Source organism: Prosthecobacter sp. (genome assembly GCF_044222345.1).
GTDB lineage: Bacteria > Verrucomicrobiota > Verrucomicrobiia > Verrucomicrobiales > Verrucomicrobiaceae > Prosthecobacter.
On the sequence record NZ_JBGANL010000032.1, the window covers coordinates 1 to 55,841 of the forward strand.

Below are 55,841 nucleotides of genomic sequence, written 5' to 3' on the forward strand. Positions count from 1 at the left end.
GGGCGCGTTGTTTCGAGTTCTCTCCACCGATTCTTTCATGGATTGGAGGGCATATTTGAAATCGCTATCAGCTTTCTGATAACGTTGGTCCAAGGCTTCTTGTGCTTTGAGGAGAGACGTGTTTTTGTCAGCCTCAGCCTTGATCTTGCTAACAACTCGCTCCTTTTCGCTCCAAGCCTTCTTTCTAAGAGGCAGCATTTCCTTCATGCTTGCCAGCTGGGACTCACTCTGTTTCAGCATTAATTTGGCCTCGCTTACGGTGTCTTCGTAGTGAATAAAATAACTGAACGAAATAATGATGCCGATAAGAAAAAGGGCGACCCAGACTTTTGTTTCTTCAAACATGATGATCAAAGACTAAATTTAGTACAGGTATTTGGCTTTGTAGTTGTCCAAACGAGGACGAATGACACTTAGGGCAGCCTCGGCTTCGGCGCATTTTTTGCCGAGATCAGCCAGCATTGACTCAAATTCCGCATTTTTTTTCACCGCCTGTTCAAGGTGGTTCTCCAGGGGCATTCCGTTCGCAACCGGGATAGTCCGAAGTGATTCGAATTTGTCATCAATGGCGCGCATTTCTTGAGTGATGCTTTGAATCTCCGCCTCGACCTTAGCGCGTTCACTGTTCAACGTGCCAACTTTATCGCAGGAGCTTGCGAAAACAATGGCTGCAAGACCGGTTAGAATTAGGGGGCGGTACATTAGGTAATGTTGGGGGGCTGCTGGGGTCGAGCGAATTCTCTGATCAAAAATACATTTAGAGACAATGTTTGCATGCGGAAAGTGGCGCATAGAAACATTCTCGTGGAATGGCAAGGATGCTCTACAAGCCCTGGTTCTTGCCTGAGGGGGCTGATTTGGAGGGCATCGGCGGACTCAGTTCATTCATCAGATGCTGCAGCCCACCATGAATGGACTTCGGTCCGAGGTCATACTTTTGCACGAGTTCCGTCGGCAGGTCATCGGTTTTCGCCTGCAGATTGGCCACCCCGTCTTCGTGCAGAAAAGAAACCGAATCGTCGTTGATCTTGAAAATCTTGGCATTGTGCAGGGCTGAACGTCCTGAAAGCCTGAGTTCGGGGATCACGGTGCCGATGGCGGATTTGCGGGTGTTCTCCACGGCTGCCGCCATGGAATCGGCCATGTATTTGATCTCGCCGGTCAGTTTGCGTTCTTTGGTGTCTAAAAGGTCGCGCTGCCGGAGGACTTCGGTCATGCGTGCCTCCAGCTGATCCAGCTTGTCTTTGGCGGTTTTGATTTCAGTCCATTCCTGCCGGCGCAGATCCACCGTCTCCCGGGCTGTGTCGGCCTGGGATTTCAATTCAGCAAGCTCCGCCTTAAGTTTGTCGAATTTGGCAAGATAGTCGCAGCCGCCGATGATGCAGGCGAGGAAAAGCAGGGCCTTGAGAAAGGAACTGAAACGAAATTCGAACACGGTGTTGCGGGGTATTATTTGGGTTGCGCGGCTTTGAAGGCCTCAGCGGCTGGCTTGAGCTTGGCGAACCCGGCTTCAATGGCCGACAGCTTGCGCTGTCGGGGAGCGTTGACGAATTCCAGCGAACGCAGTTGATCCTCTTTGATCTGGATTTGTTCGAGGAGGCGTGTCAGGCCCTCCCGGCCCCCGAGTTCTGCGATGTCTTTTTCGTACTGGCGGGTGGCGGCCTCATCCTGTTTGAATTTGGCGTCGAGTGCGGTGAATTCACGCTGGAGCTCGGCACGGCGTTCACAAGACAGGCTCGTCAAGCACAGCGCCAGACAACAAGACAAAAAAGGCAGTTTCATGTGAGTGTGCGGTGGGGCTGATCCCCGCCGGCGGAGACCTGCTGGATTTAATCTTGAATGGTCTGCTGCGCAACTTCCTTGCCATTCGGCAAACCCATCCTAGCATCGACGTGTGATAGCGATTGCAACAGCGAGCCAGAAGGGCGGCGTGGGTAAAACCACGTTGTGCATCAATCTCGCCTACTCACTGGCGCGGCGTGGCTGGCGTGTGCTGCTGATTGACACGGATCCGCAGGGCGGCGTGGGGCTGTCGCTGGCGAAAAGTACGAAGGCGCGTGAGGGATTTCATGAGTTTCTCGTTCGTGGCGGGGATTTGAGCAGACTGGTGGTGCCAACGCGGCTCCCAGAACTGGAGATTGTACCTGCCGGGCAGTATGACACTTGCGCGCGACAGGGCTGGTCTGAGCATGAGGTGCCGGCACGGCTGGCTGATCTGCTGCGGGGCGCCGAGCTGCGGGGCGTCGACGTCGTTCTTATGGACACGGCGGCGGGGATGAGCAGCACGACGGAGTCGGTGGTGAAGGCCTGTGATTTTGTGGTGCTGCCCCAGCAGGCGGAGCCGCTGGCGATCCGCAGCGTGCCTCATCTGCTGGAGACACTGGCGCGCTTCCGTGCGGAAGGTGCCGGGGTACGTGTGGCGGGCATTTTGCTGACGATGGTGATGCGCGAAAATGAAATGAGCCTGAAGGTGGCGCGTGAGCTGCGCGACATGCTGCCGGCCAACCTGATGTTTCAGCAGAGCATTCCGCGCCTGCCTTCATTTCTCGAAGCGAGCGCCCTGGGGGTGCCGGTGGCGCTGACCAAGCGCAACCCGCCGCCCGAAGCGCTGATTTTTGACCAGATCGCCGCCGAACTGGAGCAGCGGACAGGATTGACCCACGAACGTGAAAGGGAGCATGGCCATGCAAGTCTCATGGATTGATGCCGAGCGGATCAAGGCGCTGGTGGAGCAGATCGCACCTCAGGAGGCATGCGTGGAGGAAACACCCGGCTTCATTGAGATGGACACCACTCCTGCAACCTCGTCGGGCATTGCAGACGCGGCCTGGGGATTTGCCGCGGACTGGTTGGCGCCCCCCGTGAAACCTGCGCCCGCTGTGATTGTGGCTGAAACATTTGCGGCCGAACCAGAGCCTGTGGCAGAGGCGGAAGATGAGACGGCTGATGACGGGCATGTTCAATCAATTCCGAATCCTGCTGCCACGCTGCCGCTGAGCCGAATCCGTGACAAGCTGCGTGCGATTCGCCAGCGTGCGACTGACGCGGGCATTCTCACGCGGATGAGCGAAATTTCCCCGGTGGAGGCGCCATCCCATGAAAGCATAACGGTCTTTGCCCCTCTTCATCAAGCAAGTGATGATGCGGCGGAGGCGGAAGTCTGCCAAGAAGAGGCCTCAGTTGAAATGCCGGAAAAATCCACCGCTGTTTCTTCACTGACAGCCGCTTTTGACATTCCTCAGGGCTCGCGCGAGGTGCGTCTGGCTGCCTTTGCCAACTGGGCGCGGCAGACGCTGTACACCGGGGGAGAGCAGCTTCTGGTGATGAGTGATGATGGCGAGGTGCTGTGGGGAGGTGAGGCCAAAGCCGGGCTGGCCCTTTCCACCATGATGGCTTGCGGAGCGGCGATCCGTGCGAACGCGATGTCCGCCTGTGAAACGCCTCCGGTGATTCACCAGCCGCTGGCATCTGGGAATGTGCTCACGGTGATCCCGTGTGAAACGGCCGTCGGCATGGTCCATGCTGCGCTGGCTGCACCTGCTGGACTGAGTCATGAACAAGCGCACTTCATCCGTGGTGCCCTGTGTGCCGTGATGAACTGAGAGGGCCGCCCTTCAGGGGGGGGCTACTTCTTGAACAGAACCAGTTCGTTAATGCCCCAGTAACTGCTGGCAGCCCCGAGTTGAGTGATGCGTACAAAACGTGCTTTCTGCGGTGTTTTGAAAACGATCTCGGTCACAACGTTTCCGTCTCCCTGGGCATCGGTGGGATTCCACTGTGTGCCATTGGAGGACACTTCGATTTTGTACTTGCGCGGGTAGTCCTGATTGCTGGCCTGGCTGTCGAGGGCCAGTCCGGCAATGTTTTCCTCGGTGGGAAGTTCCACGGTGAACCATTCGCCACCTTTCATGGGGGCTCCGGTGGCCCAGCGGGAGGCCGTGTTGTTGTCCACGGCCTTGGCGCAGTCTTCCTTCTTGAGGCTGGCGCTCAGCTTCCAGGCACTGCGGGGTTCGATCATTGGAAGCTTCGTCCGCAGCCGGGTGTTGAGCGGCGGCGGCGGAGTGAGGAAGTACCAATCACGCACACGGCCGTCGATGAGCTGGCTCTGGTCGGGCTTCAAGATGATGGAATAAACGAAGAGTTCTGCCAGATATCCGCTGAATTGATCCTGGGGGCTGACGCTTCCACCGCTGCTGTCCTGACCACGTCCGATCAGCAGCCAGTTGAGGGGTTTGGAGGGCGCGGTGGACTTGCCGCCAGAAGAGGTGAAGGCCTTGCCATCGGCATCTCGTGCACGGAGTTCCACGAGGCCGGTGCTGGCATTCCAGCTCACAAAAGCGAGGCAGGCCAGCGTGCCGTTCACATCCTTCGAGGTCAGCACAGGGCTGCCACCTGCATTTTTAACTTCTGTCACGAGGTTCTTTTTCTCATCCACCAGCAGGGACACCGTAGTGCCATCATCATTGCCGAGGGTGAAAACCCGCGTGGGGAGCTTGGTCGCATCGGCCTGAAACGCGATGACGACTGTGAGCCCCTTATCGTTGGGGACGCCAGCATCCTTGCTGCCGAAGGGCATGTTCTGCGTTTCAGAGCCTGTATCATCAAGCTCCAGGATGCAGGGCTTGCCATTGTGAGAATGGAAATCGAGTACGACCCGTCCCGGCTTGGGCGTGCCGCCCTTGGCGGCTTCCGGCCAGTTGACGCGCTTGGGCGCATAGTCCGGGCTCTTCTGATAGCTACGCAAAATGTTGTCGCCACCCCTCTCAGAAAGGTCATGCCACTCGATGACAGGCTCGTTTGGGTTGGCCAAGGCGGGTTGGCCGTCGGCGCCTTTACGGTTGGTCAGGCTGGCGGTGTTGCCCACATAAAAGAGTGCGATGCCTCGGTCCACAGGAGGAAATGGGCGGTCCTGCGGGAGCTGATAGCTGACCTTGGGCGGATTGGACGAGATGCCAATAGCTGACAGCGCTGAGTTGCTGGAGGATGAAGCGCCGGGCTTTTTACCGAAGAAAAAGCAGCCGCCGATGCCCAGCACGATGATGCCTCCACCGATGATGGCGATTTGCTTGATCAGTTTCGCGTTTGTCTGAATGAACGAAGCTGAGGGGGCGGAAGAACGGGCTGCAGATGGCGGACGCTGCATCGCTGTCGTGTGCCCGGTTCCGGGCCTGCGCGGCGCAGGGGCCAGTGGTGTCGTGAGTGCGGCGAGCTCAACGACAGGCTGCGCCTCAGGAATAACTTCCACGGCTACAGGCTCGGCATAGACGGGCTGAGCTTCGGGGGGGGGATAATAACCCGTCAGCGGCACCGTGCCTGTTCCCGGAGGCATGCCGGGCGGCATATACACGGGCGGCGGCGCATACATGCCCATCCAGGGACCATAGGTCACCATTGTGGGCATTTTTTCCCAGGCGCGAAACTCCTCGATGGCCTGCTGGGCGTTGGCTGGGCGATCATCAGGCTTCTGCGCCATGAGGCGTGCGCACCAGGCCCCCAGCCACTGCGGTACATGCGGGGCAATTTCATGCAGCGGCACCAGCACATGGTCGATGTGCTTGTCGATGACCTCGGCCATGGAAGCGCCGTCGAATGCCTTTCTACCGGAGAGCGCCTCATAGAAAACACAGCCCAGGGAATAGAGATCGGTGCGTTCATCCACGGGCTCACGCGTGAGCTGCTCGGGGGCCATGTAGTAGATGGACCCCATCACCGTGCCTTCCTGGTCCTCCGTCTGCTTGCGTGCGCGCAAGCCGGCTCTTGCCAGACCGAAGTCGATGATCTTCGCCTGCATGCGGCCGCCGGGAAGACGCTCCACCTTGATGTTCTCAGGCTTGATGTCCCGATGCAGGATGTGGTGCTGGTGCGCTGCGAGCAGGCCCTCGAGTGTTTGCGAGGCCAGCTCTTTAAAATCATCGTAAGGAAGCGGACCGCGTGCGACGACATCCGCCAGATCCTCGCCCTGGAGCAGCTCCATCACGATGAACAACCCTTCGTCATCGCTCGCCACATCGAAGATCGTGACGATGTTCGGATTGCGCAGGGAGGCGAGTGCATCGGCCTCACGTCGCAGTTCGGAAGCAACGTTTTTGTCCACGTCTGCTTCATTGGCGGTCAGCAGTCGTTTGACGGCAACCCAGCGCTTCAACTGGCTGTCATAAGCACGGAAGACGGCACCAACGCCGCCCATGCCGAGCTTTTCATATATTTTATATCGTTCCGCCATCCGGGGTTAAGCGCTTGGAAATAAGACGAACAGGAGCAAAGCCCATATGCCTCCCCTTTGGCAAGCGGGATATTCCACGAAAATGCTTATGGGCACATTCTGCTCCGCCTTTGACAAAAGAGGGGGGGCGCGGCACACTGACATCCCCCGTCAGTTCTGGCGGGATAGAATCAACCCCGCTCAGCATCTTGAAAAAAGTTCTTTTTGTCTGCACTGGCAACACTTGCCGCAGCCCCATGGCGGAGGCGCTTTTCCGTGATATGGTCAGGGAGCGTGCCGACTACGAGGTCTCCAGCGCTGGTGTCGCGGCGGCTCCCGGCATGCCTGCCAGCAAACATTCGGCTGCTTTGCTCAAAGCGCGCGGTATCGATCTGGACAATTTTAAGAGCCGCATGCTCGACCGGCAGATCTTGGAGCAGGCCACGCACGTGTTTGCCATGTCCTCGCACCACATGGCGGCGATCGCGGATGAATTTCCCGCGCACTCCGACAAGGTCTATCTTGTTTCCGAATTTGTCGCGGAAGACGCCCTTCGTGGCAGAGATCTTTCGGATCCCTTTGGACAGGGCCGTTCAGCGTATGAACAGACGCTGCGCGACCTGGAAATAATTCTGCCCAGCCTGCTCGCCTACATTGATCAGACCTGGAAGGAAAATGATGGATGACAGCAGCCATCGCCCACCCATCTTCGACTCTCACCCCCCCAACGCAAAAAATGACCAGTACCTCCAACGGCACCCTCCCTCATAAACTCGCCATCGCCGCCGATCATGGCGGAGTGGAATTGAAAAATGCCGTCGTCGCTCATCTGAAATCCGCTGGTTATGGCGTGGAGGATTTGGGTGTGAATTCGCATGATTCAGTCGATTACCCGGACTACGCGGAGGTGGTTGCTGGCAAGGTGCTCTCCGGCGAGGCGGATGCGGGCATTTTGGTGTGCACCACGGGCATCGGCATGTGCATCGCCGCGAACCGTCATGCGGGCATTCAGGCTTCACTGGTCGCCGATGCGCAGACCGCTGCCATCACTCGTGAACACAACAACTCCAACGTGCTCTGCCTCTCCGGCAAAAACACCTCTGAGACCACCGCAAATGAGATCGTGGATGCGTGGCTGAAGACCCCCTTTGCCGGTGGCCGCCATGGCCGCCGTGTGGACAAGATGAACGCGCAGCCGCACCCGCTCGATATTTTGGAGGCGAATGATCCCGCCGTTGCCGACATCATCCGTGGCGAGCAGCATCGCCAGCAGGACCATATCGAGCTCATCGCCAGTGAGAACTTCACCAGCAAGGCGGTTATGGCTGCTCAGGGCAGCTGCCTCACGAACAAGTATGCCGAAGGCTATCCCGGCAAGCGCTGGTACGGCGGCTGTGAGGAAGTCGACAAGGTCGAGCAGCTTGCGATTGACCGCGCGTGCGAGTTGTTTGGCGCCAAATTTGCCAATGTGCAGCCGCACTCCGGCTCGCAGGCCAATGCTGCGGTTTATTTCAGCGTCCTGCAGCCCGGTGACAAGGTGCTCGGCATGAATCTCGCCCACGGTGGTCACCTCACCCACGGTAATCCGGCCAATTTCTCCGGCCGTTTCTACAATTTCTGCCAGTACGGGGTGAACCAGGAGAACGAACTCATTGACTACGACGAGCTCGCCGAAGTGGCGAAGCGTGAGCAGCCGAAGATGATCACCGCAGGTGCCAGCGCTTACCCGCGTATCATCGACTTCAAGAAGATGAGCGAGATCGCTAAGAGCGTGGGCGCTTACCTCTTTGTGGACATGGCCCACATCGCCGGTCTCGTGGCCGGCGGGTCGCATCCCTCCCCGATGGAGTATGCCGACTTCGTCACCACCACCACGCACAAGAGCCTGCGCGGTCCGCGTGGCGGCATGATCCTCACCAATCGTGAGGATCTCTTCAAGAAGATCCAGAGCCAGGTCTTCCCGGGTGTGCAGGGCGGCCCCCTCATGCACGTCATCGCAGCCAAGGCCGTCTGCTTCGGCGAATGCCTCAAGCCCGGCTTCAAGGATTACACGGCACAGATCGTCAAAAACGCCCAGGCCCTTGCTGCTGCTCTCGCTGCGCTCGGCTATCGCATCGTCAGCGGTGGCACGGACAATCATCTCATGCTCGTGGATCTCCGCCCGAAAGGCCTCAATGGCAAGGTGGCCAGCGAGACCCTCGACAAGGCTGCAATCACCGTGAACAAAAACGGTATTCCCTTCGACACCGAGAAGATCACCCTTGGCGGTGGCATTCGTGTCGGCACCCCTGCCGTCACCACGCGCGGCATGAAGGAGGCCGAGATGAAGCAGATCGCCGCCTGGATCGACCGTGCGCTGACAAACCGTGAGGACGAAGCCGCCCTGGCTCAAATCCGCAAGGAAGTCAGCGAGATGAACCAGCGTTTCCCTCTGCCTTGATCATTGGGCCCCCGGGCCAGAAGGCTTCCAGTCACCGTCTTTCGCTTCACGAACGTCCAGGGTTGCAATGCCCGGATTCGTGAAGCGGATGCGGCGCTGTTTGTAGAGGGAGCCGAGTGCCTGCTTGAACGCCTTCTTGCTGGCTTCGAAGTGGCTGCGAATGGCTTCGGGATGGCTGTCGTCGTCAAAGTCGAGTTTTCCGCCGTTGTTCTTGAGCGCTTCAAGAATGCGGTCCGTCAGTGATGCGACGCGCTGGTAGCCGGAGGCATCCAGGCTGAGGTCAATCTTGCCGCTGGGGTGAACGGCGCTGACGAAGCCGTTGATCTTTTGTCCGACTTGAAGCGGGGCGCCGATGTTGGTGTGGTAGAGCAGTCCGATGTGCGTCCCCGCGACAATCGCATTGTAGCCCAGCGGCGTGCGGGCGGTGATCAGCAGTGGCACGGGCTGTCCTGGTTTGAACGGCGGGCGTTCGCGGCTCAGATGCCGGTTCAGGCGTGTGGTGGCGATGATGCGGTCCGTTTTCTCATCCAGCATGATGTAGGCCACGACTTTGTCGCCGACGTAAACCTGATCCGCCTGCTCACGAAACGGCAGGAGCAGATCCTTGAGCAGGCCCCAGTTCAAAAACGCACCGATGTTGCGGTTCACGCTCACGACTTCCAGCGTGGCAAATTCGCCCACCATGGCAAACGGCACCTCCGTGGTGGCCACGAGGCGGTCCTCAGAATCACGGTAGATGAAAACGTCCAGAGTTTCGCCAAGGCTGGTGCCCTTGGGGATGTAACGGTTGGGGAGGAGAATTTCGCCGTGATCGCCGCCATCGAGATAAATGCCGTGCGGTGTGCTGTGAAGAACGGTGAGGGAATTGCGTTTGCCAATCTGAGCCATGATGCGCAGACTAGACGCGGCTGTGGACCAATCCAACGCCTACTTCACCTTCACCTGCGCCTTTGATGAAATACCTCGCCTTCCTTCTGCCCCTTGTCCTGCATTGCACGCTCCGCGCGGAGGAGCCGCTCGTGATTCACTTGTGGGAAAAAGGCGCGCCTGGATTTGAGAAACTGCGGGATGAGCCGGAGGTGATCAAGGGCACGTCCGTCACGCATGTGAACAACCCCTCCATCACCGTCTTTCCTGCGCCGAAGGACAAGGCAAACGGCGCGGCGGTGCTCATCGTGCCCGGCGGCGGGCATCGGCAGCTCGGTTTTGGCGGCGAAGGGGTGGAGCCCGCGAAACTGCTGAACAACCTGGGCGTGACCTGCTTTGTACTGAAGCACCGCCTGCCGCGCGAAGAGGGCTCTCCCTACTCGCTGGACATCCACCCGCGTCAAGACGGCCAGCGCGCCATGCGAGTCATCCGCAGTCGTGCCGCCGAGTGGAGCCTCGACCCCAAGCGCATCGGCATCCTCGGCTTTTCCGCCGGTGGCGAAGTCGTGGCCATGGTGGTGTACAGCCCCACGGCGGGCGACCCCGCCGCCGCCGACCCCATCGACCACGCCAGCAGCCGCGCTGATTTCCAGATCTCCATTTATCCCGGCCCCCTCGGCGTGCCTGCTGGCCCGATTCCTGCCGACTCTCCGCCTGCCTTTTTCCTCGTGGCGAATGATGATACCAGCCACGTGAAGCCCATCCTGGACCAACTGGCGAAATACGAAGACGCCAAGCTCCCCGTGGAAGTGCACCTCTACGCCAAAGGTGCACACGGCTTTGGCATGGGCACCCGCTCCAAGCTGGCCTCCATTAAAACCTGGACCCAGCGCATGAGCGACTGGCTGGCAGACAGCGGGTTTTTGGGGAAGGCGGGAGGCGTAAAGTAGGGGGCTACTTCACCTTCACCACCACCAGCTTCTCAGCATCCCGCGCAAAGAGCAGTCCATTGGAGAACGCATCATGGCTGCGGTGTCCCGCCCTGGTGATCTGGCTGCGTTGCAGGAGATTGAATTTCTTCGGGTTGGCGGTGAAGATCCACAGCTCGCCGGCCTCGCTGTGCAGCAGAATTTTGTCTCCCACCAGAATCAGGGTGCCGCCCTGGAGGCGATCCGGCGCTTCCCATGCGATCGTGCCATCGGCCACGGAGATGCAGCGCAGCGTCATGCCAGTTTCCTGCCTTCCGTGCAGACCATAAACGTAACCGGCGTGGTAAACTGGCGTCGTGTAGTGGCAGTCGAGCGTGTCGGCTTTTTTCCACACGTTGGTCAGTTTGCGGTCAGCCTTGTTCCACTGCCAGAGGCCGGCGCCCACATCATACGCGGCGGTGAAAAGCAGTCTGCCATCCCCGCAGGGCACAGGGACCGCCGCATTGACGGAGGCGTCGATCTGGGCGCGGAAGTAGTCATCCGCCAGCACCTTGCCGTCGCTGGTTTGCGCCAGAAGGACGCCGCGGCGGGTGAAAAAGGCGCTCACTCCCTGATCTTCAGGAATCAGCAAGGGGGATGAATAACTCGCTTCATCTTCTGTGGCCTGCCAGACGAGTTTTCCCGTGGCAAGATCCAGCGCGATGATGCCCGCACCGCCCTTCGCGTTCTTGCCCCCCACATTGAGCAGCACCTTGCCATCTGTAACAAGGGGGGAGCAGGCGCGGCCAAAGTACCCTTGCGGGGATTCGAGCTCGGCCACGTTGTCATAACTCCAGACGAGCGCGCCTGTCTTGAAATCGAGTGTCTGGACCATGCCTTCCGGGCCATGAGTGATGACCTTGCCCGCTGCGATGCACGGCACGGCACGGGGGCCGTTGTCGAAGCCAAAGCTGTCGCGGTAGGTCGTAGGGCAGGCGTGTTTCCAGAGGGATTTGCCGTCGGCGGCTGCAAGCGCCTCGGTGATGATTTCGCCACCCTGACGGTGGGTCATGATCACGCAGTTGTCGAAAACCACTGCTCCGGCATGGCCGCTTCCCAGCATACGCTTCCACACGATCTCGGGTTCCGTGCTGCCGATGATCGCGGTTTCGTCAGTGGCGGTGCAGTTGCGCTGAGGGCCGAGAAACTGCGGCCAGTCACCGGCGTGAAGACTGGTGAATGCGCAGAAGAGTACAAGAAACGGGCGCATGATAAGAGGGGGTTAACTGACAAGGGAGAGATTGGGATCCACATCCGCCTCCAGTGGCGAGGTATGGCCAATATTGAAACGTTGCGCAGCAGCGAATGCAATCATGCCGGCATTGTCCGTGCAAAGATCCGGCGGGGCGAGCAGCAATTGCAGGCCTGCTTTGGCGCAACGTGCGGCAAGCGCCGAGCGCAGGCCACGATTGCAACTGACCCCGCCGCTCACCGTGACGAGTGTCTCTCCGCATTGCTTGGCCGCGAGCACCAGTTTTTCGACCAGCACCTCAATAATAGCCGCCTGCACACTGGCGCTGAGATCGGCCAGCACCTGTTCGCTCTTCAGGTCGACTCGGGGCAGTTCATACAGCACGGCGGTCTTCAAGCCGCTGAAACTGAACTCCAGGCTGCGGCCATCCAGAAAGCTCCGTGGAAAGGCGAAGGCGGTGGGATCGCCACGAGTGGCCAGCTTGTCGATCTCAGGTCCGCCGGGGTAGGGGAGGCCGATCATCTTCGCCACCTTGTCGAAGGCTTCGCCTGCGGCGTCGTCACGCGTGCGTCCCAGCAGCTCGTAGCGGCCCACGCCACGCACGCGCACCAGCATCGTGTGACCGCCGCTGACGATGAGCGCCACACTGGCACGCACCGGGCCGTTGCCATTCATAAAGGGGGAGAGCAGGTGGCCCTCCATGTGGTTCACGGCCAGGAAGGGCTTGTTTTCAGAGATGGCGAGCGCCTTGGCCATCGAAGTACCAATGAGCAACGAACTCACCAATCCCGGACCGCTGGTGGCTGCAAAAGCTGACATGTCGCCGAGCGTTTTTCCGGCGTCAGCCAGGACCTGCTGAACCAGAGGACGCACGTGGAGGATGTGATTGCGCGAGGCCACCTCCGGCACGACTCCGCCATACTGGCGGTGAATTTCGATCTGCGAGGCGATCCTGCCGGCGATCAGCTCACCTTCCAGGGTACAGATGGCCGCAGCAGTCTCATCGCAGGAGGATTCTAGGGCGAGCAGGCAGTCTGACATGGCAGTCCATCAATGAAGTATAAAAGGGGAGTCCAGCATCCAGAATTTGGCACTGGAAGGGTGAAAAAAAAGCCGCCGTCCCCCGGTTGGGTGGGGAACGGCGGCGCAATGTGACAGTTTTCTGTCAGATTCGAGCTTGTGACCGTCTTTGCAGTCGGCCTTCGCTTTAGCGTCGCACTTCGCACATGCCGTCTTAGCTGGAACAGGATGCATGAAGCATCACGGAAACAGCGAAAGAAGAGTGGCAAGACGGATCATTAAATGATCACACGTAAGTTTCACAAACCAGCCGCACTAGGCGGCTGACTGCTTACTTGCCGCTGTGCATTGGTGGTGGCGGCGGCGGAGGAGCAGGCTGCTGGCAAGCGGAGAGCACGGCGGAAGCCGCAATAAGGGTAAGGATAGCGATTTTCATGTGTGTGGGTGTTAACCTATTTGTTAAGCTTCCCATCCACCAGACTCCTGGCAGCGGGATTTTTCGAGATTAACGACAACTTCTGTTTTTGCAAACATCCAAATGCAATCTATGCGAAAACGCGCAATAGAGGCATAAGAAAGAAGAAACTTGGGACTACCAGAATGCAAGGCCCTGTCATGATGGGAATTACCCATAAGGCCCGTTCTCTCCCAAACCGTAGGCCATGCCCAAGATTTCACCGTCGTCTTCTGAGAAAAAGATGCGCAGCGGCCGGCAGCAGATTTCACAGTCGTAGTCCACATCGCACGGCACCTCATTATAGGATGGGGCGGGAACCTCAAACTCCTGAAAGCAGCTTGGGCAGGTGACGGGTGTGGTGTGCATCAGTGACAAGGAAACGCGCCATTCAGTGTGAGTGTACGCAGCTTTCTCACGGTTCGGGATCGCGCGTGCGCTTATTTCAATCCGGCTAAATACGCGATGACGTCTGCCGCTTCCTGTTCAGTCATGCTTTGCAGCAGACCTTCGGGCATCAGCGACGCCGGTTGCGGCTGCTGGCTTTGGATTTGTTCCCGCTTAATGGTCTGCGACTGCCCGGTGGGAAGCTTCAGAGTGACTGCATCTTCATCGGAATGGGTAACGAAACCGCTTTGCAAACTGCCATCCTTCAATGTGACGATCCAGGTCTCATAACCTTTGGCGATGGTTTGTGAGGGCTTGTGCAGGCTTTCGAGGATTTGTTCCCGCGTCAGGCGCGCCCCCGCTTTGCTCAGCTCCGGGCCGAAATCGCGGCCGATGCCGTTGACGATGTGGCAGGCCAGGCAGATGGCCAGTTTGCCGCTCATGCTGACGAGCTCACCTCCGCGCTTCGCATCGCCCGGGACGGCGAGGAGCTTTTTCGTGTCGAAATTCACGCCGAGAGTCTTCACCCGCTGCTCAGGCGGCAGGAAGCGCTCAAACAACGAGGTGATGTTCGGATCGCCACTGGCCATCGCGGCTTTGATGGCGGCTTCACGAGCCTGAGGGACCAGCAAATCGTTATTGATCACCATCATCAAATGAGACGGAGTCGGGAACGAGCGCATGGGATCCGCGCCTCCGACTTGTTTGTCTGCCTCAAGCAGAGAAACAATGGCTTCAAAGTTCAAGCGGCTTTTCCGGTCATACTCAACGGTGTGGCTTAGTGCAGGCGTATTTTGGGTGGGGAGATCACTGATCCAGTCCCACAGCAGCCGAACACCTGCCGGATCAGGATCACGCGCGCCAATCATCGGCATGTGGCCGCTGCCGGTGCGGGCCACACGATGAAATAGAATGCTTCGTTGAGGAGCCAAAGGATGGACGACGGCCGGGTCTTTGATGCCCAGATCGCCGCGGGTCGGCTTTTCATACAGCATCATTGTTTCAGCCGTGGGAAGGTCGAAATTCACCATCAGGGGCACGCTGCCGCCGCCGTGACGGCGATGGCAGTGGGCGCAGTTGGCGTGGAGCCAGGAGCGGGCGCGGGTTTCCAGGCCGGCCTTGGTGTCGTGACTGGAGATGAGGTGGTTCTTCAGGCGGTCGAGGAAGGGGCCGGCGAAAAGGGCAGGGGATTCGGAGGGCTTTTTGCCACCAATGCTGACAAGCTGGTCCGGCTGAAATCCCAGGGCGAAGCCGCTCCAGTTGTTATGACACCGCGCGCATTCAGCGCGGCCATGGATGCGCCATGGCTGCTTTTGCACGGTGAACTCCGCTCCATCAGCCGTGACGAGTTCGGCATCAGTGCCTTGGTCATTCCAGCGATAGGAGTAGCCGTTCCAGGTCTCGCCGTCGAAATGGAGGACCTGGGTTTCGATGCGCTGCTGGGTGGCAGGCCAGGTAATGGTGCGGGCGAGGACGGATTCTGCGGGCCATGCGATGATGCCTTTGTTTGCGGTGATCGCCTTGCCCTCTGGCAGGGCGATGAAGCGTGTCGCAGTGGCGCCGTCCTGCCACATGGGTTCGGCGATCTCAAACGGCAGCACCCCTGCGGCGGGTGTTTGCGCGGCAGTGGCTGAGAAGAGGCCTGTGGCGCTGAGCTTGTGTGGAAACTGGCTCGGTTTGCCGATGGCAGGGTTCGGTGCCAGGCGGTAGATGCGCGTGCCGCTTTCCCAGTTCATCCAGTACACCTCGCCGTCCTCACTTTGGCCGAAGCTCACGATCTTGTGCGGTGTGTCGGCTATTTCTTCTCGGCGGGTGACTTGTTTGCCGTCGTGCCACAGCGCCCAGATTTTGCCGGTTTCGTAGTCGCCATAGATGTAAGCGCCACGCAGTTCGGGAAAGCGTGAACCGTGGTACACATAGCCGCCGGTGATGCTCGCGGCCTCCGTGTGCGGATGTGCGGCCACAGGTGGGATGATGGGCTCGGGGCGCTGGGTTTCGGGCTTGATCGGCTGGCTTGCCTCATACGCGCTCCAGCCATGATTGCCGCCGCGCTGCACCAGATGAATCATTTCCCACAGCTCCCAGCCGACATCGCCGCACCACAGGCGACCCTGGGCATCGAAGCTGATCTTCCACGGATTACGAAATCCGAAGGCCCAGATTTCTGGCCTCGCCCCGGGGGCTTTTACAAAGGGATTGTCGGGTGGGATGGCGTACGCTTTGCCGTTTTCCGCGTGATCCACGTCGATGCGCAGAATGGAGGAAAGGAGGTCGCTGATGTCCTGCCCGGTGTTCAGCGGATCGGGCGGGGAGGGGACTTCAGAGTCGCCGGTGGAAATGTAGAGCATGCCGTCGGGTCCGAATTGCAGCGAGGCACCGTTGTGGCCTCCACTGCGCCAGGTCAGCAGCACGGTTTCCGATTTAGGGTCAAGCACCGGCGGCTCCTGCTGCGTGAGTTTGAAGCGCGAGAGCTTTGTGCCATCGGCCACTTTGTCGCCGTAGGCATAGCAGAGGAAGACATGGCCGTTCTCCTTCCACTGCGGATGAAACGCGATGCCGTAGGCATATTGCAGCAGCGGATGCTCCGGCTTGAGATCGATGAGCAGATCTTTGGTGCTGGCGGCTGGTGAATCTTTGAAGCTCCAGATTTTGCCGCCTTTTTCAGCGGCGACAAAGCGCCGCGCACCGGGCACGGCGATCATCTCCAAGGCTTGATGAAGTTCGATGGAGGCAAAGGTTTGCTCCGCGATGCAGGGCTTCGGCAACTCCGGTGAACCGTGAATTCGCGAAGTGGTCCATTGCGCATGAGTCGCGGTGGTGAAGGCGAGGCAGAGGAGTAACACTCGGTGCATGCCCGCATCATGGGATGAACAGGCGGCTCTCGCCAAGCATGAAATGATCCCACCCTGTTTCGGCCAGGCACTTGCGGCTTGTGCTGGCACGTATGTCTTTGGTAGTCTCCCAGCATGCATGCCCCGCTGCGCTTCCTGCTGCCCCTGCTCATCTCCGTTCATCTGAACGCCGCTGAAACCCCGGGAGGACCTGTGGAGTTGGCGGCGCCCTCTTCGCTCCGCACGGGTACCCTGCTGAGGGAAAAGCGCGAGGTCCGTGTGCCGGAGGGCAAAGGCCGCATGCAGAAATCCAATTCGGCCAGTGACTTTTTTTGCCGCTTCGTTCAGAGCGTCAATCTCGTCCGGCGTGTGCTGGGGCCCGACACCGAGGAGGTGCAGGTGCGCGAGATGGTCTGCGAACTGGTCAATTACAACGGCCCCGCCCCGCAGCCTGCCGAACAAGCCGGGCCCTTGGTGGGCAAAAACCTCCGTTTGCGCAAATCGGATGGGAAATGGAAATGCGCCTTGGTCGGAGGCAGGCCCACCGCAGAGCAGCAGAAATTCCTCAATGATCTGGCGTTCACCAGGCTGCTGCTGGAGATTCCGGAGGCGTGTCTTATCAACCAGACGCACAAAGCCGGCGAGTCGTGGAAAGTCAGCATCAATGAATCCAGTGGCAAGAATTTCGGGGCGGTGATCGCCAAGGAAATCGAATGCACGCTGACCGCCGTGGATGAGCGTCCCGACGGGCCGCAGGCCACCGTGCATATCGTGGGCACTTTTACCATGGAGCGGCCGATGAATTACCTCAGCCGCATCGAGGTCGCTTTCGACATCACCCTCGTCCGCCGCCTCTCCGACATGCTGGATGTGAGCACCAAGATCTCCGGCAGCCTCAAGAATACCGCCCAAGTGAACGACGCGGATGGCAAGGCGGCGCAGCTTATCCTTGAACTCCCTTACACCCTGGTCCGCACCCAGGCGATCGAGCGCAAAGAGCGGTGACTCGAAAAAATCGTCATTCACAGTCGACTTTCACGAATCTTTCTCCTTCTTCCCCGCCTCAACTCAACCACACACCCGACATGCCACGCCCAGTCACTCTCTTCACCGGCCAGTGGGCCGATCTTTCCTGCGATACCATGATCCAGAAGGCAAAGGCCTTTGGTTATGACGGTGTCGAACTTGCCTGCTGGGGAGACCACTTCGAAGTGGACAAGGCCGACCAGGCCTACTGCGACGCCAAGCGCGCCAAACTGAAGGCCGCAGGCATGCAGTGCCACGCCATCTCCACCCACCTCGTCGGCCAGGCCGTGTGCGACAACATCGACCCACGCCACGCGCAGATTCTTCCCGGCCACATCTATGGCGACGGCAATCCTGAGGGGGTCCGCCAGCGTGCCGCCGAAGAACTCATCAAGACCGCACACGCCGCCAAGCGGTTCGGCGTGAGTGTCGTCAATGGCTTCACCGGCAGCAGCATCTGGCACCTCGTCTATTCCTTCCCGCCAAACCTCCCCGGCCAGATCGACGCCGGCTACAAGGACTTCGCCAAGCGCTTCACCCCGATCTTCGACGAGTATCAGAAGCTGGGCATCCGCTACGCGCTCGAAGTGCATCCCACGGAGATCGCCTTTGACATCGCCAGCGCCGAGCGTGCGCTGCAGGCCGTCGATTACCATCCCGCCTTCGGCTTCAACTTCGACCCCAGCCACTTCGGCTATCAGGGTGTCGATTACATCAAGTTCATCTACAAGTTCAGCGACCGCATTTTCCACGTGCACATGAAGGACGTCGCCTGGGGCATTGGTGACGGCACCGCCGGCGTCTTCGGCGGCCACGTCGATTTCCACAAGCCAAGCCGCTACTGGGACTTCAAGTCCGTGGGCCGTGGCAACATCAACTTCGAACGCATCATCCGCGCCCTCAACGACATCGACTACGGCGGCCCGCTGAGCGTCGAGTGGGAAGACGGCGCGATGGACCGCGAGTTCGGCGCCGCCGAATCCGCCGCCTTCGTGAAGAAGATCGACTTCCCGCCTTCGAAGATCATCTTCGACGCGCAGTTCGCTGAGAACAGCAAGTGAGGCGCTGAGCAAGATCCATCCAAAAGCATCCTTCACGGCCCGGGAGAATCTCCCGGGCCGTTTCACTTTTACTCCACCGCTTTCCGCAGTTCCATCACCGTGTTGACAATATTCTCCTCAGTCTTGTCGCTCCATCGCGTGGGGTGGCTGCCGTAGATCATGGCACCGCCGCCTTCGTAACCGCCTTCCTGCCAGATGCGCAGGCTGGGGATGTAGGCCATCACGTCGTTGGTGTAGCCGCTGACCCAGACGATGGGATCCTTGAGGTCCTGTTTGAGACGGATTGAATAATCCACGACGACTTCACCGCCGAGCGTGACCCAGGTGAGATCGCTGCCAAGACGCAGCACCTGCACGGGATAGGGATACGTGGCGGGCAGCTGACCTTCATCGGCGATGCGCTGCAAAAGGCGCGTGCCATGAGTGACCAGATATTTGTTCGAGGACTTTTGTTCTTCGAGCAGTTGCTCGCGGGTGGGCAGCTTGTCATAGGCCAGCGGGATCTCGCGATATGCGGAGCGGATGTTGCCCTTAAGGCGCTGCATGTGGGTTTCCAGTGCGGCCTGCACGGAAGTGGCGAGTGATTTGCCGTGTGTCTGCGCCAGTTCCATGGTTCGGCGCGGGTAGGGGTTTTGATCGCCACTGCAACCATTCGCAAACATCGCCACCGCATCGGGATGCGCTTTCTCGATCTCCTGCTGCGCGTAGCCCGCGTAGTCGCCGCTGAATTTTTGATGGCCCAGCACGGTGCAGTGGCAGGAGTAGCCAAAGATGATCGCGATGTCCTTGCCTTCGGCGTTGCTGGCTTTGAGCACGGGCACCGTTTGATCCACCGGGCCTTTCGGATTCGGGAAATTGCTCCAGCCGCCTTTGCCATCCGGCGTGCGGCGGTTCATCGAGACGCCGCAGCGCGCCGTGCTGTAATCCAGATGCGCCGGCACCGATTTCTGAAGCGCCTCGCCGACCAGCCGCACCAGCGTGTCTTCCAACTGCGCCGTGTATTCCGCCGCTTCTTTCTCACGCAGCGCCAGATCATCCGCGCCATGGATCTTGCTCGTGCGCAGTTCCGGCCCGCTGTGCGTGTGGGAGGCGTTGATGGCGAGGTTTGCCGGTTCGATGCCATGTTCTTTTTTCACCCGCTCCGCGACGGCGAGGCGCAGGTTCCTCGGCACGCCGATCAAATCCATCGTGATGAGAACGAAGCGTGCGCCCGCTTGATCCGTGAGCGCAAATGCCTTGGCGAACAAATCCAGCTCAACGCCTTCGGAAGGCTTGCTGCGTGACGCATAACCCGCCATCCACATGGCTTTCTCCGGCGTGATTTTTGCCGAGGCCGCACCCGCTTTCCACGCGGGCGATTCGGCTACGGGCGCGGCGGCAATGACGAAGACGGCAAGGAGAATGGGCAGCCAGAGTTTCATGCCCATTACCAAAGCCGCCAGGAGGACAATTCTTTATCGCTGCGCGCAAATATCCTGTTTCCCGCGAATGCCGGATGCGCCCAGGTTTTGCCGATGATCTGCCAGCGGGCAAGCTCCTCGCACTTTTCGGGCTTCAGCGTGACATAGACCAGCTCACCGCTGGCATTGAGCAATGCGGCGAGGTTGGTTGATTCCTGCATCCACACGAGGCTCATCTGCGGATTGCTGTCCTTCGGCGTCAGCGTGTTGTCATCGCTCCAGAGAATTCTGCCGGTCTTGAGCTCGAAGGCCTGGAGGCCGCGGGTCTTGTCGAGCATGTAAACGACGCCGTCTTTGTACAAGGGAGCCGACATGAGGCCGCAGATCTCAGTTTGATTTTCCCACAGCAGTCTGACGCTCTTTCCGAGTTGAAGCGCCTTCGCGCCGTGCCAGTAGCCCGAGACGAGAAAAATGCCGTCACGATAGAGCGGCTGAGCAATGCTGACGCCATACGTAATCTTGTATGGAAACAGCCAGTTCACCCGGCCGCTGTCTGGATCAAGACTCTGCACATGCTCCGGCCCCCACGCGATGAGCTGGCGTGTGCCGGCATGCGAAATGATTTCCGGTGTGCAATATCCCGCAGGATCAGGCCCGCCACGCCAGACTTCTTTCCCTGATGTTTTGTCCAAGGCGATGACTGAGCCGGCTTTCGCTCCGACGTGCAGGAGCACTCGATTCCCATCAATCACGGGCGACGCTGCAAAACCCCACTTCGGAATCTTCGCCCCGAAGTTTTTGACCGTATCCACCTGCCATAAAACCTGGCCCGTCACAGCATCAAGACACAATGCCACGCCCGTCGCACCCAAGGCGTACACCTTGCCATCGGTAACGTTCACCGATGAACGCGGCCCGGTCCCATATTCCATGCTGCCATAGCTGGCCTCCCAGCTTTGTTGCCAGATGTTTCTGCCGCTCTCAGCATCGAAGCATAGAAGGCGCTCGACTTCTTTGGGTGTCTTGAGCCGGTCCATCACATACACCCTTCCGTTGCTCGTTGTGACACCGCCGAACCCGGCGCTGATCTCTTGTTTCCAGAGCCTCACGGGCTCTTTCCTGGCAAGGTCCGCCGGGATGTCCTGCGGATTCCAGCCTCCATCCGCATTCGGCCCACGCCAGCGCGGCCAGTCTTCAACGGCGAATGCAAGGGGTGAGAACAGAAAAGCCACCAAAAAATACTTCATGCAGCTTCAATACGAAGCCGCCTTGGAAATTTCGCAGCACGATGTCAAGCCATGGCTCCGACAAAAGTTTTTCACATGTGATCTTGAATGGTTGCTGCCCGTGATCGTCTCGCTAACTCCACTGATCCCAACCGGATTTTTTCCTTCACTTTTCCCTTTTCCAACCATGTCTGCTGCTAACGAACTCAACATCAATGTCACCCACGTGGAACGTGTCGCCAAGGAGCTGGGCCTGCGGGCCATCCAGGTCGGCGCGACGGCCAAACTCTTTGCCGATGGCGCCACCGTGCCGTTCATCGCCCGTTATCGAAAGGAGGCCACCGGGTCTCTGGATGAAGTGCAGATTCAAAACATCCAGGAGCGCATGACGCAGCTCGTGGCGCTGGATGACCGCCGCACCGCTATTGTGAAATCCCTCGAAGAGCGCAAGCTGATGACAGATGTCCTGCGCGCGAAGATTGAGAAGGCGGAGACGATGAATGCGTTGGAGGACATCTTTGCACCCTTCCGTCCGAAGCGCCGCACACGCGCCACGATCGCGAAGGAAAAGGGGCTGGAGCCGCTGGCGGATTTCATCGAGGCCAATCTCATGACGCATGGCGTGGATCTGAATGGCGAAGTGGTGAAGTATGTGAACCCGGACCACGAAAACGAAGAGCTGCGCGTCAAGGATGCTGCGGATGCTCTCAGTGGTGCGCGTGACATCATCGCGGAGCGCATCAGCGACAACGCGGAGGCGCGTGCGGCGCTGCGCAAATTTTTCGCGGAGCAGTCCACGGTCATTTCCAAGGTCATGTTCGGGAAAGAAAAAGACGAAGAGGCGCAGAAGTTCCGCGATTACTTTGACTGGAGCGAGCCGCTGAAAGCCATCCCATCTCACCGCATGCTCGCCATTCGTCGTGGCGAAAAAGAAGGCTACCTGCTCATGCGCATCCAGCCCGCGGAAGACACCGCGATCAAGATGATCGAGAACCTCTTTGTCAAAGGCGGCAATGCCTGCTCTGACCAGATGAAGCTGGCCTGTGCGGACAGCTACAAGCGCCTGCTCAGCTCCAGCATGGAAACCGAAGCGCGTCTGGAATCGAAGAAGAAGGCGGACACGGAAGCTGTGCGTGTGTTTGCTGACAACCTGCGCGAATTGCTGCTGGCGGCGCCGCTGGGACAGAAGCGTGTGCTCGGCATCGACCCGGGCTTCCGCACGGGTTGCAAGGTCGTCGTGCTGGATGCTCAGGGACAGCTTCTTTACAACGATGTGATCTACCTGCTCGGCGAAGGCAGTGGTCTGCTGCATGCGAAGAATTTGGTGCTCAATCTGGTGGATCGTTACAAGATTCAGGCCATCGCCATCGGCAATGGCACCGCCAGCCGTGAGACGGAGATGTTTGTGAAAAAGATCGGCGTGCCGGGCTCGATCCCCGTGATCATGGTCAATGAGAGCGGTGCTTCCATTTACAGTGCCAGCGAAGTCGCGCGTGAGGAGTTCCCGAACCACGACGTCACGGTGCGTGGTTCCGTTTCCATCGCGCGTCGTCTCATGGACCCGCTGGCAGAGCTGGTGAAGCTTGATCCGAAATCCATCGGTGTGGGCCAGTATCAGCACGACGTGGATCAGAACCAGCTCAAGACCAGCCTCGATCACGTCGTCATCAGCGCGGTGAACGGCGTCGGCGTGGAGCTGAACACGGCCAGCAAGCAGCTCCTGAGCTACGTGTCCGGTTTGAACAGCGCGCATGCCGCCAACATCGTGGCCTTCCGCAATGAGAACGGCCCCTTCAAGAGCCGCAAGGATCTCATGAAGGTGCCACGGCTTGGTGACAAGGCCTTTGAGCAGGCCGCAGGCTTCCTGCGCATTCGCGATGCCGTGCATCCGCTGGATGCCAGCGCGGTGCATCCTGAGCGCTACCCCCTCGTCGAAAAAATGGCGGCGGACATCGGCTGCACGGTGCAGGAACTCATGCAGCGCGCGGACTTGCGCCAGAAGATCGACCTCAAGAAGTATGTGAGCGAAGACGTGGGCCTGCCAACGCTGCAGGACATCATGAACGAGCTCGCCAAGCCTGGCCGCGATCCGCGCAAGCAGTTCGAAGTCTTCAGTTTCGCCGAGGGCGTGAATGACATGAAGGATCTCACCGTGGGCATGAAGCTGCCGGGCATTGTGACGAACGTGACGGCCTTTGGCGCCTTTGTGGACATCGGCGTGCATCAGGACGGCCTCGTGCATGTGAGCCAGCTCAGCGACACCTTTGTGCGTGATGCGGCGGAAGTCGTCAAGGTCGCGCAGCGTGTGCAGGTCACGGTCACGGAAGTGGACATCCCGCGCAAGCGCATCGCCCTGAGCATGAAATCCAAGCCTGACTTTGAGAAGAAGCAGGGCAGTGCAGGCCCGCGCCCGGCGGGCGGTGGAGGCCAGGGCGGCGGTCAGCGCAGCTTTTCCAGCGGTGGTGGTGGCCAGCGCAGCTCCGGCGGCGGCATGGGCAATCCCTTTGGCGGCGGTGGTGGTGGTGACTGGTTCACGGCAGCGGCAGCAAAGGGGAAGAAGTAACTTCGGCCGACAGCCTTCTTGCCAGCCTGTGATCTGCCCATACGATTCAAAATAATGAAATCAGCCCATCTTCTCGCCCTGGCTCTGCCACTGCTCCTCACGCAATGCGTGGACCCTTATCAAGGTCCGAACGGCATGGATCCCTATGCGAATCCGTACCGCCAGGACATGCGGGATCAGGGTTCGCAGATGAACAGCATGGCGTTTGAGCGTGGTCAGCAGGATGGGCAGGCAGACGCGCAGCAGGGCCAGAGCCAGAACTACCAGCGCTACCCATCACGGTATGACCGCAATACCGAGATGGCCTATCGGGATGCGTACAATCAAAGCTATGGTCTGACGATGAACAGCCGCCGTGAAGCCGGCGGCTATCCGAACCAGGGCATGTCGCCGCCACAGCAGCAGGGGGCGGTTCAGCCGCCGCCGCGTGATCCGACTTATAACCAAGGCTACGACTACGGTCTGCGTGACCGCACAGGCGGACGAGTGGCTGATCCGTCAGCGCAGGTAGGGCGCTATGATCCGCGCTATCGCTCCAGCTTTGAGCGCGGCTACTACGACGGCTACAATTCAAGCTCCTCCAGCAGCGTTCCGGGCGCAGGTGGGAACTTGTGGTTCCGCTAAGCGATGGATCGACACAAAAAAACACCGTCATGGCAGGCCATGACGGTGGTCTTGTTTTGAAATGGAAGTGCGGCGAAGCGCTTATTCCTGGGCAGCAGCTTCAGGAGCAGCGGTCTCTGCAACTTCAACGGCAGGAGCCACTGCTTCGGCGGCGACTTCAGCGGCCTTGGGCTTGGTGGTGGCCTTCTTGACGGCAGCTTTCTTGGCTGGAGCCTTCTTGGCGGTTTTGGCTTCGGATTTGACGGCGCGTGCTTTGCGGGAGACGCCGGCCTTGGCCAGAGCTTTCTTGCGGGCAAGATAGAGCTTACGGCGGCGGCGTTTGATGACTTTGTTCAGTTGTTGACCCATGATGGATGATCGGTTGTCGTTTGCGGTTTTGAGGGCGGCAAGAGTTCCACTGATCAAGGTCGAATCAAGATCAAATGCAGTCCGCCCCCGGTTTCCCGGGGTTCGAGCGCGGTGAAACCCTCTTTTGGAGCGGTTTTCAGGGTTTTTTGTCCTCGGCTTTGGGCTCCTCGCTGAGCTTGGGGGCCTCAGCCTTGGGTTCCAGACGTGCTTCCACGCTGTTTGCAGCCTGCTGGGTGGGCGGCACTTTGAACAATTTGCCGGTGTAGGGGCACTTCACGGTCTGTCCGGCACTCATTCCAGAAACATCCACCAGCTGCGTTTTGCCAGCAAAGGGGCTGTTCACCATGTTCATACGGCCGGGGACCGCAGTGCCGTAGGGCAGGCTTTCAGTGGTAGCTTCCGTACTGTCCGTGGTTTTCGGTGCCGAGTTGACGGGTGGCGGATTGTCAGCGATGCGCGGAGGAGCCGGGTGGACGGGTTCTTCCACTGGAATTTTCACATCCGGGCTGCGCAGCCGCGTGCGAGGCACATACCTGGAACTGCCCAATCCCGTGGAGAGCGTGCTGAAATAGTGGTTGGGCGTGTGCCCGGTGCCGTAGCGAGGGCGCTGAGTGTAGGCGGCATAGCGCTGGGCGTACAAGCCGCTGGTGCGGAATGGCGGTGATGATCTCGCAGAGGTCAGGTAGGGAATCAGTCCGTTCGTCTGAATGCTGCGCCAGGCCTCGCTGGGTGGCATGGCGCACTGGACCAGAAGAACCATGGGTGTCAGCATGGCGAACATGCGCGCAACACTGGCGGTGGGACAACGCGAAGCTTTCATGGGGGTGGGGAGGATGATCGTAATGCAGCGACGTGACTTCACACGACGCCTGGCAATGCTGACAGGAGTATGGTCAGAGGGCAAGAAAACAGCGTCGTTAAATCCCACGATCACGACGCCGTCATTCAAATTTCCACACCAGCTAAACTGGGTGCTCTTTTAAGCCGCTTGAGCGATGCCAATCTCCTGATCATTGAGATAGCAGGAGGGGTCAGGTGCCCACAAGTCTCCGGTCATTTGCAGGGCGCGCACGCGGAAGCCGCCACCACACACATCCAGGAAACTGCATTGCGCGCATTTGCCTGTGAGGTGCTGTTTGCGATCCCGCAGGGCATTCAGCGTGGCGTTGTCGCGATTGCTCCAGATGTCGCTGAACTTGCGGTCCTTCACATTCCCCAGCGTGAGTTCATGCCAGAACTGGTCCGGGTGCACATTGCCTTGCGTGTCGATGTTGCTGATGCCGGTGCCGCTGCTGTTCGCGCCGCCGCCGTTCCAGGTGAGCAGTTCCATCGCACGCGCGGCACGCTCGGGGTTCTCCCGTTTCAGGCGCATGTAGAGGTAGGGGCCGTCCACGGGTTGATCCACCGTCAAAACCTCACGGGGCTTGCCGCTGGCAGCCCACTTGGCGGTGCGGTCGAGGATCTTGTCGATGGCTCCGCGCGTCTCCTCATGCGGCACTTCCATGAGATCAGCACCACGTCCGCTGTAGACGAGGTGGTAGAAGCAGACGCGCTCGATATCCTCCTTCTCGATGAAGTCGAGGATGGAGTCGATGTCGGCGATGTTGTGGCGGGAGAGGGTGAGGCGCAGGCCCACTTTCTGGCCGACGGCCTTGCAGTTTCGAAACGCCGCCACCGCTTTGTCAAAGCAGCCCACCTTGCCGCGGAAGTGGTCATGCGTGGCGCCCATGCCATCCAGCGAGATGCCCACGTAGGAGAAGCCGATGTCCTTGAGACGCTGCGCCCACTCGGGGGTGATCAGCGTGCCATTGGTGGAGAGCGTGAGGCGCAGGCCCTTGCTGGTGGCGTATTCGGCCAGTTCAAAGAAATGCGGGTGGATCGTGGGCTCGCCGCCGGAAAGCAGCAGCGCGGGCACTTTGTATTCAGCGAGATCATCGATGACGCCTTTGCACTGCTCCCACGTTAGTTCGCCGGGGTAGAACTTGGAGTCGGAGTCCTGGTAGCAATGCACGCACTTCAGATTGCAGCGGCGGGTGATGTTCCAGACGACGATGGGGCGGCGCTCGGCGGCGGAGGTGGGCGAGCCATGACCGCGCCCGTAGCGCAGGTGGTCCATGGGCTGGGCGACATCACAGTAGAGGCGGGTGAGATTGATCATGACGCTCCTAAAAACGCACAGGCCCTCCCGCGATGCCCCGCCGATCTTGCGCAATGCGTGACCAAGGTTGCCTCAGACCTCCTCGGTGGTCTGGAAGTGGGATAGGGAGTGCCCAAGCGTGGCGGCAGCAAAGTAGCTTTGTTGCTGTGCAACAAAGACACACTCCGCCACACCCAAAGCCTGCGGTAGTGCCATGCTCAGGGGGCCAGCGCAGTACACCCCTGTTCCGCAGGAACAGGGCTACTTGAGGCGCATGCACAAAAAAGCCCCATGCTACCAGCGGCGGCATGGGGCTGAGGATTTTGCTTTGGCTTAGGCCTTCATTCCGGAGGTGCCCGGAGGGACGGACTAGAGCTTGGCCAGGCTGTCGTCCAGCGCGGCGATCACCGTGCTGATGCTGGCCTCGGATTCGTCGCCCATGTTGGACACGCGGAAGGTCTTGCCCTTCAGCTTGCCGTACCCGCCGTCGATGATCATGCTGTGGTTCTTCTTCAGCAGGCCGATGAAGGCCGCCACGTCGATGTTCTTGTTGTTGGCCACGCAGGTCAGGGACTTGGAGCGGAAGCCCTCAGGGGCGAAGAACTCAAAGCCGTTGCGGCGCACCCACTCGTGCACCATGCCGTTGAGCTTGGCGTGGCGGGCGTAGCGGTTGTCCACGCCTTCGGCGAAGATCTTCTGCAACTGGTGGCGCAGGCCGTAGATGAGGCTGATGCACGGCGTGCTCGGCGTCATGCTCTTTTCGCCGTTGGCCTTGAACTCGAGGAAGTCAAAGTAGTAGCCGCGGTCATTGATCGTGGCGGCGCGGGCCATGGCGGCCTCGGACGCGGTGAAGAGCGCCAGGCCCGGGGGCAGCGCAAAGGCCTTCTGGCTGCCGGTCAGCAGCACATCAATGCCGAGTTCGTCGAAATTCACTGGCACGGTGGTGAAGCCGGACACGGAATCGGTGATGAACATCACGTCCGGGTACTTCTTCTTCAGCGCCGCGATTTCCGCGATGGGGCTGAGCACGCCGGTGGAGGTCTCGTTGTGGATGAAGGTCACGGCGTCGAACTCGCCGGTGGCCAGGCGCTTGTCGATCTCATCGGCACGCACGGGCTGGCCCCATTCCACCTGGTAGGCCTCGGCTTCCTTGCCGCAGCGCTTGGACACGTCCAGCCACTTGTCGGAAAAGGCGCCGTTGCAGCAGTTGAGGACTTTTTTCTTCACCAGATTGCGGATGGAGCCCTCCATCACCCCCCAGGCGGAGGACGTGCTCAGAAACACCTGCTGTTTCGTGCCGAAGAGCGTCTGCAGCATTGGCTGGATTTCGGCATACAGATCCTGGAATCCCTTGCCGCGGTGCCCGATCATCGGCTGCGCCATGGCGGCGTAGGTGTCAGGGCTGACTTCAACGGGTCCGGGGATGTAAAGTTTGACGTGGGTGCTCATTGCGTTGGGTGAAGGGGGGGGAGGCGGAGTGTAGAAGGGGTGGACGCCTGCGCAAGGGCGAGAAACTGGCGTTTGCATCCAGGCATGCACTTGGCTGCCTGTTCCGGGTTTCCGGGCCCTGCCGATTTGTAATCGGAGGGCTTTTTTTAGCCCTCGTTCCGCCGATCACCTGCTTTGCCGTGATCATGGTAGGTGAATCCGAATACCTGCTGTTTAGCTATCGGGAGAGAGACGCCCATCCCAAAGCCACTGCCAGCCCAGTGAGGATGAGATAAAACATGCCGGCGACCAAGAACAACTCAAAGAAGACTCCATAGGCACGCCGAAGAAAATCAAAGAAACCCGCTGCAGACGGCATGGCACCTTCAAATGCGTCAAAAACTATCGATGACAAGAGCAGCATGCCGCTGGTGAGCAGACGCATAAGGCCTGCCACGAGCACCCAAGCAGAAGCCACAAGAAACACTGTCTGCCCGAAACGATCGAGAGGCAGGCTAGAAAGCAGGAACCGAAGTCCTGCGATGGCGACCACCAAACCGCTCATTGCTCCAGCGACAAAAGTGATGCGCTTTCCAGCCTCTTCAGTGGTCATGAATCCGAGAACGCGGAATCTGTATCGAGGTGATTCAAGAAATATCATTGTGGCTCCAGTTGTTGAGCAAAATGTCTAAGCTGTGGAGACGGTGAGTGTATGACTACGTTACACTTTAGACAGATGCGAGCCATCGGCGCTAGCGCCTTGTTCGTCCCCTTTGGGTCCGTGATTGTGTTCATGCTTCAGGCTTATCGTATGCGCCCACTCGGACACTAGGACTCTGCTCCTGATACCAATGAGTGATGGCTACCAACTTCGCAACTGGCATGGCGACTTCGAAAGTTCCTGCATCCTTGGAGTGCAAGGTGATGAACGGAATCTCAAAGGTCTTTCCGCTCAGCTGCTGCCTGAGCAATGTCGGGTGTATCCAATAGACCAGTCTTGGTTCTGTCGCTAAACGAGTGCCCAAAGACACCTTTTTGCCAAGCATAATGCAACAATATAGGCCAAAACTGGCGACTATGCCATAGACGACAGCCCAAGGTATCGATTGGTGCACAGCGGCAAAGTATGCACATGCTAATCCTCCTGCCACGGCGACGACCCACATTGTAACCCTCCCACGTCGTGGCTTCGAGATCAGCATCTCGGCCACCTGTGTGGATGTGAGACTGCTAGGGCCGGGTCGTTCGGGGACAGACCAGATTAAAACAGGCACAGCTTGAAAGTCTGACATGGCGGCGGACTCGGGTCTTGGCCGAATTATTTGATGAGATACAAGTCTGTCCAGTATTTCAACAGCATTATGGGCTGCAGATTTGTCGGTTATCAACGGCGATTCGGTTTCATGGTTGTGGTTTTTGATGCTCCTTCCAAAGAATCGGTAGCTGGCTCGTCAAATATCACGCCCATGAGCGTCATGTTTTCATGTCGAAGACGACCGTCGCCACATCTCTTTCCTTCCTTAGAAACGGGCCACCTAACTGTCACGCCCACCCCAGCCACCCCTTGAGCGTCGCGAAGTCACGCACATGCGCCTCGCGGAAGCTCTTCAGTACGGCAGCATCCTTGGGGTTCCCCTCCAGATATTCCAGGTGCAGTGAGATGGGGCCGGAGTAGCCGGTTTTCATGAGCATCTGGCCGTATTTGGGGTCCACCTGGCCTTCACCGAGGGGGCAGGTGACGAGCTTGCGTCCGTCCCATTTGAAGTCCTTGAAGTAGGCGGCGCCGATGTGGTCTCTGACCAGGTTGAACTCCAGCGGCCAGGATTTGCCGCCCTCGCAGGTGGCGTGCAGGATGTCGAAGGCGAAGCTGAAGTCCTGCGCGGGGTATTCGCGCATGATCGAGAAAATGTCCCAGACGGGAGCGCCAAAGTAGTCCTGCCCGCTGTGGTTCTGGAACATGGGCTGGATGCCGATCTCTTTGCACAGCGCCACGAGGTCCTTGATCTTCGGGCGCACAGCCTGCAGCTGGTCCCAGATGGGCTGCTTGAGGTCGTACTTGTAGTAGTTCATGCGGAAGCGCTTCACGCCCAGCTTCGCCGCGGTGCGCAGCACTTCTTCCGTGCGCTGCTCCTTGCTCACCTCGTTGATGCCGGAGGTCATGATGGTCATTTCCAGGCCCTGCTTTTTCAGTGCCTCAATGTACTTCGGCAGCTCATCCACCACCTTCTCCGGCTCGATGTGCCCCTTGGGCCGGATGGGGGATTCCACGCCATTGTAGCCCGCCTCTGCGCCCAGGCTGGCGATGTCGTCAAAGCTGAGCCCCTGCAGGTGCTTGGTGAAGAAGCACACGGTGTTCTTCGTTTTCGGCGTTTCCGCCATCAACGGAGTTGTAAAAGCCAAAGCAGAGAGGTTGCGCAGGAAAGTACGGCGTGTGTTCATGAGTGAGCTTGAACAACGACATCGCACGTCCGACTCCTTCACTCAACATGCATTCCCTTTCCGGCCACAACATCATCCTCATGGGCGGCACCACCGGACTGGGGCTGTCTGCGGCAAAAAAGCTCGTGGCTGCCGGAGCGCGCGTCGTCGTCACCAGCCGCTCCCAGGTCAATGTGGACGCCGCCGTGGAGGCTCTCGGGTCAAACGCGCGTGGCTTCGCCGCAGACGCCGCCACACCGGAGGCAGCGGAGCGCGCGGTGGAGCTGGCCGTGGGCGAATTTGGCCGGGTGGATGCCCTCTACCACGTGGCCGGCGGCAGCGGCCGCAGCCGGGGAGACGGCCCGCTGCATGAACTGACCGATGAAGGCCTGGACTACACGCTCGCCCTCAACCTGAACTCCGTCATCTACTCGAACCGCGCTGCCGTGAAGCAGTTCCTCAAGCAGGGCGGCGGCGGGGTCATCCTCAACATGGCCAGTGTGCTCGGTTACTCGCCCTCCGCGCAGTTCTTTGCCTCCCATGCCTACGCAGCGGCGAAAGCGGGCATCATCGGCATCAGCAAATCCATCGCCGCCTACTACGCGCCCCAAAACATCCGCATCAACGTCATCGCCCCCGCGCTGGTGGAGACGCCCATGTCCCAGCGCGCCGTGAGCAATGAGAACATCATGAACTTCGTCAAAACCAAGCAACCCCTCGACGGCGGCCGCATCGGCCACCCCGAAGACTGCGATGCCGCAGCGTTGATGCTCCTCTCGCCCGACTCGAAATTCATCACCGGTCAGGTCCTCGCCGTGGACGGCGGGTGGACGGTAAGTGAGGGACAGCTTGGATAGCCGAAAAAGGGGAAAGAGTTCGAAAAAACCAAGCCCCAATCAGATCATTAAGTTTTCATATTTTTCTCCTTCTTTCCCCTCTTTCGGCTAATCCCCACCCATGAGTTTCTCCATCGGCATCGATCTCGGCGGCACGAACATCAAGGCCGCCCTTGTGGAAACGGCCAGCGCCCGCACCCTCGCCACGCTTTCGAAACCCACCCGTGATGGCGAGTTCGACGGTGACACGCCGCGCTTTGCCCTGACCGTTCGCGAGATCGTGCAGGAGTTTGAGGCACAGGCCGGCGAAAGACTCCGTGTGGGCCTTTCCGCGCCCGGTTTGGCGAATCCCGATGGCCACTGCATCGACTGGATGCCCGGACGAATGCACGGCCTCGAAAAATTCCCCTGGTCCGCCTTTCTTGAGCGCGACTGTCGTGTGCTCAATGACGCCCATGCCGCCCTGCTCGGCGAGGTCTGGGCCGGAGCCGCGAAGGACACGCAGGACGCCTTCATGTTCACGCTGGGTACAGGAGTAGGTGGCGCGATTTGGAGTGGCGGTCGCCTCCTGAAAGGCAAGATCAGCCGCGCCGGGCACCTTGGTCACATCACCGTCGATGCCAATGCCGCCTGCGATGATTTCAACACTCCCGGCAGCCTCGAGGACGCCATCGGCAATCAAACCATCGCCCAGCGCGGCGAGAGCCGCTACGCCACCACGCACGCATTGCTCGATGCCTACGGCGCGGGCGATGCGCATGCCGCAGGCGTGTGGCTCAAATCGGTCAGGCACCTCGCCGCCGCCATCGCCTCGCTCATCAACGTGCTCGACCCCGAGGTCGTCATCGTCGGCGGCGGCATCGCCACTGGGGCAGGGGAGCGTTTGTTTGGCCCGCTGCAGCAGGCGCTGGACGGCTTCGAATGGCGTCCCGGCGGAAATGCGGCCCGCATCGTCCCCGCCACCCTCGGCGACAGCGCCGGGTGCCTCGGCTCTGTTTTCAATCTTCTTCAAAACTCATGACTCCCGCCCTCCAATACCTCGACGCCAGCCAAGGCCTTCTCAATCGTGTCCGCGATCAGCTCCCGCTCATTCAGCAGGCGGCAGACATGTTCGCGCAGACCATTCTCGCCGGGCAGATGGTGCACGTCTTCGGCTCCGGCCACAGCCGCATTTTGGTGGAGGAGATGTGGCCGCGCTACGGCTCCTTCCCCGGCTTCAATCCCATCGTCGAGCTCTCGCTGACCTTTCACAATCTCGTCGTGGGGGCCAATGGCCAGCGTCAGGCCATGTTCCTGGAAAACGTCAGTGGTTTTGCCAATCGCATCCTGCGGAATTTTGATCTCAAGCCCGGCGACAGCGCGCTCGTCATCTCCAGCAGCGGCTGCAACGTGGTGCCGGTGGAAATGGCCGAGGAGTTTCAACGGCGCGGCGTCAAAGTCGTCGGCATCATCAGCACCGTGCACAGCCAGGCCAGCACCAGCCGCCATCGCGACGGCAAGAAGCTCCAGGACTTCTCCGACATCGTCCTCGACACCGGCGCGCCGGTTGGCGATGCCATGATCAAGATCGAAAATCTCGACACCCCCGTCGCCCCTGGCAGCACCGTGGGAGGCTGCCTTTTGGTCAACGCCATCAAAGCCGAAGTCGCCGACCGCCTCACCAAAGCCGGTCAGCCTCCCAAAGTGCTCACCGCTGGCGCCGTCGTCGGCGCAGCCAAAGCCACCGAGCTTTTTGAAGCCGCGTATGACGAGCACGCACGGCGCATCGCGAAATATTACGCAGGGCTGGGGGCGTGAGTCTGCAGTGCTCGCATCTATTCCGGAGACCAGGAAAATGAGATGTCAGCGGAATCGACTTCGAGCACCTTGTTAAGGTGCATGATGCATCCAAGGCCGTGCTCTTTTTCCCAAGTACAGTCAAAATGGAAGCCCACATATGCGGAACCATTTTTGGCTTCTGCATGAATGTAAACGTGAATGAGATCAATGAGCCGCACGAGATCTGTGGCTTGGCTGAGCTCGGGCATGAGCTGGGCGGCCTCGGTTCCAAGAAAGTCTAGATAGCGGGGCCTCATGCGCTTGTAATACTTCTCTAAACTAAAGATCAGTGCGGCCACGACGTCTGGTGTGCATTCCAGCAGGTGCTGGTAGGCTGCTTCCTGCTCTTCCGTCGGTGCCACTGGCTGCCCATGTTCCTTTGGATTAATGCTGAGCTCAATCGTATGCCATGGACCCAACGTCATCTTGCCCAACCATTCATCGTCCTGCCAGGTTAATTCGGGAAACACGCTTTGTTGAAGATGGGAGTTCTTGGGGGGCATTTCTACGGCGTAGTCTCACATGATATAAGCCTCTTCTAAAAATGTCGAATCATTGCACCTTCCCGCCGCATCGGTTGTGCTTTGCGGCTTGGACTTGGCGCTGATCTGCGGCAGGGAATAAGCTCGTCCCATCATGCAGTCCCAACCTCTCCGCACCTCCGTCATCGGCAGCTATCCGTTCCCCGGGTGGCTCGAGTTTTCCGCGCGGCACCTCGACGAATTCGGCAGTGCGGATATCGCAGAAATGCAGGATGACGCCGCGCAGGTGGCTATCCAGGACCAGATCGCCGCCGGGCTGGATGTCATCACGGACGGCGAGCAGACGCGCTTTGACTTCAATCTCTCCTTCTACGGTTTCATCGAGGGCATTGCGCTGGAGCCCGCCAGCCCGCGTCGCTTCGGGCCGCCGGCGCATGATCAGCGTGGCAAGCATGAGATCGTGGGCGAACTGCGTGCGCCACGTGGGCTGGGTGCGGTGGAGGAGTTTCAGCGACTGCAGCGGCTGGCCGCGCATACGGGCAAGCGTCTCAAGGTCTCTGTCCCCGGCCCCTACACGCTCAGCGGGCGTCTGCTGCCGAACGCACGCTATCAGGATCGCTACGCCATCACCGAAGCTCTCCTTCCCATCGTCAACAAGGAGATCGCCGATCTGGTGGCCGCCGGCGCGGAGGAAATCTGCGTCGATGAGCCCAGCATGAGCTGCTACGGCTATCGCGAGGACACGAAGCGCTTCGTGGACATCTTCAACCGCACCGTGAGCAGCGGCTACGGCAAGGCGCGCATCTGCACGCACCTCTGCTTTGGCAATTTCAAAGGCCATCCCGTAGGCTGGCGCAAATACGCACCGCTGTTTCCTGCCTTCCTCGATCTGCACTGCGACGAGGTTCACGTGGAGATGGCGAACCGCGAATACGCCGAGCTGGAAGTCATCAAGCCGATGGCCGAGCGCTACGACGTGGCCGTGGGCATCATCGATGTGAAGAGCTACCACATCGAAACGCCGGAGCAGATCGCCGATGCCGTGCGCGCCTGCCTGAAGCATGCGCCAGCAGACAAGCTGGTTTTTGCGCCGGACTGTGGCCTGTCTCAGACGGCCCGCTGGGCCGCCAAGAAGAAGCTGGCCAGCATGGTGGCGGGCGTGGGGATGGTGAAACGGGAGCTGGGGCTCTGAGCCAAAGTAGTCATGAGCTTTAGCTCGTGGTTCGGTCGCATGGGGCGATTCATCACCCGTCCAGAACGAACTAAAGTTCGGGAGTACTTTACCCGATCTTCACCACACCCACCGTCGTGTTGTCCTGACGGTCATTGTTGATGCGGCGAATGGCAAAGATGATCGCATCAGCAATCTTGTCCGCCGTGGTATGCTTGCCAAAGCTGAGCAGTTCTTCCAGCGCCTTGTGGGTGAGCGTGAAGATGCCGTCGCTGGCAGCGATGATGATGTCACCTTTGTTCAAGGCCCAGGGCTCGGCAGGTGTGTCGATCATCGCCAGCGGCATGCCGAGCAGTGCGGCCTGCAGCGTGTGGCGGTCGGGGTGATTCTCAGCTTCCTCGCGGGTGATCTCGCCACGGTCCGCACGGGCGTCAATGAGCGGGGAAAGGCTGTGGTCGGCATTGAGCCGGTGCAGCACGCCATCGCGGAAGAGGAAGAGCGGCGAGTCGCCCACGCTGATCCACTCCAGCGTCTTCGGCGTGATGAGCACGCCCACCATCGTGGTGCCCATGGGCGGTGCCACGCTCGGCATGCGGCTGGTGATGATGCCGAGGGTTTCATTCGCGGTCTCCACGGCATGCTTGAGCTTCCATGAGGGCGGTCCGTCCTGCTCATGGTAGGCACGCACAAAGGCGTTCACCCCGATGTAGCTGGCCACGCTGCCACCGGCATGCGCGCCGAGTCCATCGCCAATGACGAGAAGCAGGCGCTCCAGGCTGGGCTCCTCGGGTTCGGCGGCGTCGGCAAAGGCATAGTAGTCTTCCTGGTTGTCACGACGGCCCCGGTACTGCCTCGCGGCAAAATCCTGCTCCTGGATGAAGGCAGGTGGCCGAGATTCAAACAAGGGGACTCGATCGGTCAGGACGGTGGTGGTGGCGCTCACTCGGCGGAAAACTGGTAAATCGTGGTGCTGCTGAAGTTTTCACCCGGGCGCAGGGTTGCGCTGGGGAAGGAAGGATGGTTTGGGCTGTCGGGATAATGCTGCGTTTCCAGGCAGAAGCCATGACGCTTTGCATAAATATGCCCCCCCTTGCCCGGCACGCCATTGAGGTGATTGCCGGTGTAAAGCTGCACGCCGGGCTCCGTGGTGCGCACGGTCATCACCCGGCCGCTGGCGGGATCCTTCACCGTGGCGGCCAGCTTCAGGCCGCTGCCAGACAGGACGTAGTTGTGATCATAGCCGATGCCCTGCACGAGCGGTTTGAAGTCCGCGCCGATGCGTTCGCCGATCTCATGCGGGGAGGTGAAGTCCAGCGGCGTGCCCTTGATGCTGGCGATCTCTCCCGTGGGGATGAGATCGTCATCCGTGGCGGTGATTTGCGCTGTGGGAATCGTCAGCTCGTGGCTGAGGATGTCGCCGCTGCCTTCACCGGCGAGGTTGAAGTAGGCGTGGTTCGTCAGGTTCAGCACGGTGGGCTTGTCCGTGGTGGCGTGGTAGTCGATCTTCAGGCTGTTGTCCTCGGTCAGCGTGTAGGTCACGGTGCATTGCAGCGTGCCGGGGTAGCCTTCCTCGCCATCCGGGCTGGTGTAGCTGAGCGCCACGCCGCTGGGGGTCGGTTTCGCGGACCAGAGCTTTTTGTCGAAGCCCTCCTTGCCGCCATGAAGCTGGTGCTTGCCTGAGTTGGCGGTCACCGGGTACTCCACGCCATCCAGCTTGAACTTCGCATGTCCAATGCGGTTCGCGTAGCGGCCCGCGATGCAGCCAAAGAAGGGGTTTTTGCCCAGATAGCCGTCCAGCGTGTCAAAGCCGAGCACGACATCGGCAAACCTGCCGTTTTTGTCCGCCACTTTCACCGCGACGATGTAGGCGCCCCAGTTGGTGAGACTGACCTCCATGCCCTTCGCATTCCGCAGCGTGAAAAGTTTCACTTCCTCACCCGCCGGGGTTTTTCCCCAGATGGAGGATTCAACACTGGCAGCAGGTGACGAACCGGAGATCGACATGAAAAGCAGGAGGAGGGTTGGCAGCGCGAGGAGGCGCATGGCGGCGGGTTGGGGAAGTTGGATCGCGAGTGTGACGGTACTGCTCGATTTTCGCAAGAAGGGATTCCACGACCCGGGATGAAGTTTCTGGCCTGCACCGCATGATCGTGTGTAACCTCCGCCGCCACATTCCCCATGCAGCCGGTATCATGGATTCCTCTTCGCCCTCACCCGATCCCTTCCACGGGCTGAACCCTGCCGACCTCATGGCCGCTGCAGCCATGCCGACGGACGGCGGTGCCGACACGCTGCCGCTCACTCCGCGTGATCTGCCCTCGCTGGCGGAAATCGCTGCCGCGTTTCCCGATCTCGAAATCCTCGATCTCATCGGCCATGGCGGCATGAGCGCGGTCTTCCGTGCGCGCCAGCCGAGACTCGACCGCATGGTGGCGCTCAAAGTGCTGCCCAAATCCCTCGCGGCCACGCCGGGCTTTGCGGAGCGCTTCACGCGTGAGGGGCGCGTGCTCGCACGGCTGAGCCATCCCAACATCGTCACCGTGCATGACTTTGGCGAGAGCGGCGGCTTCTGCTTCCTCATCATGGAATACGTGGATGGCGTGAACCTGCGCCAGGCCATGCGTGCCGGACGCTTCACACCGGAGCAGGCGCTGGGCATCATTCCCGTGATGTGCGAGGCCCTGCAGTATGCCCACAGCCAGGGCGTGCTGCACCGCGACATCAAGCCGGAGAACATCCTGCTGGATGCGAAGGGCCGGGTGAAGATCGCCGACTTCGGCATCGCCAAAATCCTCAACGAGGACGGCGATGGTGGAATGATGCTCACGCAAAGCGGGGCCAGGCTCGGCACCGCGCCCTACATGGCGCCGGAGCAGATCGAGAAACCCGGCAGTGTGGACCACCGTGCGGACATCTACAGCCTCGGCGTGGTGTTTTATGAGATGCTCACCGGAGAGCTGCCGCTGGGCCGCTTTGCTGCACCTTCCGAAAAATCCGCCGTGAATGGCAGCATGGACGAGGTCGTCTTCCGCGCGCTGGCCAAGGAGCGCGAGCGCCGCCAGCAGAGCGCAGGAGAGTTTAAAACGCAGGTGGAGAGCGCCACAATGGCCCCAGCCAGTCATCCCGGGAGGCAGTCTTCAGAGACTCAGATGCGTGCATTGAAGCTGGGAGGCGCTGTGGCCGGCTCCGTTTTCGTGGGTGCCAACGTCATCTTCCTGCGCCATTTTTTTCAGGCACCGCAGCCTGACTGGCCGCGCACGGTTCTACCTTGGGTACTGCTGAATGCCGGAGGTCTTTCGCTGATCCTGAACCTGCTCCTCTGGCTGCGGCTCGTGCCGGTCAACCGCATCTACGGTGTGCAATCGCCCGCCACTCTCTCCAGCCCGAAGCGCTGGTATGAAGTGAACGCCTTTTTCGGCAAGCAGGCGTTCTGGTGGTCGTTCGTCGTCTTCGGTGCCGGCATCGCGGGCTTTTACCAGCTCCCGCGCCATCAGGATGCGTATGCGTGGGCCACCCTCACGCTCACGCTCGTCGGCATTGCGGCCTCGGTGGTGTCCACGCTGGTGTGGATCCGCCGCCACCCGGTAGGCGGACCGGAGATTAGGCCGCACCGGCTGGTGAGGAATCTTGAGCTCGTGTTTCCAGCGCTGGTGCTGGCGTTCTTCATCAAGGCCTTCATCTGCGCCTCCTATTCCATCCCCCATGGACATGAGCCCGGCGTGGCCAAAGGCAGCCACTGGATGGCCTCCCGCCTCAACACCGGCTTTGCCCCCGGAGACCTCGTCGCCTATGCACACGAAAGCGGCCAGACCTGGCTGGCACGCGTCGTCGCTGTCGACCTCAAAGGCCTGCGCCTCAAACGCGGCAGCAGCGCGGAGGAGTTCTTCATGGCCTGGGACAAGATCATCGGGAAGATGCTGTTTCCCTATTATTCGCCGGGTAAGCTTAAAGGGGCCGGTCTTACTCCAGCCGCTCCGCGGGCGAGTCCGGTCATTGAAGGAACTGCTTCTGCGCTGCAGCACAAACCCGTGCTGATGTTCACGCGTCTCAAACAAAACCGCAAGGAGTGGCAATGGCCAGTCTATACCCCGCAGGGCAATCCTGCGCCCGCAGAAGAGTCCGAACCGCTGATCGCCAGATCGACAGACGGAGGTGCAGAAAACCAAAACGATGAGACTTGCTGGCTGCAGCTTTGGTTTGGGCATCCAGACTTTGATCATTACAGTGTGCTGAAGGTGGACATCACAGACGTGAATGGCCAGCCCTTGCCAGATCGGGATGCAGATATTGCCGGACCTTTCTGGTCGTCCGACAAGCCGACGCCCGTTTTAAAAAGCTTGGTCATCAGCCCGGGCCGTCGCGGCAAGCTGCCCGAGAAGGTGCGCATCGTGCTGCATTACAGCATGGGGCCGTGGAAATACGTCTCCAAGGTTCCTACCGACTTCAACGGCTCCATGTCTCTTGGAGATGGCTGTTTGCTGGCTGCATTGGGTGAAGACCATGATCAGCGTGCATTTCTCGCGTGGTCCAAATTTGAAGATGAGACCAGCTATGATGGGGTGGCTTTGCTGAAGAACAGAACCTCCTTGGGCTCTGTCGGCAAGTCCAGCAGCGGAACCCGCAATAGCGTGACTGAAAGAATCTATTTCCCGACACCTCTGCGTGAGGTGGAGTGCTTTCGAATTCGCAGCCGGAAAGTTCAAATGGTCACATTCGACTCGGTGGTGATCCCGCCCCTCCCATGACCTCCTCCTTCCACGACACACGCTGGACGCTCGTCTCCCGCTCACGCGGAGAGGATACGCAGGCGCGTGCCGCGATGAGCGAGCTGTGCGCGGCCTACTACGCCCCCGTGGTGGCCTTTCTGCGGCGCGACGGGCGTGCGGAGGATGTGGCGCGGGATCTGGCGCATGACTTCTTTGCCAAGCTGCTCACGGGCGGCACCATCGACGGGGCCGATCCTCTGCGCGGGAAATTTCGCAGTTACCTGCTCACGGTCTTGAAACGCTTTGCTGCCAATCAACGCGAGCATGATCGTGCAGCCAAGCGCGGCGGTGGCCAGATCCATGCGGTGATCGACGGTGACTCTGACATGACCGGTGCGGGCCTGCAAATCGCCGACACCAGCATCGAAGCGCCGGATGCGGCCTTTGACCGCCAGTGGGCCCTGACCTTGCTCGCGCGTGCGCTGGCACGGTTGGAGTCCGAGATGAGGGACGAAGGCAAGTCAGAGCACTTCGATGGGCTGAAACCGTGGCTGACTGCGGAAGCTGATGCGACACCGCAAAGCGAAGTGGCTGCGAAACTCGGCATGAGCATCGAAGCCGTGAAAGTGGCCGTGCACCGCCTGCGGAAGCGTTTTCGCGAAGCCGTGAAGGCAGAGATCGCGCAGACACTCGGCCACGCGGGGGATGTGAACGAGGAGATGGACGCGCTGATGCGGGCGCTGAGGAAATAAAAAATCCTCCGCCCTTGCGGGGCAGAGGATCTTTTGTGACTCGAAGATAGGATTGCCTTACGCCGCTGGCGTCTCCGCAGCCGCCTCCGGCTTCTTCTCCTTCCAGGTGCTCTGGATGTAGATTTCGCGCAGGGTCTTGAAGTCGATGTTCGTCGGGCTGTCGGTCATCAAATCGCTGCCCCTGTTGTTCTTCGGGAAGGCGATGACTTCGCGGATGCTTTCTTCTCCGCTCACCAGCATGGCGATGCGGTCCAGACCCAGGGCGAGGCCGCCGTGAGGAGGAGCACCGAAACGGAAGGCGTCGAGGAGGTGGCCAAACTTATGCGCCTGTTCTTCTTCGTTCACGCCGAGGACGCTGAACATCTTGGCCTGCAGATCCTTCTCGTGAATTCGGATGGAGCCGCCGCCGAGTTCGTAGCCGTTGAGGACCACGTCGTAGGCTTCGGCGCGCACCTTGCCGTATTCACCGGCGTCCATGAGCGGGATGTCTTCCGTCTTCGGACGGGTGAAGGGGTGATGCACGGCCACCCAGCTCTGCGTTTCCGCGTCCTGGGCCAGCAGCGGGAAATCGACAACCCAGAGGAAGTTCAGCGCGGTGCTGTCCTTGGTGAGCTGCGTCATGTTGGCGATCTCCACGCGCACGCGGCCGAGGATGTCGCAGGCTTCCTGCCAGGTGCCGGCGTAGAAGAAGACGATGTCGTTTTCCACGACACCGAGCTTGGCGATGAGGGCCTTCTGCTCGTCTTCGCTGAAGAACTTCCACAGCGGGCTCTTGTATTCGAGCACGCCGTTCGCGTCACGCTCCACCTTGATGAAGGCGAGCTGTTTCACTTTCATGCCGGCCTGGGTGGCGATCTCGTTGAGGCGGATCATCTGCCCGGTGGTGATGCCGGCGAAGCCCTTGGCGTTGATGGCACGCACGACGCCGCCATTTTCAATGGTGCTGCGGAAGATTTTGAAGCCGCTGTTCGCAAACACATCGGCCATGTCCACGATCTCGTTGCCGTAGCGCGTGTCCGGCTTGTCGGAGCCGTAGCGGTCCATGGCTTCCTGATACGTCATCCGTGGGAAGGGCGTGGGGATGTCGCGGTCGGTGCCGGCCTTGAACATCTTGACCAGCAGGTCTTCGACGAGGTTCAGGATGTCGTCGCGCTCGATGAAGCTGGCCTCGATGTCGATCTGGGTGAACTCCGGCTGGCGGTCGGCGCGCAGGTCTTCATCGCGGAAGCAGCGGGCGATCTGGAAGTAGCGCTCCAGGCCGGCCACCATCATGAGCTGCTTGTACTGCTGCGGAGCCTGCGGCAGCGCGTAGAAGCGGCCGGGGTTCAGGCGGGCAGGCACCAGGAAGTCACGCGCACCTTCCGGTGTCGGGTTGCTGAGAATCGGCGTTTCGACTTCGATGAAGCCGGCGGCGTCGAGGCAGTTGCGTGCGGCGTTGGTGATCTTGTGGCGCGTGCGGATGTTCTTGCTCATGCGCTCGCGGCGCAGGTCCAGGTAGCGGTACTTCATCCGCATGTCTTCGTTGGAAAGCTCACGGTCCAGCTGGAAGGGCAGCACGTCGGCCTTGTTGAGTACTTTGCACTCGGTGGCCACGATTTCGATTTCGCCGGTGCCGAGCTTGGAGTTTTCCGTGCCGGCAAGACGAGCAGCCACCTTGCCGGTGATCTGCAGCACGTCTTCGTCACGCAGGTGATGGCTCTGGGCGGCGAGCTCAGCGTTCTCTTCCGGGCGGAAGACCACCTGGGTCAGGCCCTCGCGGTCACGCAGGTCGATGAAGATCACACCGCCATGGTCGCGGGCCGAATTCACCCAGCCACAGAGTGTGACGGTCTGGCCGATGTGCTCTGAGCGGACGGCGTTGCAGTGAAAGGTACGGTAGGCGTTGGGGATCATGGCTGAAAAAAGGGCGCGTAGAGTCGGCGGATTCGGCCTGCGTGCAAGGGGTAAGGCAGGGCCAAAACGGGGGTTTTGGGGCAAGGTCGGAGCTGGGCGGTGCGTTCCCTTCGGCCTATGTTTTGGAAATCACTGCTTCTTCTGGGCGTTTTCACCGCTGCGCTGCACGCCGCTGACCGGCCCAATGTCGTGTTCTTCCTTGTGGATGATCTCGGCCAGCGTGATCTGGGCTGCTACGGCAGCACCTTTTACGAGACACCCCACATCGACGGCCTCGCCAAAGACGGCGCGCGTTTCACGGACGCCTACGCCGCCTGCCCGGTCTGCTCGCCCTCACGTGCCGCCGTGCAGACGGGGCGCTGGCCCCAGCGCACGGGCATCACCGACTACATCGGCGCGCCGCTGAAGCCGGAAGGGTGGAAGCGCAACACCCAGCTGCTGCCAGCTCCGTATTCGGACCGTCTGGCCCATGAGGAGGTGACGCTGGGAGAGCTCATGAAAAGCGCCGGCTACGCCACCTTTTTCGCGGGCAAGTGGCACCTCGGCCCCGAAGGCTTCTGGCCGGAGAGCCAGGGCTACGATGTGAACATGGGCGGCGTTGATCGCGGCGGCCCTTATGGACGCGGCAAGTACTTCGTTCCCTATGACAATCCGCGCCTGCCCGACGGCCCGCCCGGCGAGCATCTGCCGGATCGCCTCGCCACGGAGGCCTGCAAGTTCATCGAAGCGCACAAAGCGGAGCCCTTTTTCACCTTTTTCTCCTTCTACTCCGTGCATACGCCTTTGCAGTCGCGCCCGGATTTGCAGGCGAAGTATGAGGCCAAGCGCCAGAAGCTCGGGCTGCAGCCGAAGTTTGGCCGCGAGGAGCCGCGGGATGTGCGGCTGGTGCAGGAGCATGCGGTGTATGCTGGCATGGTGGAGGCCATGGACGCCGCCGTGGGCAAGGTGCTGGCCAAGCTGGACGAGCTGGGGCTGGCAAAGAATACGATCGTTATTTTCACCTCGGACAACGGCGGCCTGAGCACCAGCGAGGGCTCCCCTACGTCCAATCTCCCCCTGCGCGGAGGCAAAGGCTGGCTCTATGAGGGCGGCATTCGCGAACCCCTCATCGTTCGCTGGCCGGCAGTGGTGAAGCCGGGCGCGGAGGTGGGCACTCCGGTGAGCAGCCCCGACTACTTCGCCACGCTGGCGGACGTGACCGGCAGCAAGCCTGCCGCCAAGATCGACGGCGTGAGCCTGCGCCCCCTGCTGGAGGGGAAGGGGAGCCTGCCTGACCGCGCGCTCTTCTGGCACTACCCCCACTACGGCAATCAAGGCGGTGCCCCCGGAGCCGCCATGCGCCAGGGCGACTGGAAGCTCATTCAGTGGTTCGAGCAGGACCCGCCGGAGCTTTTCAATCTGAAGGATGACCTCAGCGAGACCAAGAATCTGGCTGCTCAAGAGCCCGAGCGGGTGAAGGCCATGCTCGCCGAACTGCAGGCCTGGCAGAAAGATGTGGGCACCCTCATGCCCACGAAAAATGCCGGGTACGACCCCGCCAAGCCTAACGGACGCGGGGTGCAGGGTAATGGCGGCCGGAAAGCGGCGGCTAAAAAGGCCAAATAGGGGCGAATACAGATCGCGGATAGATTTTGCCATCCAAAGGCTCGGCGGGCGCCGATCCATGGGGGCGCTGCTCTGATGTGCTCCTTGGAGTCGCCACCTTTGGGGGCTCAAATTCGGTGGGAATAAAAGCAGGCTCGATCCGTCACACAGTAAGCAGGCTGATGTATCTCAGTGTCAGAAAGTTAGACAAAATTCGATACAATATTAGACAAAATAGAAACAAATCTTTGACGAAAGTGCGTTTGTCGCAATTATACCAACCTGTCAGGTAACCCCAACCACCATGAACATGACTGAAATTTCCCCTGAGGTTGATCCCAATGTCGTCGAAGACATCCGCCTGCTGAAGCGCATCTCGGAACGCGATTCCGCCAGCTTCCAGACCTTCTACAAGAAGTACAGCGGCCTCATCTTTGCCTCGATCTCCAATGTCTTGAACGACCACCACGACACCGAGGACGTCATGCAGGAAGTCCTCGTGCAGGTCTGGAACAAGGCTCACCTCTACGAACCCCGCAAAGGCAAGCCGCTCACCTGGCTGACGACTTTGGCTCGCAATCGCGCCATCGACCGCATCCGCTCCAAGCAGCGCCGCTCACGCCTGAACGATGATTTCGAATCCGAAAACAAGAAGGACCAGTACGAGTTTGAGCCTTCCGGTCACGAAAACCTCGAGTTCAAGGAACGCGACACCATCCTCCACAGCGCCGTGTCCCGCCTCACGCAGGATCAGCGCGAAGCCATCGAGCTGACCTACTTCACCGGCCTCACCCAGGCTGAAGTGGCCGAGCGCCTGCACGAGCCACTTGGCACGATTAAAGCTCGCATTCGTCGCGGCGTGAACCGCCTCGAGACGCTGGTGAAGCCCCGTCTCGCCTAACTTTCCAACCCCCAAAACCTGGAAAACCCAAGGAGAGGGGCGGACTTCGGTCCGCCTCTCTTTTTGTTGGGCTGTCTAAGACTTGGGACAAACGACAAGCGATTATTCCCGCGCCCGCGAGTCGATGCAGATGGTCACCGGCCCGTCGTTGACCAGCGCCACCTTCATGTCGGCACCGAAGATGCCACGTGCCACGGGCTTGCTCATCTCGGCTTCCAGCAGGGAGAGGAACTGCTCGTAGAGCGGAATGGCAGTCTCGGGACGTGCGGCGCGGATGAAGCTGGGACGGTTGCCCTTTTTGGTGCTGGCGTGCAGCGTGAACTGGCTGACCACCAGCAGCTCGCCGCCGATGTCCTTTACGCTGAGGTTCATCTTGCCCTCTGCATCGCCAAAGATGCGCATCTGCGTGAGCTTTTGCACCAGCCATGTTGCATCTTCCAGCGTGTCTTCGTGTTCGATGCCGGCCAGGATCATCAAGCCCATGCCGATCTGGCCGGTGATCGTGTCATCGACGGTGACGGAGGCGGAGGAGACGCGTTGGAGGACGAGGCGCATGACCTACTTCCTCTCCACCCAGCGATACGCCGCCAGCGAATTCTTCCAGAAGTACTTCTCGCAGGCCTCGCTCCCTTTGCTGCGGAAGAATTCATCCACGATTTTGAAGACGACGGCATACGGCGCGCCTTTGTCGGAGACGGGCCAGTCGCTGCCGTAGATGAGGCGGTCGGGGCCGAAGGTTTCCCAGAGGTGGTCGAGGATGGGGAGGTAATAGGCGGTGTCGCTCGGAGCCTTGCCGTAGTCGCACTTCACCTGCTCCACGAGGGCGGAGACTTTCATGAAGACATTCGGCTGCTTCGCCACGACGCGGATGTTTTCCTTCCACTCGGGGCGCAGGGACTGGGGATCGCCGGAGGCGCCCAGGTGGTTGATAAGGACGCGCAGATCAGGCACATCAGCGGCGAGTTTGGCAGCGTGGGGCAGATAGGCGGGCGCGCCGTTCAAATCGAGCTCCAGGCCATGCTTGGCCAGCAGCTTGGCACCGGCGAGCACGGCGTCCTGTTTCGCAGCATCCTGCAGAAACGCGCTGCTCCAGCGCAGCCCGCGAAAAATGGGATTCGCTGCGAAGCGCTCCAGATGGCCTGCAAACTCCGCGCCAGGATCGAGATGACCCACGAATCCCACGATGCTCTTCTCCTTGGCCGCGAGATCGAGAATCCACTGGTTGTCCTCCACCAGCGGGCTGGCTTCGACAACGACGGTTTCTTTGACGCCATGTGGCGCTGCCACAGCGAGCCAGTCAGCAGGCAGCACGGTGCGGTAGAGCGGGGAGCCCTTGCCCGGCCACGGCACACCGCCGGGGCGTGCGGGGTCGTAGAAATGCGTGTGCGTGTCGATGATGCGCGTCGCAGGCGGTGCTGCCTGCACGGATTCATGCAGCAATGCGGAAGTGGCGGCGGCGGTGGTCTGGAGAAAGCGGCGGCGGTTCATGAGAGACAAACGTCAGACGATGTCGATGTACTCCTGCAAAATATCCAGCGTGCGAAACAGCGCGCCCTTGGTGCGCGCATGCACGCGCAGCAGCACATCGCCGGTTTGCACCTGCGTGCCGGTCTTGGCGATTTGATCGCAGCCCATGGCGTAGTCGATGGGATCGGTGGCTTTGGAGCGTCCGGCGCCGAGTTCGAGGACGGCCTGGCCGATGCCTCCGGCGTCCATGCGCGTGAGAGTTCCGCTGGCTTTGGCCTTGAGTTCGCCAATGAAGGGGGCGCGATGCACGGTGGTCATCCGCTCCAGGGCGTCCACGTTGCCACCCTGGGCCTGCACCATCTTCTGAAACTTCCGCCAGGCATCGCCGCTGTGCAGCAGGGCGGCGAGATCTGAGCGTGATGAAATGGAAACGGCGGAGGCGAGATCGAGCACGATGTCCTCCAGATCCTGCGGGCCTTCGCCTTTGAGGCAGCGCACGCATTCGGCGACTTCCAGCGCATTGCCGGCGGATTCGCCCGTGGGTTCGTTCATCTCGCTGAGGCGCACGCTGGAGCGCACGCCCATGGCCTCGCCGACGGTGACGAGGCTTTGGGCGAGGCGATGCGCCTCCTCCTGCGTTTTCATGAAAGCACCGCTGCCCCACTTCACATCCAGCACCAGACGGTTGAGGCCTTCGGCGAGTTTCTTGCTCATGATGCTCGCGGTGATGAGCGGGATGCTCGGCACCGTGCCGGTCACATCCCGCAGGGCGTAGAGCTTTTTGTCCGCCGGGCAGATGCCGGCGGTCTGGCCGACCATCGCGCAGCCGATGCGGTCGATGACGTTGTGAATCTCCACCTCATTGAGCTGAGTGCGGAAGCCGGGAATGCTTTCCAGCTTGTCCAAGGTGCCGCCCGTGATGCCGAGGCCGCGCCCGGAGATCATGGGCACCCATACGTTGTCGCAGGCGAGCAGGGGCGCGAGGATGAGGGAGGTTTTGTCGCCAATGCCGCCGGTGCTGTGCTTGTCCACACGCATGGGGTCGTGGTCGTTCCACAGCAGCATGCTGCCGCTGTGCAGCATGGCGTCGGTGAGGGCGGCGGTTTCCTCCGTCGTCATGTCGCGGAAGAAGATGGCCATGGCCAGCGCGCTCATCTGGTATTCCGGCATGTCTCCGCGAGTGAAGGCGCTGATGACAAAGTGGATCTCCTCGGCGGTGAGGGTGCCGCCGTCGCGCTTGTGCTCGATGAGGGTTGGGATGTGCATTGGCAGCATGCTAGGATCTGCCATGCGTGTTTGGCAATACTGAACCTGCGGACATCGTATGCTCATTCCGTCCAACCATGCGTGTCATTTGCGTTCTCCTCCTTTCCAGCTCCGCTCTGTGTGCGGCGGCGATTGATTTCTCGCGCGACATCCAGCCGATCCTTTCGGACAAATGCTACTTCTGCCACGGGCCGGATGCGAAGGAGCGCAAAGGCGACCTGCGGCTGGACGTGGAGAAGGAGGCCAAGGCGGTGAAGGACGGTGTGGCGGCCATTCTTCCGGGCAAGAGCCATGAGAGCTCCCTGATCGAGCGCATCTTCAGCACCGACCCGGATGAAGTGATGCCCACGCCGAAGAGCAACCGCACGCTGACGGATGCACAGAAACAACTGCTCAAACAGTGGATCGATGAAGGGGCGAAGTGGGGCACGCACTGGGCCTTCAAACGCATTGAACGACCCAAGCTGCCGGACGTGGGCGCGAAGCATCCCATCGATGCCTTCGTGCACGCGAAACTGGCAGAGAAGGGGATGAAGCCTGCGCCACGGGCCGATGCGGTGGCCTTGCTGCGTCGTGTGTCGCTGGATCTCACCGGGCTGCCGCCGACAGCGGACGAACTGAAAGAGCCGTATGACAAAGCCGTGGCGCGCCTGCTGAATTCGCCGCGCTTTGGCGAGCGCTGGGCCTGGGACTGGCTGGATGCGGCGCGCTACGCGGACACCAACGGCTACCAGGGCGATCCTGAGCGCACCATGTGGCCGTGGCGTGACTGGGTGGTGAAAGCGATCAACGAAAACATGCCTTATGACCGCTTCACGATCTGGCAGCTTGGCGGTGACTTGCTGCCCAATGCGACGCAGGAGCAAAAGCTGGCCACAGGGTTCAACCGCAATCACATGATCAACGGCGAGGGCGGACGCATCGCGGAAGAGACGCGGGTGGAGAATGTGATGGACCGTGTGGAGACCACCAGCACCGTGTGGCTGGGGCTGACGATGGGCTGCTCGAAGTGTCACGATCACAAATTCGATCCGCTGACGATGCGTGATTACTACGGGCTCTACGATGTCTTCAACCAGACGAGCGAAGACGGCCTTGGCCGCAGCGGGCAGGCGGCTCCGGCGATGGACCTGTCCACACCTGCCGAACTCGAACGGGTGAAGACGACCACGGAAAAAGTGAAGCAAGTCGCAGCGGAGGTGGAGGCGTTTGAGCTGACCAAATGGCCGCGCCCCGCAGGGAAACCGCTGACGGAATCCGATGCCATCAAGCTGCCGGGAAACCTGCCAAGCTACATCGCCAAGACGGAGCCGAAGAACCGCGGCGTGGACCCGCTGCTGGAGGCGGTGAATTACTTCAAAGACAAGGACGCCGAATACACCAAGCGGCTGCAAAAGCTCCTCGCCGCCGTGCGTGCCCGCGTGGCAGCCACCAGCGCCGTGACCAAGGTGATGGTCATGGACACCACGCCCAAGGTGCGTGAGACCTTTGTGCTGGAGAAAGGCGCGTATGACAAGCCCAGCGCCACGAAGGTGAGCTTCAACGTGCCGGCGAGTCTGCCCGCAATGAAGCCGGACGCACCGCGCAACCGCCTCGGCCTCGCCGAATGGATCGTGAGCCGTGACAACCCGCTCACGGCGCGCGTGACGGTGAACCGTTTCTGGCAGGCCTTCTTTGGCGTGGGCCTCGTGAAGACGGCGGAGGATTTCGGCTTGCAGGGCGAGGAGCCACCACAGCGCGAGCTGCTCGACTGGCTGGCCTCCGAGTTCATCGACAGCGGCTGGGATGTGAAGGCGCTGATGAGACTGATCGTGACGAGCGAGACGTACCAGCAGTCATCGAAAATCAAAGACCCGCAGGTTGACCCTGAGAACCGCTACCTCGCGCGTGGTCCGCGCTTTCGCATGCCTTCGTGGATGCTGCGGGACCAGGCCTTGTTTGTCTCCGGCCTGCTGCAGGACAAGCTGGGTGGCCCATCGGTAAAGCCCTACCAGCCCGAGGGCATCTGGGAGGAGGCGACCTTTGGCAAAAAGAGCTACGTGCAGGATCACGGCGATGCGCTCTACCGCCGCACGCTGTATGTTTTCTGGCGGCGCATCGTGGGCCCCACGATGCTGTTCGACAATTCTGCGCGGCAGACCTGCATGCTGTTCGACAATTCTGCGCGGCAGACCTGCGTGATCAAAGCCACCCGCACCAACACACCGCTGCAGGCTCTCGTGACGCTGAACGACGTGACCTACGTGGAAGCGGCCCGCGTACTGGCGCAGCGCGTGCTGCTGGCAAATCGTGGCAATGAAGACGCGGCGCTCGCACAGGCGTTTCGACTCGTCACCTGCCGTGAGCCCGCCAAAGCGGAAGCGGCGCTGCTGAAAGTGCAGCTGGGCAAGTTGAAGGCGCAGCAATCGGATCGTGCTGCGGCGCTGAAGCTGCTGGCGGTGGGGGAATCCAAGCGGGATGAATCCATCGATGCCGCCGAGCACGCCGCGTGGACGAGCCTGTGCCTCATGCTGCTGAATCTGGATGAGGCGGTGACGAAGGAATGAAGCGTGGGCTGGAGCCGGGCTTTGTGTAAAGGGTGAAGAAGCTGTGACGCTTCTCCACCCGGAGCTTGATCAAACCAACCCGCTGTTAGCGGCGGCCTGAAGACCTGTTCCAGCCTTCATGATGTTCCGAGCGCCCCCCGGACGAATGGCCCCCTGATGAATGACTTCCCGAGGAGTGGCCGCCCGAAGGGTGGTTGTTCGAGGGGAAGCTGCTCGACGGATAACCGCTCGACGGGCGGTAGCCCGAAGGGGGATTGATCGAGGGGTGGCTGTTAGACGGGCGAAAGCTGGAAGGGTAGCTGTTCGAAGGACGGTAGCCAGATGGTGGCATGGAGGGCTGCGAGTGGTTCTGATGCTGGCCACCGTAATAATACTGTCCGTTGTGGTAGTAGCGGTTCGAGTACGGCCTGCCCTGATAGTAGTAGCTGCCGGTTTGATACTGGCCGCCTGAATAGTAGCGTCCCTGGTGGTAGTAGGCGCTGCCGGAGTAATTCCGTGGAAGGGTCGAGTAGGTGCGAAAGCCGCCGCCATAGCCGCCGTTGGAATAAATGCCGCCGGGCATCATCGGGTCCACGCAGGAAGAGAGGTTCAAGGCGGCCATGGCCGGGATGAGGAGGAGAAAAGGGCTGAATTTCATGAGGTTTGGGTAACGGACGGGTTGGGTGGAGCGGACGATCGGCCGCAGATGGACTGGAGCGAACTTAAATTCGCCCGGTAAGGAGTAGTACGATGAGGATGATGACAAGGAGACTTGCGCCGCCACCGGCATAATGATTGCCGGAACGGAAGCCGTAGCCACCTCCGCCGAGCAGTAAAATAATGAGGAGGATCAGAAGAATGTTCATGGCTTGATTAATCGTAGTTGGTGAGGACTTGGCGCTTCCGATTTCGACAATGACCGCCACGGACCGTCGGTATGCCAGGGTGGAAACCCTGCCTGTGGCAGCGGAAAACCGAGCGTCTCACGATCATAGGATCGTCACCTGGACGCTGCTTTCGATGATGCCGGCGGCGATGGCGTGGCGGGTAAGGCCGGCAGTGTCGTGAATGTTAAGCTTGTTCATAAGGCTCTGGCGGTGTTTTTCGACGGTTTTGATGCTGATGTGCAGCTCTTCCGCCGTCTCTTTGTTGGCCCGGCCCTCTGCAATGAGCTGCAGCACCTCAGATTCTCTCGATGTGAGCTGTTCGGTGTCTTTCGCGGTGCGAAGTTCACCACGCTCTTGCGCTTTCTGCCGGTGGTGATTGCGGCGTTTGGCGATGATGGGGCTGAAGAAAGTGCTGCCACGATGGATCTCACGGATCGCCCTGGGAAGAATGTGTGCGGCGGTTTGTTTGATCAGGTAGCCTGAAGCACCGATGGCCATGACCAGTGCGACGTAGGCATCGTCACTGTGCGCGGAAAGGATGAGCACTTTGATGCCAGGTTGTGCCTGCAAAATCTGCCGGGTGGCCTCCATGCCATTGAGCGAGGGCATGGCGATGTCCATGACGACGAGATCCGGACAGAGCTTGCGGGCCAGTTCCACTGCTTGCCGGCCATTTTCAGCTTCGCCGATGACTTCGATGTCTGTTTCGAGCTTCAGCAAAGCGCGCAGCCCTTCACGGACTATCATGTGATCTTCGGCCAGCAGTACAGTGATGGGTTTCATAAGTGTTTCGTTCTTGGGGTGCGAGGTTTGGCGTGGCGCTTTCTGGGGGCGACACGGTGCTGCGGAATTTCAACGCGGACGGTGGTCTCCTGCCCTGGAGAGGAAGTGATGGAAAAGGTGCCGCCGATCATCTCTGCTCGTTCGCGCATGCCGAGGAGGCCAAGGCGTTTGCGGCCTTTGGCGAGTGCGGCTCCTTCCACCTCGAAGCCCTGGCCATTGTCGATGATCTCCACACTGACAGCCGTCTCGCCTTGTCGGATGGCCACTCGGGCGTGGCTGGCATGGGCATGACGGGAGACATTCGTGAGCGCCTCCTGAGCGATGCGATACAAGACGGTGCGCACGTCGCTGCTGAGTTTCTCGACCCCGGCGAAGATGGTGAGGCTCACATGGATCCCCGTCTGCTCCATGAAATCCTTCAGGTAGGATTGCAGTGCGGGTATCAGGCCCAGATCATCCAGCACGGTGGGGCGCAGATCGCGGGCGAAGCGGTGGACAATGTCCACTGACTTCTCCACAAGGCGCTGCGTGGCGGTGATCTTGTTTTGCAGGTCCTTGGTGTTGGTCCCGCTCTGGATTTTCAGGGTCGCCAGCCGGACATTGATGCCAGTCAGCGTCTGCGAGATGACGTCGTGGAGCTCGCGGCTGATCTTCTGCCGTTCTTTCTCCTGCGCGGAGAGCAGGCGGCGTGAGAGATCGCGCAGTTCCTCCTGCATGCGGCGCGATTTTTGCAGAAGCTGGCTGGTGGTCTTCTCGCTGGTGCGCAGGGATTCTTCGACCGACTTGCGCTGGCTGATTTCCTTTTTCATCCCTTGGTTGGCGGTGGCGAGTTCGGAGGTGCGCTGGCGCAGGGATTCGATCATGCCTTTCATTCGCACATTGGCTTCGAGGGCACCGCGATGTGTTTCCTCGATGGGCGTGACGGCTTCCTTGAAAAAGAGGCCCGCCTGGCGGACCATGCCATCGCTGGTGCGGGTGGAGTAGTGCGGCAGCACCAGGGTGATCAGCGCATCCTCGTGCAGCCGTGCCAGAGCGAGAGTCTCCAGCTTCAGCACCACGGCCTGCGTGCCCAGGCGTCGTGCTGCGTCCAGACTCTCCGGCTTTCCTTGTTTGAGATGCTTGCGTAGAGCGGTCAAATAGCGCCGTGCAAAGACGGGCTGGTTAGTTTGCATAGGGCAGGTTCAGTTTGCGGGCGAAGCGGTTGATACTTCTGATCGACTTTTTCACCAGCCGCTGCGTGGTGATCAGTCCTTGGTTGAAACCCGCATGGCCGCTGGCGGCCTCTTGCTCCAAGGCCAGCAGTCTAACCTGGATGCCCAGCAGTGTCTGGATTATTTCATCATGGAGCTGGAGGCTCAACTGCAGCTGCTCCAGTTCGGTTGAGGTCAAAATTTTGCGGGTGATGTCACGCAGTTGTTGCTCCAGGAGCCGTGACTCATCGAGCTGCAAGCGGTCTGCCGCCGGAAGGGTGAGTCCGGCGGGTGTGTGCCATCCCGGCAGACTGGGTGTCTTCAACTCTCTCATTTTGGGGGCAGTCCGGCAGGTGTCATGCATCATCAATAATGGCAGGTGCTTGCCTGACATCTGAGTCTCCGGAGCAGGAGGCTTCCGCGCCATGGGGTGAAACCCTACCCTGAAACTGCTGGCAGGAAGAGAAGGCCGTTTGCAGTGCTCATGCGTAAAGATTGTACGCTGACGCTGTATTTCTTTGGGCAGGACCCTCTGATGATGCCGACAAAAATTCGCACTCTGAAAAACTACGCGCCATGTCCAAACTCCACCTTCAAAGCTGTTTCCTCCTTCTCACCTTCGTCGCCCTGGGGCTGGCCGCTGGCTGTGTGGGGCCCCCGCCGCCGCCCGTTCCTCAGGAACAGTCGTTTTGGAACGGTGACATGATGACCGGCAGTCCTTCCATCCGGATCAGCCTTTCACAGCAGCGCGCCTTTTTTTACAAAGACGGCCAGCTTGCGGGAGTGTCGGAAATTTCATCCGGGCGTGAAGGGCGCGATACAGTGACGGGCAATTTTAAAATCATCGAAAAGGACATCGATCATGTGTCCTCCCTGTTTGGCGATTACGTGGATGCCGATGGAAACGTGATCCAAAAGGATGTGGACACCAGCAAGGACCCCAAGCCCAAGGGGGCGATCTATGACGGGGCCAAGATGCCGTATTTCATGCGCATCGTCGGCGGCACCGGCATGCATGAAGGCTACCTGCCGGGCTATCCGGCCTCCCACGGCTGCATCCGCATGCCCGGCTTCATGGCTGCCGCCTTCTACCGTTCGGCGGAGGTTGGCACCCCTGTGAGCATCGAACCCTGAACGAAGACTGGAGAATGATGAGTGGGGTTACACCCCATGGTTTGCCTGAATGCAGCGCTGTAGCATTCACCACAGAAAGAAACTTCGGTGCCGCCGCAAAATGCGTGACGGGCTCACGAAGGTGCCTTCAAACCATCAATGAAATCAAACTCCATTCTTATCACCGCAGCGCTCATGGCGTCCTGCCTTTGCCTGCAAACCCAGGGAGCCGAAAACCCCGATGCCCTCAAATATCGGCGCCCCGAAAAGTTTGCGGAACTCGATGGAGCCGAAGTCTTGAACATGCAGAATGAAAAGCTGGGCAGGGTCAAATTTGTCACGGCTGATCTGGAAAATGGCCGCCTGGTCGAAGTGGTCGTCACATCGGGCGGCGGCTTTTTGGGCTTCGGTGCCAGGCTCACCGCCGTGCCACCCCGCGCATTGACGTTTGATGAAAAAGGGCAGTTGCTTCGACTCAACGTGAGCCGGGCGAAGTTTGCCGCCGCGCCGAGATTTGACCGCTCGCACATGGCTGAGGCCACAGCCCGCGAGCGGGTGGCTGAGGTGTGCCGTTACTATGGTCTGCAACCCTGGTTTTTCCTCCCGGGCCAGACAGTCGTCAAGAATGCCGAAATTTTGCCGCTGGGACACATCTAGAAACTCAAAGACATGCTGGGCATGCCGATCTCGAGTGCGCAGCGCGGCTATCTGGGGCAGGTGGGAAGCCTGATGACGGATCTGCCAAAGGGACGTCTCGTTCACGTCATTGCCGAGGGCAACAGCATGGGGGGCAATGCCAATGTCGTCATCCAAGCCCGGGCGCTTAAGTTCAATGCAGCACACTCCGCCCTGGTGGTGGATGACAACTACAAGCAACTCGCCGACGAACCGCATTTCAAATGGCTCAGCAGCGGCGCCTTCATGGAGGAATCCTATGTGAACCGTGAAGTGCAGGCCGACAAAGGCGTCCACTCGAAGCAAAACGCACAGGCAGGCAAGGTGAGCCATGTGCATGCCATGGAGCAGGGGGTGGATTTCCGCGACCGGCAGAAGACCGCCATGATCAATCAGGCCATCCAGGCAGATCCCCGCCTTTCCTCCAATGCGAAACAGATCGAGGTCGTCACACTGCATTCCCAGACGACGCTGCGTGGCCGCGTCAATTCTGCCGAAGGCAGGCGCCGGATCGGTGAGATAGCCGCCAGGCTGGGACGCCCGGAAGATGTGAGCAACCAGCTCGTCATCCAGACTCTGCGCTGAGGCCTGCACCTGCGGAAATAGGATGCCCTGTCGTTTGAATCCCCCCTGGGGTGAATGCCCCGGCAGGAGTGGTGGAATTCAAATGGCAGAGCGGGGGCGCGGCGCGCTGAACTGCGATGCCCCCCCCTGAAAATGAAGCCATTTCGCAGTTTCTAACGATTTTCCAGTAACACCCAAACAACACCATGAAAAAATATCCCACACTGATATCCCGGACATTCAGAGCAAGCGCCCTGGCGGCTGCCCTGCTGATGGCGCTGGCACCGATCTGCCAGGCAAAAGACAAAGGTCACGGCGGCAATCCGAAAGGTCACGGCCATGATGCCGGGCACCCGAACGAGGGGCACAAGCAGGAGCCAAAGTACAGTCACAAAGACGACCACGGTGATCACAACAAGGTGGTGTATATGGCGCATCCACCATCGCGTTTTGTCCTTTCTCCAGGCAATGGGTATGCGGGACGTGGCTACTATTATGGCCCCCCAAACTCGCCCTATTACTATCAGCGCCCAGACGTGAAGTACTTCGCCAAGCGTGAACACTTTCCGAAAGGGTATGCACTCCAGCCGAACAACCAGAGCATGTCTGATGAATTCGCCGTGCAGCAGGCTCTGG

51 protein-coding genes (1 of these 51 running past the window's edge) are annotated in these 55,841 nt (G+C 60.1%); 22 read left to right on the forward strand and 29 right to left on the reverse strand.

The annotated features are described in order from the left end of the window. From ACILSL_RS16785 to ACILSL_RS16800, 4 genes are all read right to left on the reverse strand, one after another. The coding region (locus ACILSL_RS16785) for a hypothetical protein (RefSeq protein ID WP_395733208.1) at window positions 1-345 on the reverse strand (345 nt) is incomplete at its 3' end. 18 nt (window positions 346-363) lie between these two features. Next, window positions 364-702, reverse strand: coding sequence for a hypothetical protein (locus ACILSL_RS16790; RefSeq protein ID WP_395733209.1), 339 nt, complete (start codon window positions 700-702; stop codon window positions 364-366). Between the two features lie 121 nt (window positions 703-823). Then, entirely contained in the window at window positions 824-1,435 is a 612-nt protein-coding gene (locus ACILSL_RS16795; RefSeq protein WP_395733210.1) for a hypothetical protein, read from the reverse strand. Window positions 1,436-1,449: 14 nt separating this feature from the next. Next, window positions 1,450-1,782: a hypothetical protein gene (locus ACILSL_RS16800; RefSeq protein WP_395733211.1), complete on the reverse strand. Its 333-nt coding sequence runs from the start codon at window positions 1,780-1,782 to the stop codon at window positions 1,450-1,452. 112 nt (window positions 1,783-1,894) lie between these two features. Here ACILSL_RS16800 and ACILSL_RS16805 point away from each other — a divergent pair, with 112 nt between their 5' ends. Together ACILSL_RS16805 and ACILSL_RS16810 are read left to right on the forward strand one after the other, a co-directional pair. Then, window positions 1,895-2,704: a ParA family protein gene (locus tag ACILSL_RS16805; RefSeq protein WP_395733212.1), complete on the forward strand. Its 810-nt coding sequence runs from the start codon at window positions 1,895-1,897 to the stop codon at window positions 2,702-2,704. Then, window positions 2,679-3,602, forward strand: a complete 924-nt coding sequence (locus ACILSL_RS16810) for a hypothetical protein (protein WP_395733213.1) — start codon at window positions 2,679-2,681, stop codon at window positions 3,600-3,602. Before ACILSL_RS16805 ends, ACILSL_RS16810 begins: the two co-directional genes overlap by 26 nt. 23 nt (window positions 3,603-3,625) lie before the next feature. Here the strand turns inward: ACILSL_RS16810 and ACILSL_RS16815 are convergent, their stop codons facing one another. Next, on the reverse strand, window positions 3,626-6,223 hold the full coding sequence (locus ACILSL_RS16815; protein WP_395733214.1) for a protein kinase domain-containing protein: 2,598 nt from the start codon (window positions 6,221-6,223) through the stop codon (window positions 3,626-3,628). A gap of 236 nt (window positions 6,224-6,459) precedes the next feature. Here ACILSL_RS16815 and ACILSL_RS16820 point away from each other — a divergent pair, with 236 nt between their 5' ends. After that, window positions 6,460-6,888 carry a hypothetical protein gene (locus ACILSL_RS16820; protein WP_395733215.1) on the forward strand — a complete coding sequence of 143 codons (429 nt, stop codon included), beginning with the start codon at window positions 6,460-6,462 and terminating at the stop codon, window positions 6,886-6,888. Between the two features lie 50 nt (window positions 6,889-6,938). Beyond that, window positions 6,939-8,642, forward strand: a complete 1,704-nt coding sequence (gene rpiB / locus ACILSL_RS16825) for a ribose 5-phosphate isomerase B (protein ID WP_395733216.1) — start codon at window positions 6,939-6,941, stop codon at window positions 8,640-8,642. On the opposite strand, the gene ACILSL_RS16830 is transcribed toward rpiB, so the two are convergent. Beyond that, entirely contained in the window at window positions 8,643-9,530 is an 888-nt protein-coding gene (locus ACILSL_RS16830) for a S1 RNA-binding domain-containing protein (RefSeq protein ID WP_395733217.1), read from the reverse strand. A gap of 65 nt (window positions 9,531-9,595) precedes the next feature. Between ACILSL_RS16830 and ACILSL_RS16835 the strand changes: the two genes are divergently transcribed. Continuing rightward, window positions 9,596-10,459 carry an alpha/beta hydrolase gene (locus ACILSL_RS16835; RefSeq protein WP_395733218.1) on the forward strand — a complete coding sequence of 288 codons (864 nt, stop codon included), beginning with the start codon at window positions 9,596-9,598 and terminating at the stop codon, window positions 10,457-10,459. A 4-nt stretch (window positions 10,460-10,463) separates the two neighbouring features. Here the strand turns inward: ACILSL_RS16835 and ACILSL_RS16840 are convergent, their stop codons facing one another. From ACILSL_RS16840 to ACILSL_RS16850, 3 genes are all read right to left on the reverse strand, one after another. Further along, the gene (locus tag ACILSL_RS16840) at window positions 10,464-11,687 is read right to left on the reverse strand and encodes a PQQ-binding-like beta-propeller repeat protein (RefSeq protein ID WP_395733219.1); all 1,224 of its coding nucleotides are present in this window, start codon (window positions 11,685-11,687) and stop codon (window positions 10,464-10,466) included. Window positions 11,688-11,699: 12 nt separating this feature from the next. Continuing rightward, window positions 11,700-12,710 (reverse strand): tRNA (adenosine(37)-N6)-threonylcarbamoyltransferase complex transferase subunit TsaD, encoded by a 1,011-nt coding sequence (gene tsaD, locus ACILSL_RS16845; RefSeq protein ID WP_395733220.1) that lies wholly within the window; start codon window positions 12,708-12,710, stop codon window positions 11,700-11,702. Window positions 12,711-13,583: 873 nt separating this feature from the next. Next, complete coding sequence (locus ACILSL_RS16850) at window positions 13,584-16,382, reverse strand: PQQ-dependent sugar dehydrogenase (RefSeq protein WP_395733221.1); 2,799 nt, start codon at window positions 16,380-16,382, stop codon at window positions 13,584-13,586. 114 nt (window positions 16,383-16,496) lie between these two features. On the opposite strand from ACILSL_RS16850, the gene ACILSL_RS16855 reads away from it, so the two are divergent. Then, window positions 16,497-17,366 (forward strand): hypothetical protein, encoded by an 870-nt coding sequence (locus ACILSL_RS16855; protein WP_395733222.1) that lies wholly within the window; start codon window positions 16,497-16,499, stop codon window positions 17,364-17,366. Between the two features lie 80 nt (window positions 17,367-17,446). After that, window positions 17,447-18,448, forward strand: coding sequence for a sugar phosphate isomerase/epimerase family protein (locus ACILSL_RS16860; RefSeq protein WP_395733223.1), 1,002 nt, complete (start codon window positions 17,447-17,449; stop codon window positions 18,446-18,448). A gap of 68 nt (window positions 18,449-18,516) precedes the next feature. Here the strand turns inward: ACILSL_RS16860 and ACILSL_RS16865 are convergent, their stop codons facing one another. Both ACILSL_RS16865 and ACILSL_RS16870 read right to left on the reverse strand, forming a co-directional pair. After that, entirely contained in the window at window positions 18,517-19,869 is a 1,353-nt protein-coding gene (locus ACILSL_RS16865) for a neutral/alkaline non-lysosomal ceramidase N-terminal domain-containing protein (protein ID WP_395733224.1), read from the reverse strand. 5 nt (window positions 19,870-19,874) lie between these two features. Next, entirely contained in the window at window positions 19,875-21,095 is a 1,221-nt protein-coding gene (locus ACILSL_RS16870; protein WP_395733225.1) for a PQQ-binding-like beta-propeller repeat protein, read from the reverse strand. Between the two features lie 166 nt (window positions 21,096-21,261). Here ACILSL_RS16870 and ACILSL_RS16875 point away from each other — a divergent pair, with 166 nt between their 5' ends. Together ACILSL_RS16875 and ACILSL_RS16880 are read left to right on the forward strand one after the other, a co-directional pair. Continuing rightward, complete coding sequence (locus ACILSL_RS16875) at window positions 21,262-23,637, forward strand: Tex family protein (protein ID WP_395733226.1); 2,376 nt, start codon at window positions 21,262-21,264, stop codon at window positions 23,635-23,637. A gap of 54 nt (window positions 23,638-23,691) precedes the next feature. Continuing rightward, window positions 23,692-24,261 (forward strand): hypothetical protein, encoded by a 570-nt coding sequence (locus tag ACILSL_RS16880; protein ID WP_395733227.1) that lies wholly within the window; start codon window positions 23,692-23,694, stop codon window positions 24,259-24,261. An 81-nt stretch (window positions 24,262-24,342) separates the two neighbouring features. Here the strand turns inward: ACILSL_RS16880 and ACILSL_RS16885 are convergent, their stop codons facing one another. The 6 genes from ACILSL_RS16885 to ACILSL_RS16910 form a co-directional block, all read right to left on the reverse strand. Further along, a complete protein-coding gene (locus ACILSL_RS16885) occupies window positions 24,343-24,609 on the reverse strand; it encodes a hypothetical protein (protein ID WP_395733228.1) in 267 nt (88 codons plus the stop codon). Window positions 24,610-24,745: 136 nt separating this feature from the next. Beyond that, window positions 24,746-25,429 (reverse strand): hypothetical protein, encoded by a 684-nt coding sequence (locus tag ACILSL_RS16890; protein ID WP_395733229.1) that lies wholly within the window; start codon window positions 25,427-25,429, stop codon window positions 24,746-24,748. A gap of 159 nt (window positions 25,430-25,588) precedes the next feature. Then, window positions 25,589-26,767: a radical SAM protein gene (locus tag ACILSL_RS16895; protein WP_395733230.1), complete on the reverse strand. Its 1,179-nt coding sequence runs from the start codon at window positions 26,765-26,767 to the stop codon at window positions 25,589-25,591. Between the two features lie 348 nt (window positions 26,768-27,115). Beyond that, window positions 27,116-28,195, reverse strand: a complete 1,080-nt coding sequence (locus tag ACILSL_RS16900; RefSeq protein ID WP_395733231.1) for a pyridoxal-phosphate-dependent aminotransferase family protein — start codon at window positions 28,193-28,195, stop codon at window positions 27,116-27,118. Between the two features lie 217 nt (window positions 28,196-28,412). After that, entirely contained in the window at window positions 28,413-28,787 is a 375-nt protein-coding gene (locus ACILSL_RS16905) for a hypothetical protein (RefSeq protein ID WP_395733232.1), read from the reverse strand. Window positions 28,788-29,716: 929 nt separating this feature from the next. Then, complete coding sequence (locus ACILSL_RS16910; RefSeq protein ID WP_395733233.1) at window positions 29,717-30,613, reverse strand: sugar phosphate isomerase/epimerase family protein; 897 nt, start codon at window positions 30,611-30,613, stop codon at window positions 29,717-29,719. A gap of 47 nt (window positions 30,614-30,660) precedes the next feature. Between ACILSL_RS16910 and ACILSL_RS16915 the strand changes: the two genes are divergently transcribed. The 3 genes from ACILSL_RS16915 to ACILSL_RS16925 all read left to right on the forward strand — a co-directional run bounded on the left by ACILSL_RS16915 (window position 30,661) and on the right by ACILSL_RS16925 (window position 33,225). Further along, window positions 30,661-31,449: an SDR family NAD(P)-dependent oxidoreductase gene (locus tag ACILSL_RS16915; protein WP_395733274.1), complete on the forward strand. Its 789-nt coding sequence runs from the start codon at window positions 30,661-30,663 to the stop codon at window positions 31,447-31,449. A gap of 100 nt (window positions 31,450-31,549) precedes the next feature. Beyond that, a complete protein-coding gene (locus tag ACILSL_RS16920) occupies window positions 31,550-32,449 on the forward strand; it encodes an ROK family protein (protein ID WP_395733234.1) in 900 nt (299 codons plus the stop codon). After that, window positions 32,446-33,225, forward strand: coding sequence for a sugar isomerase domain-containing protein (locus tag ACILSL_RS16925; RefSeq protein WP_395733235.1), 780 nt, complete (start codon window positions 32,446-32,448; stop codon window positions 33,223-33,225). Before ACILSL_RS16920 ends, ACILSL_RS16925 begins: the two co-directional genes overlap by 4 nt. A 17-nt stretch (window positions 33,226-33,242) precedes the next feature. Here the strand turns inward: ACILSL_RS16925 and ACILSL_RS16930 are convergent, their stop codons facing one another. Further along, window positions 33,243-33,749 (reverse strand): DUF6985 domain-containing protein, encoded by a 507-nt coding sequence (locus tag ACILSL_RS16930; protein WP_395733236.1) that lies wholly within the window; start codon window positions 33,747-33,749, stop codon window positions 33,243-33,245. 133 nt (window positions 33,750-33,882) lie between these two features. On the opposite strand from ACILSL_RS16930, the gene ACILSL_RS16935 reads away from it, so the two are divergent. Next, entirely contained in the window at window positions 33,883-34,920 is a 1,038-nt protein-coding gene (locus ACILSL_RS16935) for a methionine synthase (protein ID WP_395733237.1), read from the forward strand. Window positions 34,921-35,008: 88 nt separating this feature from the next. On the opposite strand, the gene ACILSL_RS16940 is transcribed toward ACILSL_RS16935, so the two are convergent. Continuing rightward, window positions 35,009-35,842: a PP2C family protein-serine/threonine phosphatase gene (locus ACILSL_RS16940; protein ID WP_395733238.1), complete on the reverse strand. Its 834-nt coding sequence runs from the start codon at window positions 35,840-35,842 to the stop codon at window positions 35,009-35,011. Continuing rightward, entirely contained in the window at window positions 35,839-36,942 is a 1,104-nt protein-coding gene (locus tag ACILSL_RS16945; RefSeq protein ID WP_395733239.1) for an aldose epimerase family protein, read from the reverse strand. The genes ACILSL_RS16940 and ACILSL_RS16945 overlap by 4 nt, the downstream gene beginning before the upstream one ends. Before the next feature lie 149 nt (window positions 36,943-37,091). Between ACILSL_RS16945 and ACILSL_RS16950 the strand changes: the two genes are divergently transcribed. Further along, on the forward strand, window positions 37,092-39,644 hold the full coding sequence (locus tag ACILSL_RS16950; RefSeq protein ID WP_395733240.1) for a protein kinase domain-containing protein: 2,553 nt from the start codon (window positions 37,092-37,094) through the stop codon (window positions 39,642-39,644). Next, the gene (locus tag ACILSL_RS16955) at window positions 39,641-40,357 is read left to right on the forward strand and encodes an RNA polymerase sigma factor (RefSeq protein ID WP_395733241.1); all 717 of its coding nucleotides are present in this window, start codon (window positions 39,641-39,643) and stop codon (window positions 40,355-40,357) included. The genes ACILSL_RS16950 and ACILSL_RS16955 overlap by 4 nt, the downstream gene beginning before the upstream one ends. A gap of 57 nt (window positions 40,358-40,414) precedes the next feature. On the opposite strand, the gene aspS is transcribed toward ACILSL_RS16955, so the two are convergent. Then, a complete protein-coding gene (gene aspS / locus ACILSL_RS16960) occupies window positions 40,415-42,250 on the reverse strand; it encodes an aspartate--tRNA ligase (RefSeq protein WP_395733242.1) in 1,836 nt (611 codons plus the stop codon). Window positions 42,251-42,367: 117 nt separating this feature from the next. Between aspS and ACILSL_RS16965 the strand changes: the two genes are divergently transcribed. Together ACILSL_RS16965 and ACILSL_RS16970 are read left to right on the forward strand one after the other, a co-directional pair. Continuing rightward, entirely contained in the window at window positions 42,368-43,855 is a 1,488-nt protein-coding gene (locus ACILSL_RS16965) for a sulfatase (protein ID WP_395733243.1), read from the forward strand. A gap of 289 nt (window positions 43,856-44,144) precedes the next feature. Next, window positions 44,145-44,735, forward strand: coding sequence for a sigma-70 family RNA polymerase sigma factor (locus ACILSL_RS16970; protein WP_395733244.1), 591 nt, complete (start codon window positions 44,145-44,147; stop codon window positions 44,733-44,735). 102 nt (window positions 44,736-44,837) lie between these two features. Here ACILSL_RS16970 and dtd read toward each other — a convergent pair whose 3' ends face one another. Genes dtd through ACILSL_RS16985 form a run of 3 tightly spaced genes read right to left on the reverse strand, consistent with a single transcriptional unit; the run spans window position 44,838 to window position 47,468 of the window. Beyond that, window positions 44,838-45,290: a D-aminoacyl-tRNA deacylase gene (gene dtd / locus ACILSL_RS16975; RefSeq protein WP_395733245.1), complete on the reverse strand. Its 453-nt coding sequence runs from the start codon at window positions 45,288-45,290 to the stop codon at window positions 44,838-44,840. A gap of 3 nt (window positions 45,291-45,293) precedes the next feature. Then, window positions 45,294-46,223, reverse strand: coding sequence for an amidohydrolase family protein (locus ACILSL_RS16980; RefSeq protein WP_395733246.1), 930 nt, complete (start codon window positions 46,221-46,223; stop codon window positions 45,294-45,296). Window positions 46,224-46,235: 12 nt separating this feature from the next. After that, window positions 46,236-47,468: a thymidine phosphorylase gene (locus ACILSL_RS16985; protein ID WP_395733247.1), complete on the reverse strand. Its 1,233-nt coding sequence runs from the start codon at window positions 47,466-47,468 to the stop codon at window positions 46,236-46,238. Window positions 47,469-47,545: 77 nt separating this feature from the next. Here ACILSL_RS16985 and ACILSL_RS16990 point away from each other — a divergent pair, with 77 nt between their 5' ends. Then, window positions 47,546-50,014 (forward strand): PSD1 and planctomycete cytochrome C domain-containing protein, encoded by a 2,469-nt coding sequence (locus tag ACILSL_RS16990; protein WP_395733248.1) that lies wholly within the window; start codon window positions 47,546-47,548, stop codon window positions 50,012-50,014. 85 nt (window positions 50,015-50,099) lie between these two features. Here ACILSL_RS16990 and ACILSL_RS16995 read toward each other — a convergent pair whose 3' ends face one another. From ACILSL_RS16995 to ACILSL_RS17015, 5 genes are all read right to left on the reverse strand, one after another. Then, window positions 50,100-50,651 (reverse strand): hypothetical protein, encoded by a 552-nt coding sequence (locus ACILSL_RS16995; RefSeq protein WP_395733249.1) that lies wholly within the window; start codon window positions 50,649-50,651, stop codon window positions 50,100-50,102. A 64-nt stretch (window positions 50,652-50,715) separates the two neighbouring features. Continuing rightward, entirely contained in the window at window positions 50,716-50,859 is a 144-nt protein-coding gene (locus tag ACILSL_RS17000) for a DUF3309 family protein (RefSeq protein ID WP_395733250.1), read from the reverse strand. A 123-nt stretch (window positions 50,860-50,982) separates the two neighbouring features. Beyond that, window positions 50,983-51,663 (reverse strand): response regulator, encoded by a 681-nt coding sequence (locus ACILSL_RS17005; RefSeq protein WP_395733251.1) that lies wholly within the window; start codon window positions 51,661-51,663, stop codon window positions 50,983-50,985. Continuing rightward, complete coding sequence (locus ACILSL_RS17010) at window positions 51,660-52,835, reverse strand: sensor histidine kinase (protein ID WP_395733252.1); 1,176 nt, start codon at window positions 52,833-52,835, stop codon at window positions 51,660-51,662. Before ACILSL_RS17010 ends, ACILSL_RS17005 begins: the two co-directional genes overlap by 4 nt. Continuing rightward, window positions 52,825-53,178, reverse strand: coding sequence for a histidine kinase (locus ACILSL_RS17015; protein ID WP_395733253.1), 354 nt, complete (start codon window positions 53,176-53,178; stop codon window positions 52,825-52,827). The genes ACILSL_RS17010 and ACILSL_RS17015 overlap by 11 nt, the downstream gene beginning before the upstream one ends. Before the next feature lie 251 nt (window positions 53,179-53,429). Between ACILSL_RS17015 and ACILSL_RS17020 the strand changes: the two genes are divergently transcribed. The 4 genes from ACILSL_RS17020 to ACILSL_RS17035 form a co-directional block, all read left to right on the forward strand. Next, window positions 53,430-53,987, forward strand: coding sequence for a L,D-transpeptidase family protein (locus tag ACILSL_RS17020; protein WP_395733254.1), 558 nt, complete (start codon window positions 53,430-53,432; stop codon window positions 53,985-53,987). A 138-nt stretch (window positions 53,988-54,125) separates the two neighbouring features. After that, window positions 54,126-54,623: a PRC-barrel domain-containing protein gene (locus ACILSL_RS17025; RefSeq protein WP_395733255.1), complete on the forward strand. Its 498-nt coding sequence runs from the start codon at window positions 54,126-54,128 to the stop codon at window positions 54,621-54,623. Window positions 54,624-54,644: 21 nt separating this feature from the next. Beyond that, window positions 54,645-55,226, forward strand: coding sequence for a BON domain-containing protein (locus ACILSL_RS17030; RefSeq protein ID WP_395733256.1), 582 nt, complete (start codon window positions 54,645-54,647; stop codon window positions 55,224-55,226). Between the two features lie 185 nt (window positions 55,227-55,411). Continuing rightward, a protein-coding gene (locus ACILSL_RS17035; RefSeq protein WP_395733257.1) for a peptidoglycan-binding protein crosses the window boundary here: on the forward strand, window positions 55,412-55,841 show its 5' portion. Its footprint extends 146 nt past the window's final position; 430 of the gene's 576 nt are visible here — the first part of the coding sequence; its start codon is at window positions 55,412-55,414; the stop codon falls past the right edge of the window.

Bases quoted from the DNA above. Each gene is read 5' to 3' on its own strand.
- ACILSL_RS16790 (WP_395733209.1), bottom strand. From the start codon at position 702: ATGTACCGCCCCCTAATTCTAACCGGTCTTGCAGCCATTGTTTTCGCA.
- ACILSL_RS16800 (WP_395733211.1), bottom strand. From the start codon at position 1,782: ATGAAACTGCCTTTTTTGTCTTGTTGTCTGGCGCTGTGCTTGACGAGC.
- ACILSL_RS16810 (WP_395733213.1), top strand. From the start codon at position 2,679: ATGGCCATGCAAGTCTCATGGATTGATGCCGAGCGGATCAAGGCGCTG.
- ACILSL_RS16815 (WP_395733214.1), bottom strand. From the start codon at position 6,223: ATGGCGGAACGATATAAAATATATGAAAAGCTCGGCATGGGCGGCGTT.
- ACILSL_RS16820 (WP_395733215.1), top strand. From the start codon at position 6,460: ATGGCGGAGGCGCTTTTCCGTGATATGGTCAGGGAGCGTGCCGACTAC.
- rpiB (WP_395733216.1), top strand. From the start codon at position 6,939: ATGACCAGTACCTCCAACGGCACCCTCCCTCATAAACTCGCCATCGCC.
- ACILSL_RS16830 (WP_395733217.1), bottom strand. From the start codon at position 9,530: ATGGCTCAGATTGGCAAACGCAATTCCCTCACCGTTCTTCACAGCACA.
- ACILSL_RS16835 (WP_395733218.1), top strand. From the start codon at position 9,596: ATGAAATACCTCGCCTTCCTTCTGCCCCTTGTCCTGCATTGCACGCTC.
- ACILSL_RS16840 (WP_395733219.1), bottom strand. From the start codon at position 11,687: ATGCGCCCGTTTCTTGTACTCTTCTGCGCATTCACCAGTCTTCACGCC.
- tsaD (WP_395733220.1), bottom strand. From the start codon at position 12,710: ATGTCAGACTGCCTGCTCGCCCTAGAATCCTCCTGCGATGAGACTGCT.
- ACILSL_RS16850 (WP_395733221.1), bottom strand. From the start codon at position 16,382: ATGCACCGAGTGTTACTCCTCTGCCTCGCCTTCACCACCGCGACTCAT.
- ACILSL_RS16855 (WP_395733222.1), top strand. From the start codon at position 16,497: ATGCATGCCCCGCTGCGCTTCCTGCTGCCCCTGCTCATCTCCGTTCAT.
- ACILSL_RS16860 (WP_395733223.1), top strand. From the start codon at position 17,447: ATGCCACGCCCAGTCACTCTCTTCACCGGCCAGTGGGCCGATCTTTCC.
- ACILSL_RS16865 (WP_395733224.1), bottom strand. From the start codon at position 19,869: ATGAAACTCTGGCTGCCCATTCTCCTTGCCGTCTTCGTCATTGCCGCC.
- ACILSL_RS16870 (WP_395733225.1), bottom strand. From the start codon at position 21,095: ATGAAGTATTTTTTGGTGGCTTTTCTGTTCTCACCCCTTGCATTCGCC.
- ACILSL_RS16875 (WP_395733226.1), top strand. From the start codon at position 21,262: ATGTCTGCTGCTAACGAACTCAACATCAATGTCACCCACGTGGAACGT.
- ACILSL_RS16880 (WP_395733227.1), top strand. From the start codon at position 23,692: ATGAAATCAGCCCATCTTCTCGCCCTGGCTCTGCCACTGCTCCTCACG.
- ACILSL_RS16885 (WP_395733228.1), bottom strand. From the start codon at position 24,609: ATGGGTCAACAACTGAACAAAGTCATCAAACGCCGCCGCCGTAAGCTC.
- ACILSL_RS16890 (WP_395733229.1), bottom strand. From the start codon at position 25,429: ATGAAAGCTTCGCGTTGTCCCACCGCCAGTGTTGCGCGCATGTTCGCC.
- ACILSL_RS16895 (WP_395733230.1), bottom strand. From the start codon at position 26,767: ATGATCAATCTCACCCGCCTCTACTGTGATGTCGCCCAGCCCATGGAC.
- ACILSL_RS16900 (WP_395733231.1), bottom strand. From the start codon at position 28,195: ATGAGCACCCACGTCAAACTTTACATCCCCGGACCCGTTGAAGTCAGC.
- ACILSL_RS16905 (WP_395733232.1), bottom strand. From the start codon at position 28,787: ATGACCACTGAAGAGGCTGGAAAGCGCATCACTTTTGTCGCTGGAGCA.
- ACILSL_RS16910 (WP_395733233.1), bottom strand. From the start codon at position 30,613: ATGAACACACGCCGTACTTTCCTGCGCAACCTCTCTGCTTTGGCTTTT.
- ACILSL_RS16915 (WP_395733274.1), top strand. From the start codon at position 30,661: ATGCATTCCCTTTCCGGCCACAACATCATCCTCATGGGCGGCACCACC.
- ACILSL_RS16920 (WP_395733234.1), top strand. From the start codon at position 31,550: ATGAGTTTCTCCATCGGCATCGATCTCGGCGGCACGAACATCAAGGCC.
- ACILSL_RS16925 (WP_395733235.1), top strand. From the start codon at position 32,446: ATGACTCCCGCCCTCCAATACCTCGACGCCAGCCAAGGCCTTCTCAAT.
- ACILSL_RS16930 (WP_395733236.1), bottom strand. From the start codon at position 33,749: ATGCCCCCCAAGAACTCCCATCTTCAACAAAGCGTGTTTCCCGAATTA.
- ACILSL_RS16935 (WP_395733237.1), top strand. From the start codon at position 33,883: ATGCAGTCCCAACCTCTCCGCACCTCCGTCATCGGCAGCTATCCGTTC.
- ACILSL_RS16945 (WP_395733239.1), bottom strand. From the start codon at position 36,942: ATGCGCCTCCTCGCGCTGCCAACCCTCCTCCTGCTTTTCATGTCGATC.
- ACILSL_RS16950 (WP_395733240.1), top strand. From the start codon at position 37,092: ATGGATTCCTCTTCGCCCTCACCCGATCCCTTCCACGGGCTGAACCCT.
- ACILSL_RS16955 (WP_395733241.1), top strand. From the start codon at position 39,641: ATGACCTCCTCCTTCCACGACACACGCTGGACGCTCGTCTCCCGCTCA.
- aspS (WP_395733242.1), bottom strand. From the start codon at position 42,250: ATGATCCCCAACGCCTACCGTACCTTTCACTGCAACGCCGTCCGCTCA.
- ACILSL_RS16965 (WP_395733243.1), top strand. From the start codon at position 42,368: ATGTTTTGGAAATCACTGCTTCTTCTGGGCGTTTTCACCGCTGCGCTG.
- ACILSL_RS16970 (WP_395733244.1), top strand. From the start codon at position 44,145: ATGACTGAAATTTCCCCTGAGGTTGATCCCAATGTCGTCGAAGACATC.
- dtd (WP_395733245.1), bottom strand. From the start codon at position 45,290: ATGCGCCTCGTCCTCCAACGCGTCTCCTCCGCCTCCGTCACCGTCGAT.
- ACILSL_RS16980 (WP_395733246.1), bottom strand. From the start codon at position 46,223: ATGAACCGCCGCCGCTTTCTCCAGACCACCGCCGCCGCCACTTCCGCA.
- ACILSL_RS16985 (WP_395733247.1), bottom strand. From the start codon at position 47,468: ATGCACATCCCAACCCTCATCGAGCACAAGCGCGACGGCGGCACCCTC.
- ACILSL_RS16990 (WP_395733248.1), top strand. From the start codon at position 47,546: ATGCGTGTCATTTGCGTTCTCCTCCTTTCCAGCTCCGCTCTGTGTGCG.
- ACILSL_RS16995 (WP_395733249.1), bottom strand. From the start codon at position 50,651: ATGAAATTCAGCCCTTTTCTCCTCCTCATCCCGGCCATGGCCGCCTTG.
- ACILSL_RS17000 (WP_395733250.1), bottom strand. From the start codon at position 50,859: ATGAACATTCTTCTGATCCTCCTCATTATTTTACTGCTCGGCGGAGGT.
- ACILSL_RS17005 (WP_395733251.1), bottom strand. From the start codon at position 51,663: ATGAAACCCATCACTGTACTGCTGGCCGAAGATCACATGATAGTCCGT.
- ACILSL_RS17010 (WP_395733252.1), bottom strand. From the start codon at position 52,835: ATGCAAACTAACCAGCCCGTCTTTGCACGGCGCTATTTGACCGCTCTA.
- ACILSL_RS17020 (WP_395733254.1), top strand. From the start codon at position 53,430: ATGTCCAAACTCCACCTTCAAAGCTGTTTCCTCCTTCTCACCTTCGTC.
- ACILSL_RS17025 (WP_395733255.1), top strand. From the start codon at position 54,126: ATGAAATCAAACTCCATTCTTATCACCGCAGCGCTCATGGCGTCCTGC.
- ACILSL_RS17030 (WP_395733256.1), top strand. From the start codon at position 54,645: ATGCCGATCTCGAGTGCGCAGCGCGGCTATCTGGGGCAGGTGGGAAGC.